The organism is Pseudomonas sp. LFS044, assembly GCF_047978245.1.
Lineage (GTDB): Bacteria > Pseudomonadota > Gammaproteobacteria > Pseudomonadales > Pseudomonadaceae > Aquipseudomonas.
The window spans coordinates 57,672-112,754 of the sequence record NZ_JBFPFX010000015.1; the positions used below are offsets into that span (position 1 = coordinate 57,672).

General features: G+C 63.6%; 57 protein-coding genes (1 of these 57 cut by a window edge). 39 read left to right on the forward strand and 18 right to left on the reverse strand.

The window, feature by feature from the left end:
• The first annotated feature begins 63 nt into the window (after nucleotides 1–63).
• From rpsP to ACNQPL_RS14635, 11 genes are all read left to right on the forward strand, one after another.
• Nucleotides 64–315 (forward strand): 30S ribosomal protein S16, encoded by a 252-nt coding sequence (gene rpsP, locus ACNQPL_RS14585; RefSeq protein WP_016501232.1) that lies wholly within the window; start codon nucleotides 64–66, stop codon nucleotides 313–315.
• Between the two features lie 5 nt (nucleotides 316–320).
• Nucleotides 321–857, forward strand: a complete 537-nt coding sequence (gene rimM, locus ACNQPL_RS14590) for a ribosome maturation factor RimM (RefSeq protein ID WP_119145159.1) — start codon at nucleotides 321–323, stop codon at nucleotides 855–857.
• A gap of 3 nt (nucleotides 858–860) precedes the next feature.
• Nucleotides 861–1,613: a tRNA (guanosine(37)-N1)-methyltransferase TrmD gene (gene trmD, locus ACNQPL_RS14595; protein ID WP_346611859.1), complete on the forward strand. Its 753-nt coding sequence runs from the start codon at nucleotides 861–863 to the stop codon at nucleotides 1,611–1,613.
• Nucleotides 1,614–1,656: 43 nt separating this feature from the next.
• Nucleotides 1,657–2,007, forward strand: coding sequence for a 50S ribosomal protein L19 (rplS, locus tag ACNQPL_RS14600; RefSeq protein WP_003252148.1), 351 nt, complete (start codon nucleotides 1,657–1,659; stop codon nucleotides 2,005–2,007).
• Nucleotides 2,008–2,101: 94 nt separating this feature from the next.
• On the forward strand, nucleotides 2,102–2,509 hold the full coding sequence (locus ACNQPL_RS14605) for an acyl-CoA thioesterase (protein ID WP_416467113.1): 408 nt from the start codon (nucleotides 2,102–2,104) through the stop codon (nucleotides 2,507–2,509).
• Nucleotides 2,510–2,632: 123 nt separating this feature from the next.
• Nucleotides 2,633–3,529, forward strand: coding sequence for a site-specific tyrosine recombinase XerD (gene xerD, locus ACNQPL_RS14610; RefSeq protein WP_346611857.1), 897 nt, complete (start codon nucleotides 2,633–2,635; stop codon nucleotides 3,527–3,529).
• A 153-nt stretch (nucleotides 3,530–3,682) separates the two neighbouring features.
• Complete coding sequence (locus ACNQPL_RS14615) at nucleotides 3,683–4,444, forward strand: thioredoxin fold domain-containing protein (RefSeq protein ID WP_346611856.1); 762 nt, start codon at nucleotides 3,683–3,685, stop codon at nucleotides 4,442–4,444.
• A gap of 82 nt (nucleotides 4,445–4,526) precedes the next feature.
• The gene (locus tag ACNQPL_RS14620; RefSeq protein WP_346611855.1) at nucleotides 4,527–5,831 is read left to right on the forward strand and encodes a homoserine dehydrogenase; all 1,305 of its coding nucleotides are present in this window, start codon (nucleotides 4,527–4,529) and stop codon (nucleotides 5,829–5,831) included.
• Nucleotides 5,832–5,890: 59 nt separating this feature from the next.
• On the forward strand, nucleotides 5,891–7,300 hold the full coding sequence (gene thrC / locus ACNQPL_RS14625; protein WP_416467114.1) for a threonine synthase: 1,410 nt from the start codon (nucleotides 5,891–5,893) through the stop codon (nucleotides 7,298–7,300).
• A 129-nt stretch (nucleotides 7,301–7,429) separates the two neighbouring features.
• A complete protein-coding gene (locus ACNQPL_RS14630) occupies nucleotides 7,430–7,828 on the forward strand; it encodes a histidine kinase (protein ID WP_416467115.1) in 399 nt (132 codons plus the stop codon).
• 79 nt (nucleotides 7,829–7,907) lie between these two features.
• Nucleotides 7,908–8,189 (forward strand): DUF3509 domain-containing protein, encoded by a 282-nt coding sequence (locus tag ACNQPL_RS14635; RefSeq protein ID WP_346611852.1) that lies wholly within the window; start codon nucleotides 7,908–7,910, stop codon nucleotides 8,187–8,189.
• A gap of 128 nt (nucleotides 8,190–8,317) precedes the next feature.
• Here ACNQPL_RS14635 and ACNQPL_RS14640 read toward each other — a convergent pair whose 3' ends face one another.
• Both ACNQPL_RS14640 and ACNQPL_RS14645 read right to left on the reverse strand, forming a co-directional pair.
• Nucleotides 8,318–9,175, reverse strand: a complete 858-nt coding sequence (locus tag ACNQPL_RS14640) for a TIGR02285 family protein (protein WP_416467116.1) — start codon at nucleotides 9,173–9,175, stop codon at nucleotides 8,318–8,320.
• Nucleotides 9,176–9,189: 14 nt separating this feature from the next.
• Complete coding sequence (locus tag ACNQPL_RS14645) at nucleotides 9,190–10,389, reverse strand: CaiB/BaiF CoA transferase family protein (RefSeq protein WP_416467117.1); 1,200 nt, start codon at nucleotides 10,387–10,389, stop codon at nucleotides 9,190–9,192.
• 132 nt (nucleotides 10,390–10,521) lie between these two features.
• Here ACNQPL_RS14645 and ACNQPL_RS14650 point away from each other — a divergent pair, with 132 nt between their 5' ends.
• Together ACNQPL_RS14650 and recJ are read left to right on the forward strand one after the other, a co-directional pair.
• On the forward strand, nucleotides 10,522–11,064 hold the full coding sequence (locus ACNQPL_RS14650; protein WP_346611849.1) for a YaeQ family protein: 543 nt from the start codon (nucleotides 10,522–10,524) through the stop codon (nucleotides 11,062–11,064).
• 13 nt (nucleotides 11,065–11,077) lie between these two features.
• Complete coding sequence (recJ, locus tag ACNQPL_RS14655; protein ID WP_416467118.1) at nucleotides 11,078–12,787, forward strand: single-stranded-DNA-specific exonuclease RecJ; 1,710 nt, start codon at nucleotides 11,078–11,080, stop codon at nucleotides 12,785–12,787.
• Between the two features lie 178 nt (nucleotides 12,788–12,965).
• Here recJ and ACNQPL_RS14660 read toward each other — a convergent pair whose 3' ends face one another.
• Nucleotides 12,966–13,496 (reverse strand): hypothetical protein, encoded by a 531-nt coding sequence (locus ACNQPL_RS14660; RefSeq protein WP_416467119.1) that lies wholly within the window; start codon nucleotides 13,494–13,496, stop codon nucleotides 12,966–12,968.
• Between the two features lie 595 nt (nucleotides 13,497–14,091).
• Between ACNQPL_RS14660 and ACNQPL_RS14665 the strand changes: the two genes are divergently transcribed.
• On the forward strand, nucleotides 14,092–15,198 hold the full coding sequence (locus tag ACNQPL_RS14665) for an NADH:flavin oxidoreductase/NADH oxidase (RefSeq protein ID WP_346611846.1): 1,107 nt from the start codon (nucleotides 14,092–14,094) through the stop codon (nucleotides 15,196–15,198).
• 9 nt (nucleotides 15,199–15,207) lie between these two features.
• On the opposite strand, the gene ACNQPL_RS14670 is transcribed toward ACNQPL_RS14665, so the two are convergent.
• From ACNQPL_RS14670 to ydcS, 7 genes are all read right to left on the reverse strand, one after another.
• Nucleotides 15,208–15,540, reverse strand: a complete 333-nt coding sequence (locus ACNQPL_RS14670; RefSeq protein WP_012315954.1) for a type II toxin-antitoxin system HicB family antitoxin — start codon at nucleotides 15,538–15,540, stop codon at nucleotides 15,208–15,210.
• Nucleotides 15,537–15,791, reverse strand: coding sequence for a type II toxin-antitoxin system HicA family toxin (locus tag ACNQPL_RS14675; protein WP_346611844.1), 255 nt, complete (start codon nucleotides 15,789–15,791; stop codon nucleotides 15,537–15,539). The genes ACNQPL_RS14670 and ACNQPL_RS14675 overlap by 4 nt, the downstream gene beginning before the upstream one ends.
• Nucleotides 15,792–15,957: 166 nt before the next feature.
• Nucleotides 15,958–17,382: a gamma-aminobutyraldehyde dehydrogenase gene (locus tag ACNQPL_RS14680; RefSeq protein ID WP_416467120.1), complete on the reverse strand. Its 1,425-nt coding sequence runs from the start codon at nucleotides 17,380–17,382 to the stop codon at nucleotides 15,958–15,960.
• 17 nt (nucleotides 17,383–17,399) lie between these two features.
• Entirely contained in the window at nucleotides 17,400–18,206 is an 807-nt protein-coding gene (locus tag ACNQPL_RS14685; RefSeq protein ID WP_416467121.1) for an ABC transporter permease, read from the reverse strand.
• Nucleotides 18,196–19,107 carry an ABC transporter permease gene (locus ACNQPL_RS14690; RefSeq protein WP_346611841.1) on the reverse strand — a complete coding sequence of 304 codons (912 nt, stop codon included), beginning with the start codon at nucleotides 19,105–19,107 and terminating at the stop codon, nucleotides 18,196–18,198. Before ACNQPL_RS14690 ends, ACNQPL_RS14685 begins: the two co-directional genes overlap by 11 nt.
• A 1-nt stretch (nucleotide 19,108) precedes the next feature.
• On the reverse strand, nucleotides 19,109–20,149 hold the full coding sequence (locus ACNQPL_RS14695; RefSeq protein ID WP_416467122.1) for an ABC transporter ATP-binding protein: 1,041 nt from the start codon (nucleotides 20,147–20,149) through the stop codon (nucleotides 19,109–19,111).
• A 113-nt stretch (nucleotides 20,150–20,262) separates the two neighbouring features.
• Nucleotides 20,263–21,414 (reverse strand): putative ABC transporter substrate-binding protein YdcS, encoded by a 1,152-nt coding sequence (gene ydcS, locus ACNQPL_RS14700; RefSeq protein ID WP_346611839.1) that lies wholly within the window; start codon nucleotides 21,412–21,414, stop codon nucleotides 20,263–20,265.
• 207 nt (nucleotides 21,415–21,621) lie between these two features.
• Between ydcS and ACNQPL_RS14705 the strand changes: the two genes are divergently transcribed.
• From ACNQPL_RS14705 to ACNQPL_RS14775, 15 genes are all read left to right on the forward strand, one after another.
• Entirely contained in the window at nucleotides 21,622–22,308 is a 687-nt protein-coding gene (locus ACNQPL_RS14705) for a tellurite resistance TerB family protein (protein WP_416467123.1), read from the forward strand.
• A 126-nt stretch (nucleotides 22,309–22,434) separates the two neighbouring features.
• Entirely contained in the window at nucleotides 22,435–24,057 is a 1,623-nt protein-coding gene (locus ACNQPL_RS14710) for a methyl-accepting chemotaxis protein (RefSeq protein WP_346611837.1), read from the forward strand.
• Between the two features lie 5 nt (nucleotides 24,058–24,062).
• Entirely contained in the window at nucleotides 24,063–24,569 is a 507-nt protein-coding gene (locus tag ACNQPL_RS14715; RefSeq protein WP_387525216.1) for a chemotaxis protein CheW, read from the forward strand.
• On the forward strand, nucleotides 24,566–25,819 hold the full coding sequence (locus tag ACNQPL_RS14720) for a CheR family methyltransferase (RefSeq protein WP_416467124.1): 1,254 nt from the start codon (nucleotides 24,566–24,568) through the stop codon (nucleotides 25,817–25,819). Before ACNQPL_RS14715 ends, ACNQPL_RS14720 begins: the two co-directional genes overlap by 4 nt.
• Nucleotides 25,816–26,481, forward strand: a complete 666-nt coding sequence (locus ACNQPL_RS14725) for a chemotaxis protein CheW (RefSeq protein ID WP_416467125.1) — start codon at nucleotides 25,816–25,818, stop codon at nucleotides 26,479–26,481. Before ACNQPL_RS14720 ends, ACNQPL_RS14725 begins: the two co-directional genes overlap by 4 nt.
• On the forward strand, nucleotides 26,478–28,760 hold the full coding sequence (locus ACNQPL_RS14730) for a hybrid sensor histidine kinase/response regulator (protein WP_416467126.1): 2,283 nt from the start codon (nucleotides 26,478–26,480) through the stop codon (nucleotides 28,758–28,760). The genes ACNQPL_RS14725 and ACNQPL_RS14730 overlap by 4 nt, the downstream gene beginning before the upstream one ends.
• On the forward strand, nucleotides 28,757–29,770 hold the full coding sequence (locus tag ACNQPL_RS14735; RefSeq protein WP_346611832.1) for a chemotaxis response regulator protein-glutamate methylesterase: 1,014 nt from the start codon (nucleotides 28,757–28,759) through the stop codon (nucleotides 29,768–29,770). The genes ACNQPL_RS14730 and ACNQPL_RS14735 overlap by 4 nt, the downstream gene beginning before the upstream one ends.
• 50 nt (nucleotides 29,771–29,820) lie before the next feature.
• Nucleotides 29,821–30,825: a Wsp signal transduction system regulator diguanylate cyclase WspR gene (gene wspR / locus ACNQPL_RS14740; RefSeq protein WP_346611831.1), complete on the forward strand. Its 1,005-nt coding sequence runs from the start codon at nucleotides 29,821–29,823 to the stop codon at nucleotides 30,823–30,825.
• Between the two features lie 92 nt (nucleotides 30,826–30,917).
• Nucleotides 30,918–32,013, forward strand: a protein-coding gene (prfB, locus tag ACNQPL_RS14745) for a peptide chain release factor 2 (protein ID WP_346611830.1) whose coding sequence is annotated in 2 segments (ribosomal slippage) — nucleotides 30,918–30,989 and nucleotides 30,991–32,013 — 1,095 coding nt in all. Because the reading frame shifts where the segments join, the coding sequence is not laid out codon by codon here.
• Between the two features lie 93 nt (nucleotides 32,014–32,106).
• Nucleotides 32,107–33,609, forward strand: coding sequence for a lysine--tRNA ligase (lysS, locus tag ACNQPL_RS14750; protein WP_346611829.1), 1,503 nt, complete (start codon nucleotides 32,107–32,109; stop codon nucleotides 33,607–33,609).
• 192 nt (nucleotides 33,610–33,801) lie between these two features.
• Complete coding sequence (locus ACNQPL_RS14755) at nucleotides 33,802–34,518, forward strand: TetR/AcrR family transcriptional regulator (RefSeq protein WP_346611828.1); 717 nt, start codon at nucleotides 33,802–33,804, stop codon at nucleotides 34,516–34,518.
• A 29-nt stretch (nucleotides 34,519–34,547) separates the two neighbouring features.
• On the forward strand, nucleotides 34,548–35,096 hold the full coding sequence (locus tag ACNQPL_RS14760) for a hypothetical protein (RefSeq protein WP_346611827.1): 549 nt from the start codon (nucleotides 34,548–34,550) through the stop codon (nucleotides 35,094–35,096).
• 27 nt (nucleotides 35,097–35,123) lie between these two features.
• Nucleotides 35,124–36,401, forward strand: a complete 1,278-nt coding sequence (locus tag ACNQPL_RS14765) for a flavohemoglobin expression-modulating QEGLA motif protein (protein ID WP_346611826.1) — start codon at nucleotides 35,124–35,126, stop codon at nucleotides 36,399–36,401.
• Entirely contained in the window at nucleotides 36,373–37,296 is a 924-nt protein-coding gene (locus ACNQPL_RS14770; RefSeq protein ID WP_346611825.1) for an alpha/beta hydrolase, read from the forward strand. Before ACNQPL_RS14765 ends, ACNQPL_RS14770 begins: the two co-directional genes overlap by 29 nt.
• On the forward strand, nucleotides 37,293–37,619 hold the full coding sequence (locus ACNQPL_RS14775; protein WP_387525243.1) for a hypothetical protein: 327 nt from the start codon (nucleotides 37,293–37,295) through the stop codon (nucleotides 37,617–37,619). Before ACNQPL_RS14770 ends, ACNQPL_RS14775 begins: the two co-directional genes overlap by 4 nt.
• Nucleotides 37,620–37,775: 156 nt before the next feature.
• On the opposite strand, the gene ACNQPL_RS14780 is transcribed toward ACNQPL_RS14775, so the two are convergent.
• The 3 genes from ACNQPL_RS14780 to ACNQPL_RS14790 form a co-directional block, all read right to left on the reverse strand.
• Nucleotides 37,776–38,564, reverse strand: a complete 789-nt coding sequence (locus ACNQPL_RS14780; RefSeq protein WP_346611823.1) for an OmpA family protein — start codon at nucleotides 38,562–38,564, stop codon at nucleotides 37,776–37,778.
• Between the two features lie 50 nt (nucleotides 38,565–38,614).
• Nucleotides 38,615–39,028: a DUF4398 domain-containing protein gene (locus ACNQPL_RS14785; protein ID WP_346611822.1), complete on the reverse strand. Its 414-nt coding sequence runs from the start codon at nucleotides 39,026–39,028 to the stop codon at nucleotides 38,615–38,617.
• A 267-nt stretch (nucleotides 39,029–39,295) separates the two neighbouring features.
• Nucleotides 39,296–39,640 carry a pilin assembly protein gene (locus tag ACNQPL_RS14790; protein ID WP_387525249.1) on the reverse strand — a complete coding sequence of 115 codons (345 nt, stop codon included), beginning with the start codon at nucleotides 39,638–39,640 and terminating at the stop codon, nucleotides 39,296–39,298.
• Nucleotides 39,641–39,810: 170 nt separating this feature from the next.
• On the opposite strand from ACNQPL_RS14790, the gene ppc reads away from it, so the two are divergent.
• The 7 genes from ppc to ACNQPL_RS14825 all read left to right on the forward strand — a co-directional run bounded on the left by ppc (nucleotide 39,811) and on the right by ACNQPL_RS14825 (nucleotide 47,054).
• On the forward strand, nucleotides 39,811–42,438 hold the full coding sequence (ppc, locus tag ACNQPL_RS14795; RefSeq protein ID WP_346611820.1) for a phosphoenolpyruvate carboxylase: 2,628 nt from the start codon (nucleotides 39,811–39,813) through the stop codon (nucleotides 42,436–42,438).
• 257 nt (nucleotides 42,439–42,695) lie between these two features.
• Entirely contained in the window at nucleotides 42,696–43,346 is a 651-nt protein-coding gene (adk, locus tag ACNQPL_RS14800; protein WP_346611819.1) for an adenylate kinase, read from the forward strand.
• A 189-nt stretch (nucleotides 43,347–43,535) separates the two neighbouring features.
• Nucleotides 43,536–44,210, forward strand: a complete 675-nt coding sequence (tsaB, locus tag ACNQPL_RS14805) for a tRNA (adenosine(37)-N6)-threonylcarbamoyltransferase complex dimerization subunit type 1 TsaB (RefSeq protein ID WP_416467127.1) — start codon at nucleotides 43,536–43,538, stop codon at nucleotides 44,208–44,210.
• Nucleotides 44,211–44,339: 129 nt separating this feature from the next.
• Nucleotides 44,340–44,627 carry a hypothetical protein gene (locus ACNQPL_RS14810; protein WP_346611817.1) on the forward strand — a complete coding sequence of 96 codons (288 nt, stop codon included), beginning with the start codon at nucleotides 44,340–44,342 and terminating at the stop codon, nucleotides 44,625–44,627.
• 3 nt (nucleotides 44,628–44,630) lie between these two features.
• Nucleotides 44,631–45,500, forward strand: a complete 870-nt coding sequence (locus tag ACNQPL_RS14815) for a DUF72 domain-containing protein (RefSeq protein WP_346611816.1) — start codon at nucleotides 44,631–44,633, stop codon at nucleotides 45,498–45,500.
• A gap of 30 nt (nucleotides 45,501–45,530) precedes the next feature.
• Nucleotides 45,531–46,361: an isocitrate lyase/PEP mutase family protein gene (locus ACNQPL_RS14820; protein ID WP_416467128.1), complete on the forward strand. Its 831-nt coding sequence runs from the start codon at nucleotides 45,531–45,533 to the stop codon at nucleotides 46,359–46,361.
• 6 nt (nucleotides 46,362–46,367) lie between these two features.
• A complete protein-coding gene (locus tag ACNQPL_RS14825) occupies nucleotides 46,368–47,054 on the forward strand; it encodes an extensin family protein (protein ID WP_416467129.1) in 687 nt (228 codons plus the stop codon).
• 2 nt (nucleotides 47,055–47,056) lie between these two features.
• On the opposite strand, the gene ACNQPL_RS14830 is transcribed toward ACNQPL_RS14825, so the two are convergent.
• Nucleotides 47,057–47,677: an energy transducer TonB gene (locus ACNQPL_RS14830; RefSeq protein WP_416467130.1), complete on the reverse strand. Its 621-nt coding sequence runs from the start codon at nucleotides 47,675–47,677 to the stop codon at nucleotides 47,057–47,059.
• A 103-nt stretch (nucleotides 47,678–47,780) separates the two neighbouring features.
• Between ACNQPL_RS14830 and ACNQPL_RS14835 the strand changes: the two genes are divergently transcribed.
• Nucleotides 47,781–48,557, forward strand: coding sequence for a class I SAM-dependent methyltransferase (locus tag ACNQPL_RS14835; protein WP_416467131.1), 777 nt, complete (start codon nucleotides 47,781–47,783; stop codon nucleotides 48,555–48,557).
• Nucleotides 48,558–48,751: 194 nt separating this feature from the next.
• Here the strand turns inward: ACNQPL_RS14835 and ACNQPL_RS14840 are convergent, their stop codons facing one another.
• Nucleotides 48,752–49,393: a TetR/AcrR family transcriptional regulator gene (locus ACNQPL_RS14840; protein WP_346611811.1), complete on the reverse strand. Its 642-nt coding sequence runs from the start codon at nucleotides 49,391–49,393 to the stop codon at nucleotides 48,752–48,754.
• A gap of 169 nt (nucleotides 49,394–49,562) precedes the next feature.
• Between ACNQPL_RS14840 and ACNQPL_RS14845 the strand changes: the two genes are divergently transcribed.
• Nucleotides 49,563–50,663, forward strand: coding sequence for an efflux RND transporter periplasmic adaptor subunit (locus ACNQPL_RS14845; protein WP_416467132.1), 1,101 nt, complete (start codon nucleotides 49,563–49,565; stop codon nucleotides 50,661–50,663).
• Between the two features lie 6 nt (nucleotides 50,664–50,669).
• The gene (locus tag ACNQPL_RS14850) at nucleotides 50,670–53,735 is read left to right on the forward strand and encodes an efflux RND transporter permease subunit (RefSeq protein WP_416467133.1); all 3,066 of its coding nucleotides are present in this window, start codon (nucleotides 50,670–50,672) and stop codon (nucleotides 53,733–53,735) included.
• A 135-nt stretch (nucleotides 53,736–53,870) separates the two neighbouring features.
• Here the strand turns inward: ACNQPL_RS14850 and ACNQPL_RS14855 are convergent, their stop codons facing one another.
• The 3 genes from ACNQPL_RS14855 to plsB all read right to left on the reverse strand — a co-directional run.
• Nucleotides 53,871–54,560 carry a DUF4197 domain-containing protein gene (locus tag ACNQPL_RS14855; RefSeq protein ID WP_346611808.1) on the reverse strand — a complete coding sequence of 230 codons (690 nt, stop codon included), beginning with the start codon at nucleotides 54,558–54,560 and terminating at the stop codon, nucleotides 53,871–53,873.
• Between the two features lie 33 nt (nucleotides 54,561–54,593).
• A complete protein-coding gene (locus tag ACNQPL_RS14860; protein WP_346611807.1) occupies nucleotides 54,594–54,992 on the reverse strand; it encodes a YbaY family lipoprotein in 399 nt (132 codons plus the stop codon).
• A gap of 76 nt (nucleotides 54,993–55,068) precedes the next feature.
• On the reverse strand, nucleotides 55,069–55,083 hold the end of the coding sequence (gene plsB, locus ACNQPL_RS14865) for a glycerol-3-phosphate 1-O-acyltransferase PlsB (protein WP_416467134.1). 2,472 nt of this gene lie beyond the right edge of the window; the window shows 15 of its 2,487 coding nt (coding positions 2,473–2,487); its start codon lies off the right edge, out of view — the gene reads right to left on this strand; it ends in the stop codon at nucleotides 55,069–55,071.

Consider the following 55,083-nt stretch of genomic DNA (forward strand, 5'->3'; position numbering starts at 1 on the left):
TCGGGCACCCGTGTGCCCGCTGTGCATCATGATTTGCAGCACCGACTACAGGAACGATGTTCAATGCTTACCATTCGTCTTGCCCGTGGCGGCTCCAAAAAGCGCCCGTTCTACCAACTGACCGTAACCGACTCGCGTAACCCGCGTGACGGCTCCCACATCGAACAGGTTGGCTTCTTCAACCCGATCGCTCGTGGTCAGGAAGTTCGTCTGTCCGTTAAACAAGATCGCGTTGCTCACTGGCTGAGCATCGGCGCACAGCCGTCTGAGCGTGTTGCTCAGCTGCTGAAGGAAGCTGCCAAGGCTGCTGCCTGAACTGTATGAACGCGACGCCAGAAAAGGCTGACGACCTCATCGTCGTTGGCAAGATTTTTTCGGTTCACGGCGTTCGCGGCGAGGTGAAGGTGTATTCCTTTACCGATCCGATTGAAAACCTGTTGGATTACCGTAACTGGACGCTTCGGCGCGAAGGGTCGGTCAAGCAGGTTGAGCTGGTCAGTGGCCGTTCCAATAAAAAGGAGCTGGTCGCCAAGCTCAAAGGGCTCGACGATCGTGACGAAGCGCGTCTTCTGAGCGGTTACGAGATTTGCATCTCGCGCAGCCTTTTGCCCAACCTGACGGACGACGAGTACTACTGGTACCAGTTGGTCGGTCTGAAAGTCATCAACCAGGACGAACAGCTGTTCGGCACGGTTGATCACCTGTTGGAGACCGGCGCGAACGATGTAATGGTGGTCAAGCCTTGCGCAGGCAGCCTGGATGACCGTGAGCGCTTGTTGCCCTATACGGCGCAATGTGTGCTGACAGTCGACCTTGAAGCCGGTGTGATGCGGGTCGAATGGGACGCGGATTTCTAACTGATGGGTAACCTTCGCGTAGAAGTCATCACGTTGTTCCCCGAGATGTTCTCGGCCATTACGGAGTACGGCATTACCAGCCGCGCGGTGAAGCAGGGCTTGTTGCAAGTCACTTGCTGGAATCCGCGGGACTACACCACTGATCGCCACCACACGGTGGATGATCGGCCTTTTGGCGGTGGTCCGGGGATGGTGATGAAGATCAAGCCTCTGGAAGATGCGCTGGCCAGTGCCAGGCAAGCGACCGGAGCAGCGGCAAAGGTAATCTACCTTTCGCCACAAGGCCGCAAGCTGGATCAGCAAGCGGTCAAAGGCTTGGCCGAACAGGAATCGTTGATCCTGATCGCCGGCCGTTATGAAGGCATTGACGAGCGTTTTATTGATGCTCATGTCGATGAAGAGTGGTCGATTGGCGACTATGTGCTTTCCGGTGGTGAGCTACCGGCCATGGTGCTGATCGATGCGGTTACGCGGCTGCTGCCCGGAGCTTTAGGGCATGTGGGGTCGGCGGAGGAAGATTCCTTCACCGATGGCCTGCTGGATTGCCCGCACTACACCCGACCTGAGGTGTATGCGGATCAGCGTGTACCCGACGTGTTGCTAAGTGGCAACCATGCACATATCCGGCGATGGCGGATGAAGCAGTCCCTTGGTAGGACCTTCGAACGACGCGCCGATCTTCTGGAAAGTCGCTCACTTTCTGGAGAAGAGAAGAAGCTGCTCGAGGAATACCTCCGCGAGCGGAACGATAGTTAACGTATCGATGGTGGATCACGTTTGTCCACCTTAGGAGCACAGCATGACTAACAAAATCATCCAGCAGCTCGAAGCAGAGCAGATGAGCAAGGAAATCCCGACCTTCGCACCAGGCGACACCGTTGTCGTTCAGGTTAAAGTGAAGGAAGGCGAGCGTTCCCGTCTGCAGGCGTTCGAAGGCGTTGTTATCGCCAAGCGTAACCGTGGTCTGAACAGCGCCTTCACCGTGCGCAAGATCTCGAGTGGCGTTGGTGTTGAGCGTACCTTCCAGACCTACAGCCCGCAAATCGACAGCCTGGCCGTGAAACGTCGTGGTGACGTGCGTAAAGCCAAGCTGTACTACCTGCGCGACCTGTCCGGCAAAGCCGCTCGCATCAAGGAAAAACTGTCCTGAGTACAGTTTGCCCGGTGGCCCAGGCCGCCTAGCGAGAAAAAAGCAGCCTTCGGGCTGCTTTTTTGCGTTTTGAAACCCAGGAAAAGTGACAGACATGATCAGCCGAGACCAGGAAATCCAGCGCCGCACCGAGCTGTCGGTGACCCGCGTGACCAAAGCGGTGTTCCCTAACACCACCAACCACCACAACACCCTGTTCGGCGGCACCGCGCTGGCCTGGATGGACGAAGTGTCGTTCATCGCCGCCACGCGTTTTTGCCGGTTGCCGCTGGTAACGGTGTCCACTGACCGCATCGACTTCAAGCACCCGATCCCGGCGGGCTCGATCGTCGAACTGGTCGGCACGGTGATCAAGGTCGGCAACACCAGCCTGCAGGTGCAGGTGGATGTGTTCGTCGAGAACATGTACCTGGACGGTCGCGAGCGCGCGATCCATGGCGTGTTCAGCTTCGTTGCCATCGACGAAGACAAGCGGCCTGTGCCCGTTTTGGCCCATGCCTGAGCCTCTTCATGGGCTGACGCGCTCCCACAGGGGGCGGTGCCAGCCGATCAGGCTTCGATTGATCACGACAACCTGTCAGTTGCTGTGAAACACTAAGCCACGTCCAACACCCAGCAGCCCCGAATGCCCGCCCTAGACCACCCCCTGATCGACCAGTTTCTCGACGCCCTGTGGCTTGAAAAAGGCCTGTCCGACAACACCCGCGTCTCGTACCGAAGCGACCTTGCCCTGTTCAACGGCTGGTTGCAGGAGCGCGGCGTGGCCCTGCCCGACGCGGGCCGCGAGCTGATCCTCGATCACCTGGCCTGGCGCCTCGATCAAGGTTACAAGCCGCGCTCCACCGCGCGCTTTCTTTCAGGTTTGAGGGGGTTCTTCCGTTATTTGCTGCGCGAAAAGCTGATCGCTGTGGACCCGACCTTGCAGGTCGAGATGCCCCAGCTGGGTAGGCCTTTGCCCAAATCCTTGTCCGAAGCCGACGTTGAAGCCTTGCTGCAGGCGCCGGACCTGGGTGAAGCCATCGGCCAGCGCGACCGCGCCATGCTTGAAGTCTTGTACGCCTGCGGCCTGCGCGTCACCGAACTGGTCAGCTTGACGCTGGACCAGGTCAACCTGCGCCAAGGCGTGCTGCGGGTGATGGGCAAGGGCAGCAAGGAGCGCCTGGTGCCGATGGGCGAGGAGGCGGTAGTGTGGCTTGAGCGCTACTTGCGCGGTGGTCGCGCCGAGTTGCTCAACGGTCGCCCGAGCGATGTGCTGTTCCCCAGCCTGCGCGGTGAGCAGATGACACGCCAGACCTTCTGGCACCGCATCAAGCATCAGGCGCAGGTTGCGGGGATCGACAAGTCGCTGTCGCCACACACCTTGCGACATGCATTTGCCACCCACCTGCTCAACCACGGCGCCGACCTGCGCGTGGTGCAGATGCTGCTGGGCCATAGTGACCTCTCGACCACGCAGATCTACACCCATGTGGCCAAGGCCCGCCTGCAGCAGCTGCACGCCCAGCACCATCCGCGTGGATGAATGATTTTCATGTTCCGCCGACCGGTACTCGCAAGCCCCTTACTGCCTGGCGTGTTGTGGTAGGCTTGGGCGGTTTGCACCAAGGGCCGCACGGTCGCCGCGTTTTTTGCGCAGGTGACGCCCTCCGGCCCCTGTCCGCCTTCAGGAGTTCCCATGCGCTTGACCCAGATTTTCGCCGCCGCCGCGATGGCGCTGGCCAGTACCTTTGCCGTTGCCGCGGCAACCGACAGCAATGCCGGTGCCGAGCAGGCCATTCGCAAGTCGTTGCAGAACCTCGAACTGGAAGTACCGGTTGAAAGCGTTGCCAGCAGCCCGCTGAACGGGCTGTATGAAGTCAAGCTGCAAGGGGGCCGGGTGTTGTACGCCAGCGCCGATGGCCAGTTCGTGATGCAGGGCTACCTGTACCAGATCCAGGACGGCAAACCGGTCAACCTGACCGAGAAAACCGAGCGCCAGGGCGTCGCCAAGCTCATCAACGGCATTCCAGCCGCCGAGATGGTGGTTTATCCTGCCAAGGGCGAGACCAAATCGCACATTACTGTCTTCACCGACACCACCTGCCCGTATTGCCACAAGCTGCACGCCGAAGTGCCGGAGTTGAACCGTCGCGGTATCGAAGTGCGCTATGTCGCCTTCCCGCGCCAGGGCCTCGGCTCGCCAGGTGACGAGCAGTTGCAGGCAGTGTGGTGCTCCAGCGACCGCCGCGCGGCGCTGGACAAGATGGTCGATGGCAAGGAAATCAAGGCCGCCAAGTGCGCCAATCCGGTCAGCAAGCAGTTCCAGCTGGGCCAGTCGATCGGCGTCAACGGCACGCCGGCGATCGTGCTCGAAAGCGGCCAGGTGATCCCGGGCTATCAGCCGGCGCCGCAGGTGGCCAAACTGGCCCTGGCCGGCCAGCAGCAGGCAGCGAAGTAATCAATTCAGTACGCCGTCGTCATGGGGTGACGGCATGTTTCACGGTCGGCGCAGGTGCCGGCCGTTCAATGGGGAGTTCACAGTGAAACCGGTCAAAGTAGGCATCTGTGGGTTGGGGACCGTCGGTGGCGGAACCTTCAATGTACTTCAGCGCAACGCCGAGGAGATTGCCCGCCGTGCCGGGCGCGGTATTGAAGTGGCACAGATCGCCATGCGCTCGCAGAACCCGAACTGCCAGATTACCGGTACCCCCATTACCGCTGATGTGTTCGATGTTGCGACCAACCCGGAGATCGACATTGTCATCGAGCTGATCGGTGGCTACACCATCGCCCGCGACCTGGTGCTCAAGGCCATCGAAAACGGCAAGCACGTGGTCACCGCCAACAAGGCGCTGATCGCCGTGCACGGCAACGAAATCTTCGCCAAGGCCCGCGAGAAGGGCGTCATCGTCGCCTTCGAAGCTGCAGTGGCTGGTGGCATCCCGGTGATCAAGGCCATCCGTGAAGGCCTGTCGGCCAACCACATCAACTGGCTGGCCGGCATCATCAATGGCACCGGCAACTTCATCCTCACCGAAATGCGTGAAAAGGGCCGCGCCTTCCCCGACGTGCTGGCCGAAGCGCAGGCGCTGGGTTACGCCGAAGCCGACCCGACCTTCGACGTCGAAGGCATCGATGCCGCGCACAAACTGACCATTCTGGCGTCCATCGCCTTTGGCATCCCGCTGCAGTTCGACAAGGCTTACACCGAGGGCATCACCCAGCTGACCACCGCCGACGTAAACTACGCCGAAGCGCTGGGCTACCGCATCAAGCACCTGGGTGTGGCCCGTCGCACTGCCGAAGGCATCGAGCTGCGCGTGCACCCGACGCTGATCCCCAGTGACCGCCTGATCGCCAACGTCAACGGCGTGATGAACGCTGTGATGGTCAATGGCGACGCAGCAGGTTCGACCCTGTACTACGGCGCCGGCGCCGGCATGGAGCCTACCGCTTCGTCGGTGGTCGCCGACCTGGTCGACGTGGTCCGCGCCATGACCTCCGACCCGGAAAACCGCGTGCCGCACCTGGCCTTCCAGCCCGATTCGCTGTCGGCGCACCCGATCCTGCCGATCGAAGCCTGCCAGAGCGCCTACTACCTGCGCATCCAGGCCAAGGACCACCCAGGTGTATTGGCCCAGGTGGCGAGCATCCTGTCGGAGCGTGGTATCAACATCGAATCGATCATGCAGAAGGAAGCCGAGGAGCAGGATGGCCTGGTACCGATGATCCTGTTGACCCACCGCGTGGTCGAGCAGAGCATCAACGATGCCATTGTCGCCCTGGAAGACCTGCAGGACGTTGTCGGCAAGGTCGTGCGCATCCGCGTTGAACAGCTCAATTAACGAATAGCGCCGTCGGGCCGCTCAGCCGGCCCCGGCCTCAGTATCGAAGGTTTGTAGCCATGCGTTATATCAGCACCCGCGGCCAGGCACCGGCCCTGAATTTCGAAGACGTTCTGCTGGCCGGCCTCGCCACCGATGGCGGCCTGTACGTGCCAGAGAACCTGCCACGCTTTACCCAGGAAGAAATCGCCTCCTGGGCCGGCCTGCCGTACCACGAACTGGCCTTCCGCGTGATGCGCCCGTTCGTCGAGGGCAGCATTGCCGATGCCGATTTCAAGAAGATCCTCGAAGAAACCTACGGTGAGTTCGCCCACGCCGCGGTCGCCCCGCTGCGTCAGCTGAACAGCAACGAGTGGGTCCTCGAGCTGTTCCATGGCCCGACCCTGGCCTTCAAGGACTTCGCCCTGCAACTGCTTGGGCGCCTGCTCGATCACGTGCTGGCCAAGCGCAACGAGCGCGTGGTGATCGTCGGCGCCACCAGTGGCGACACCGGCTCGGCCGCCATCGAAGGCTGCCGCCGTTGCGACAACGTCGACATCTTCATCCTCCACCCGCACCAGCGTGTGTCGGAAGTTCAGCGCCGCCAGATGACCACCATCCTGGGCGAGAACATCCACAACATCGCCATCGAAGGCAACTTCGACGACTGCCAGGAGATGGTCAAGGCCAGCTTCGCCGACCAGTCGTTCCTCAAGGGCACGCGCCTGGTAGCGGTGAACTCCATCAACTGGGCGCGGATCATGGCCCAGATCGTCTACTACTTCCACGCAGCCCTGCAGCTGGGTGGCCCGGCGCGCTCGGTAGCGTTCTCGGTACCGACCGGCAACTTCGGCGACATCTTCGCCGGCTACCTGGCCCGCAACATGGGCCTGCCGATCAGCCAGCTGGTGGTCGCGACCAACCGCAACGACATCCTGCACCGCTTCATGAGCGGCAACCAGTACGTCAAGGAAACCCTGCACGCGACCCTGTCGCCGTCGATGGACATCATGGTGTCGTCCAACTTCGAGCGCCTGCTGTTCGACCTGCACGGCCGCAATGGCGCCGCCATCGGCGAACTGATGGCCAACTTCAAGCTGGGCGGCGGCTTCAGCGTCGACCAGGACCGTTGGACCGAAGCGCGCAAGCTGTTCGACTCGCTGGCCGTCAGCGACGAGCAGACCTGTGAAACCATCGCCGAGGTCTTCGCCAGCACCGGTGAAGTGCTCGACCCGCACACCGCGATTGGCGTGAAGGCTGCCCGCGAGTGCCGTCGCAGCCAGGACACGCCGATGGTGGTGCTGGGTACTGCGCACCCGGTCAAGTTCCCGGAGGCCGTGGAGAAGGCGGGCGTGGGCAAGGCGCTGGAGCTGCCAGCGCACCTGAGCGACCTGTTCGGCCGTGAAGAGCGCTGCACGGTCCTGGCCAACGACCTCAAGGCCGTCCAGGCCTTCGTCAGCCAGCACGGTAACCGCGGCAAACCGCTTTAATCGAAGTGAGAAGGGGCCGCTGTGCGGCCTCTTTCTTTAGGTGCTTTCCTTCATCTGATTCGGAATTGTCCTATATAAGGCGCCCTACGCCTTACCTAGAGTGGCCGGTCCTTCCCCCAGGAGCGGCTCATGCATCAGCCCTACGTGTTGATTTACCAGGCGCGGCCTTCCCACCAGATCCTCCTGCATCAGGCGTGCAATGCCCAAGGCATGTTCAACGTCCGCGTCACCCTCGATCTCACCGACCTTGAGGCCTGCCTTGCCCGCCCTGGCAAAGCCGATCTGCTCATCCTCGATCATGCAATGGGCGATGGCCTGACCCTGCTCAAGCGCATCGAGCGCAACCGGTGCTTGCGGGCGGTGCTGTTTACCGGCCGCGCCAGCGCCCGGCGGCCAGACCTCGCCCAGGAGGCGCGCCGCCGTGGGCTCTGGGTGCTGGCTGACTTGCCCTGGCCTTTACCGGTGCTGGCCTGGCAGCAGGCATTGCAGCGTATTCAAAACGTCACATCACCCACGCATGCTCTCTGAAACAGCCGCGGCGTAACGAACTTTCCGCTGCGCTTGCTGGTCAGTTCCTTCATGTCCCACCACGCAGCGAGTGATCCGGATGGAAAGAATCTGCAGACTGCTTAATGACGCCCTGAGCCCTTATCAGACCCAGCTCGGCAACCTGGATGCCAGCGGCAATCGCCAATTGACTGTATTCGATAGCCTCGGCAGTACTACCTTGCGGCGCACGGTGTCCTTGCGCCAGTTACAGGAGCAAAGCCTGCTGATCGACCTGGTCGACGGCCTGCACCGTGACCTGCAAATCGCCGAAGGTCGCCTGCAGCCCTGTGTCATTGCAGCACTGCAACAACGCCAGCAACCTCAGGGAACCTTTGCCTGAATGGCGTATCAGACACAGCAAGGGCAGCCAGCCAGCACACAGCTCCGGTGATGGCAGGCTGCCGTGGGAAGCCCGACAGGGCTTTCGATTGGCCCCGGGCGTCCTCCCCAGCGTCCGGGGTTTCTTTTTTACTGCCCGTCGAAGAAATGTTTGCTCTGTTCCAGGTAATCGGCTTGCAGCTCCGGGTCCAGCCAGCGTGCATAAAGTGCCAGCAGCGTGCCCGAGCGCAGCGTGGGCAGCAGTTGGTCGATATGCGCCACGGCCTCGCGCCCCAAGGGTGAGTCAGAGCAGCCCACATGCAGGAACTGGTAGCGGTTCACGCCTTGAATGGGGTGAAACTGGTACTCATCCAACGCCCCACCTTGCTGCTGGATCAGGTAACGCACCTCTGGCCAGTAGCCGAGCACCCATGGCAGACGCCCAAGGCGCTGCATCTGCAGCAGGCTGGCCGTAGCATCGTTGCCGTAATGGCGGCTCAAGGCCGAATCGGGCAGTTGCCGCAAGATGTCATCGATCTGCGTGCTGTAGCTGCGTTCGGCGACGATGCCAAGCTTGAGTTGCGTGGCATTCAGCAACCCTTTCAGGTCGATCTGTTGCCCGTCCAGAAACGGCGCCAGCAGCGCCGCGCCTTGATTGCGTACCACCAGACCACCGCTGATCACACCCAAGGTCGGTTTGGAGAAGTGCACGTATTTGGCGCGCTCAGCCGTCCAGAGCAGGGTTGGGTCGCAGGTGAAACTGCTCGCGTCCTGCAGCATCTGGATGCCGCGCGCGCGGTTGACGCGGACGATGGCGTGGTCGTACTCGGGCATTTGCCTGATCAGCAGCGGCAACATCTGATCGACCACGCCCTGGCCTTTCCCTTCACCCTCGAAGATGGTGAAGGGCGGCAGGTCGCGAACCAGCCACAGCAAGCGCTCCTTGGCCTGCACCGGCGTGATGGCCATGGCGAGCAGCAGCCCGCACAGCAGGGGCAACGCGCGCATGGGCCAGGGCAATCTCAGACCGTACCCGCTTGGCGCAACCCGGCGATGGCGGGGGCGTCATACCCCAGGGTCGTCAGCAGCGCATCGGTATGTTCGCCCAACGCCGGGCCAACCCACTCTGCAGAGCCGGGCGTCTCGGAAAGCTTGGGCACGATGCCCGGCATCTTGAATGGCTTGCCGTCTGGCAGGCGGGCCTGCAAGAACATCTCGCGGGCCAGGTACTGCGGGTCGTGAAACATGTCTTCTGCCGAATAGATGCGGCTGGCCGGTACTTCGGCGGCGGTCAGCGTCTGCATGAGTTGCTCCAGCGGCAGGCTGTTGGCCCAGCGGTCGATCACCCCGTACAGCTCGTCGCGCCGCGCATCGCGGCCGTCATTGCTGGCCAGGCTCGGGTCGTCAGCCAGGTCGCTACGCCCGATGGCCTGCATGAAGCGCTTGAAGATCGCATCGCCGTTGGCGCCGATCTGTACGTGCTTGCCATCGGCGCTGGTGTGGATGGAGGAGGGCGTGATGCCCGGCATGATGTTGCCGGTGCGCTCGCGAATGAAGCCAAACACGTCGAACTCCGGGACCATGCTTTCCATCATGGCGAAGATCGCCTCGTACAGCGCCACGTCCACCACCTGGCCTTGGCCGCCGTTGACTTCGCGGTGCCGCAACGCCATCAGCGCGCCAATCACACCCCACAAAGCGGCGATCGAATCGCCGATGGAGATGCCGGTGCGCACCGGTGGGCGGTCGTCGAAGCCGGTGATGTAGCGCAGGCCGCCCATCGACTCGCCCACGGCGCCGAAGCCTGGCTGGTCCTTCATCGGGCCGGTCTGGCCGAAGCCCGACAGGCGCACCATCACCAGCTTCGGGTTGAGGGCATGCAATACATCCCAGCCCAGGCCGAGCTTTTCCAGCACGCCGGGGCGGAAGTTCTCGATGAGAATGTCAGCCTCGGCCAACAGCTGCTTGAGGATCTCGCGGCCTTCGGGGTGCTTGAGGTTGAGCGTCAGCGACTGTTTGTTGCGCGCCTGCACGAACCACCACAGCGACGTCCCCTCGTACAGCTTGCGCCACTTGCGCAGCGGGTCGCCGCCATCGGGCGACTCGACCTTGATCACCTCGGCGCCGAATTCTGCGCAGATGCGCGAGGCGAAAGGGCCGGCGATCAGGGTGCCGAGCTCGATGACTTTCAGGCCGGCGAGAGGTTTGCTGGGCGTAGACATGAGGCATCCGTGGCAACTGGTCAGAGCCGTGGTTTTATCATAGGTCGGTAACGGCAGATACTGCTGCGGGGCAACGAAGATCAGGATCGGTTAGACTGTGCGACTTTTCTTTGTGCAAGAAGCCCGTCGACCATGGCCCAGCCGTCCACCACCTACAAGTTCGAACTGAATTTGACCGACCTTGATCGCAACGTTTACGAAAGCGTCAAGCAGACCATTGCTCGTCACCCTTCGGAAACCGAAGAGCGGATGGCGGTTCGTCTTTTGGCGTATGCGCTCTGGTACAACGAGAACCTGTCATTTGGTCGCGGCTTGTCGGATGTCGATGAACCGGCGCTGTGGGAAAAGAGCCTGGACGACCGTGTCCTGCACTGGATCGAAGTCGGCCAGCCGGACGCCGACCGCCTGACCTGGTGCTCGCGCCGCACCGAGCGTACCAGCTTGCTGGCCTACGGTAGCCTGCGGGTGTGGGAGACCAAGGTGGTGAGTGCGGTCAAGGGCCTGAAGAACCTGAACATTGCCGCAGTGCCCCAAGAGGTGCTGGAAACCCTCGCAACCGACATGCCGCGTTCCATCAAATGGGACGTGATGATCAGCGAAGGCACGGTGTTCGTCACCGACGATCGTGGCCAGCACGAAGTGCAGCTGCAGTGGCTGCTTGGCGAGCGCGGCTGAGCCGACCGAACCCATGCGTATCGAACCTCGCCCGCTGCCTCCGACCCTGCCATTGCTGGGTAACCTGCCACCCTTGCTGACCCGCTTGTACGCCGCCCGCGGCGTGCAATCGGAGGCCGAGCTGGACAAGAGCCTGGCGCGACTGTTGCCGTATCAGCAGCTCAAGGGCATCGATGCTGCAGTGGACCTGCTGGTCGACGCCCTCGACCAGCGCCAGCGCATCCTCATCGTCGGCGACTTCGATGCCGACGGCGCCACTGCCAGTACCGTCGGTGTGCTCGGCCTGCGCCTGCTGGGGGCGGCCCATGTCGACTACCTGGTGCCCAACCGTTTCGAATATGGCTATGGCCTGACCCCGGAAATCGTCCAGGTAGCGTTGCAGCGCCAGCCGCACCTGCTGGTGACGGTCGATAACGGCATTTCCAGTGTCGAAGGCGTGGCGGCCGCCAAGGCGGCCGGGCTCAAGGTGCTGGTCACCGACCACCACCTGCCGGGCCAGCAACTGCCGGACGCCGACGCCATCGTCAACCCGAACCAGCCAGGCTGCGGCTTCCCGAGCAAATCGCTGGCTGGCGTCGGGGTGATCTTCTACGTGCTCATGGCGTTGCGCGCGCGCCTGCGCAGCCTGGGGCGTTATGAAACCCAGGCGCAACCGAACATCGGCGAGCTGCTCGACCTGGTCGCCCTGGGCAGCGTGGCGGACGTGGTGCCGCTGGACGCCAACAACCGCATCCTTGTGCACCAAGGCCTGGAGCGTATCCGCGCGGGCCGTGCGCGGCCGGGGTTGAAGGCGATACTGGAAGTGGCACGTCGCGATCATCGGCGCATCACCTCCACCGACCTCGGCTTCATCCTCGGCCCACGGCTCAATGCTGCCGGGCGCCTGGACGACATGAGCCTGGGCATCGAATGCCTGCTGTGCGAAGACGCGGCCCTGGCCCAGGACATGGCCCAGCAACTGGACGACCTGAACCAGGACCGCAAGTCCATCGAGCAGGGCATGCAGCGTGAAGCGCTGGCCCAGCTCAAGGATTTGCCGGTCGAGTCCATGCCCTATGGCCTGTGCTTGTTCGATGCCGACTGGCACCAAGGGGTGATCGGCATTCTCGCCTCGCGCCTGAAGGAGCGTTATCACCGCCCGACCATCGCCTTTGCCGATGCTGGCGACGGCATGCTCAAGGGCTCCGCACGTTCGGTGCCGGGGTTCCACATCCGCGATGCGCTGGATGCAGTGGCGGCGCGTCATCCTGAACTGATCAGCAAGTTCGGCGGCCATGCCATGGCTGCGGGCCTGTCGTTGCCCGAAGGTAATTTTCCGGCGTTCGCCGAAGCGTTCGATGAAGAAGTCCGTCGCCAGCTGCGCGAAGAGGATTTGACCGGCCGTCTGCTTTCGGATGGCAGTCTGGCGGTGGAGGAATTTCACCTGGACCTGGCCAAGGCCCTGCGTAATGCCGGGCCTTGGGGGCAACACTTCCCCGAGCCGCTGTTCCACGGCGTGTTTCAGTTGGTCGAACAACGTGTGGTCGGCGAGCGGCACCTGAAGGTGGTGCTGAAGAGCGAATGTGGCTCGGTTCGTCTGGACGGCATCGCCTTTGGTGTCGACCGCGAAGTGTGGCCCAACCCGACCGTGCGCTGGGTGGAGCTGGCGTACAAGCTGGATGTGAACGAGTTCCGCGGGAATGAAAGTGTGCAGTTGATGATTGCGCATATTGAGCCGCGCTGAGCAACACTAAAGTGCCTGCCCTGGTTTTGCAGAGCTGGGCGCCGCCCGCGCGGCGCTCACTTTCATAGACGATGCAAGCCTGCCGGTGAACACTGGATCGCTCTGCAGTGCCGCCGCCCTACCTGCGCAACGTCAATCCCCGTTCAGGCCACTCCCGCAGCGACCCCGCGCATTGTGGCTATATTCCGACCGTGCGCTGTTGTTTTTTATTCCTCCGGTTTTGCCAGTACATCACTGCAGCCCCTGCAAATGAGAGCAGGCTGAGCGCGCAGAAGAACACGATCCCTTCTACAGCTTTCCGATCACTCGTTTCGTTTACACGTTGCCTGATTGAAGGGTCGGATAATATTTTGTCATGGGTCGATAAAGTCCTCGCGATAGGGCCAGAAAAGGTATCTTCGATTTCTACGAACAGCGGAGTTGCCTTACTGACGTTGGCATCATCGTAGCGAGCCCGGTCCACGTACATCCATGCCTTCGCCCGTTGGCCGTTAGGCGAATAGTAGCGAACGCCTAAACCGTATATGGATTTGTCGTAATCCCATATCTCGGGTTTTGAGATCAGAGACGCGGGGATGCGAGTCCATGGAGCGGTAATGGGCTCGATTTTTTCCCCATAGCCTAAGAGAAATATGGGTAAAAAACAGAGGAATGCGAACCCCACCATGATCAGGCACTTCACACGATCGTGTGGAGGCAGGCTGCGCATCAGTTTGATCCAAGCTCCCCAAGTTAGCATGGGTGCCTCTCTACTGTAAGTGATTGCCGGTCAGCGATATTTATCTTGCTGTGGTGCAGTGCAGCAAGCATATGTATGTTGCTCCAATTGAACCCACTCGATGACTCGTGAGACTTGCTCATGATTGTTGCTTTTAGTTTGCGGTGACGGCGTGATCGAGTGTGATTGTGTTCTGTATAAATAGTTTTTTGTCGATTGTCGTGATCGCCAAGTCGATAGGTGTTTTCCTCGAGTTGCGAAGATTTTTCGCAAAACGATGGCGGCTGTGACGATAGTATTTTTTATTTTGGGAGGCGATAGGACCAAGCACTCGCTTACTGAGAAGAATCTCCTACGAAGCCGTAGGAGGTTTAGAGGTGGCGTGTAGGTACTTTCTAAATAGAGCCGTCGGCCGGCATCTGTTAGCGGTGGTGGGGTCACCTACCGCGTCGGAGCAGTCAGCAATCCCAGGGAACCTTCCCCCCCACCAATCTGGTCTAGTCTGATTAATGACCGGCACTGGGCCACGGATGTGCACTTGAGTGCCCGGGCCGGTTCACCATTGGAGTCCTTGGGAGGTGCCCTCATGAGCCTGCTGCTCGAGCCTTACACCCTGCGTCAGCTGACGTTGCCCAACCGCATCGCCGTCTCGCCGATGTGCCAGTATTCCGCCGTCGATGGCTTGGCCAACGACTGGCACCTTGTTCATCTGGGCAGTCGCGCTGTAGGTGGCGCCGGGTTGGTCATCAGCGAAGCGGTGGCCGTGACCGCCGATGGCCGTATCACTGCCGAAGACCTCGGCCTGTGGACCGATGAGCAGATCGCCCCACTGCAACGCATCACCCGCTTCATCACCGCCCAGGGCGCTGTGCCGGGTATTCAGCTGGCCCACGCCGGGCGCAAGGCCAGTACCCATCGCCCCTGGCTGGGCAAGCATGGCAGCGTCAAGATCGAAGACGGCGGCTGGCAGCCGGTGGGGCCGTCGAAGATTGCCTTCGACCCTGAGCACACTGCACCGCGTGAGTTGAGCAAGGACGAGATCCAGGACGTCATCGCCGCATTCGTCAAAGCGACCGAACGGGCGTTGCAAGCAGGTTTCAAAGTGGTCGAAATCCACGCGGCCCATGGCTATTTACTGCACCAGTTCCTCTCGCCGCTGAGCAACCAGCGCCGCGATGAATATGGCAGCTGCTTCGAAAACCGCATCCGCCTGACCCTGCAGGTGACCGAGGCAGTGCGCAAGGTCTGGCCGCAGGAACTGCCGCTGTTCGTTCGCGTTTCGGCAACCGACTGGGTCGAGGATGGCTGGAACCCTGATGAGACGGTCGAACTGGCCCGCAGGCTGCGTGGGTTGGGGGTCGACCTGATCGACGTGTCGTCGGGCGGAACCTCGATGAACGCCGAGATTCCGACCGGCCCTGGCTACCAGACTCGCTTCGCCGAGCGTGTACGCAAGGAATCGGAAATCGCTACCGGCACGGTGGGCATGATCACCGAACCGGCCCAGGCTGAACACATCCTGCGCACTGGGCAGGCCGACCTGATCTTCCTGGCTCGCGAGCTGCTACGCGATCCTTACTGGCCGTTGCATGCCGATGATGACCTGGGTGGCAACAGGGCTACGTGGCCGGCGCAGTATCAACGGGCTACCAGCCGGGCGAATCCGATACATGAGTCGGACCTGCGGGACTGATCAACCACCTCAGCTGTAAGCGGCCTTGCTCAGAATATCGCTGACCCACTGATTGATGCTTTTTTCCGCCAGCTCGGCCTTTGCGGCCACGCTGGCGTGAAGGGTTGGCTCAAGACGCAGGCTCAGCTTCCCCGAATAAGTCTTTTGCGGCTCACGGCCAAGGCGTTTACAGGTTTCCAGGTAGTCATCAACGGCCTCCTCGAATGCTTGTCGCAATTCGCTGATCGATTCGCCGTGAAAACCAATCACGTCACGTATGCCCGCAACGTGTCCAATCAGCAACTGGTCCTCGTCACTGTATTCGATTCTTGCGGCATAGCCGCGGTAGGTCATGACATTCATGGTGTTACTCCGGCCTGCTCAAGGAACTGGCGGGCGTCGCGCAATTGATAGGTTTTGGCATGCTTGTCCGGGTGAGGCCGATGGAAGGTGGCAACGGCCCCATTGAGCTCGAAACGAACTCGCGAACCTCGACCTTCGATGACATTGGCGCCAACTGATATCAACAGTGACTCCAGCCGGACCCATTCCAAGGCCTTGGGCACTGGTTTCCTGAAAATGGCTTCAAGGGTCGATCGTTGATGATTATTCATGGTATCAGACTATGATACCAGTCGATTTTTACACAACAGCCGGACTGTAGGAGATAGGGACGGTGATTGAAGGAAGGTCCTAGGTATTCCTGCGAGGACCATCGCCACTTCATACCGGCCTCCTTGCTGACTTGTCTCAGCAGAGGCCGGTAGCTTCACATCACGTTCAATGCTTGATCATCACATGCCGCACACAGGTGTAATCCTCCAGCCCATACATCGACAAATCCTTCCCATACCCCGAATGCTTCTGCCCACCATGGGGCATTTCGCTGACCAGCATGAAGTGGGTATTGACCCAGGTGCAGCCATACTGCAGGCGCGCCGCCAGGCGGTGGGCGCGGCCGGTGTCGCGGGTCCACACCGACGAGGCCAGGCCGTACTCCGAGTCGTTGGCCCATTCCAGCGCCTGGGCTTCGTCGGTGAAGCGCGTTACAGATACCACCGGGCCGAACACTTCGTTGCGGACGATCTCGTCATCCTGCAGCGTGTCGGCCAGCACCGTCGGCTCGAAGAAAAAACCATCACCCGGCAGTGCCTTGCCCCCGGTGACCAGGCGAATGTGCGGCTGGGCGATGGCGCGTTCGACCAGGCCGGCCACCTTGTCACGGTGCTGGGCGCTGATCAGCGGGCCGAGTTCGGTGTCTTCGGCGTCCTGCAGGCCGGCTTTCAGGCTGGCCACGGCTTTGCCGAGGCGTTCGACGAAACGCTCGTAGATGCCAGCCTGTACATACAGCCGGCAGGCCGCGGTGCAGTCCTGGCCTGCATTGTAGAAACCGAAGGTACGGATGCCGTCGATGGCGGCATCGATGTCGGCGTCGTCGAATACCAGTACCGGCGCCTTGCCGCCCAACTCCATGTGCATGCGCTTCACGCTGTCGGCAGTGGCGCCGATGATGTGCGCGCCGGTGGGGATCGAGCCGGTCAGCGAAACCATGCGCACTTTTGGGTGGGTGATCAGCGGGTTTCCGACGGTCTGGCCGCGGCCGAAGAGTATGTTCAGCACGCCCGCAGGCAACACGTCCTTGGCCAGGTCGCCGAGGCGCAGGGCGGTCAGTGGGGTCAGCTCGGACGGTTTGATCACCACGGTATTGCCGGCAGCCAAGGCCGGCGCGATTTTCCACGCCAGCATCATCAGCGGGTAGTTCCAGGGCGCGATCGAGGCCACCACGCCCAGCGGGTCCCGGCGGATCATCGAGGTGTGCCCGGGCAGGTATTCACCCGCCGCCGAGCCACCCAGGCAGCGGGTGGCACCCGCGAAATAGCGGAACACGTCGGCGATGGCCGGTATCTCGTCGTTCAACGCGGCGCTGAAGGGTTTGCCACAGTTCTGCGACTCCAGGCGGGCCAGCTCATCGGCGTGTGCCTCGATGATGTCAGCCAGCGCCAGCAGGGCCATGGACCGTTCTTTCGGGCTGGTTTGCGACCAGCTGTCGAAAGCCTGGTCGGCGGCACGCACAGCGGTGTCGACCTGGGCCTCGGTGGCTTCGTTGAGTTGCGCCAGGGCGCTGCCCTCGGCCGGGTTGAGCACGGTCCAGGCCGGGCCTTCGCCGGCGACCAGGCGGCCATTGATCAGCATGTTGGTTTGCATCGGGGGCTCCTTGTGGGTCATTTGCCGCTGCCCGTGACGCTTTCACCGCCGCGGGTCAGGTAGTAGGCGCCGAGGATCGGCAGCATGGTCACCAGCATCACCAGCATGGCGACCACGTTGGTCACCGGCACGTCGCGCGGGCGGCTGAGCTGGTTGAGCAGCCAGATTGGCAGGGTGCGCTCGTGGCCGGCAGTGAAGGTGGTGACGATGATTTCGTCGAATGACAAGGCGAACGCCAGCATGCCGCCGGCCAGCAGCGCCGAGCCGAGGTTGGGCAGGATGATGTAGCGGAAGGTCTGCCAGCCATCGGCGCCCAGGTCCATCGACGCTTCGATCAGGCTCTGCGAGGTGCGCCGCAGGCGGGCGATCACGTTGTTGTAGACGATCACCACGCAGAAGGTGGCATGGCCGACCACGATGCTGAACAGGCCCGGTTCGATACCCAGCGTCTTGAACGCGGACAGCAGGGCGATGCCGGTGATGATCCCGGGCAGGGCGATCGGCAAGATCAGCATCAGCGAGATGCTCTCCTTGCCAAAGAAGCTGCGCCGGTACAGCGCCGCCGAGGCCAGGGTGCCGAGCACCAGCGCGATCAGCGTGGCCAGGCAGGCCACCTGTAATGACAGCTTGATCGCTTCGAGCACGTCCGGGCGGGCGAAGGCCACGGCGAACCATTTGAGGGTAAAGCCCTTGGGCGGGAAGCTGAATGCCGCGTCTTCGGTGTTGAAGGCGTACAGAACGATGATCAGGATCGGGAAGTGCAGGAACAGCAGCCCGCCCCAGGCCGCCAGGCGCAGGCCCATCGACGCTTTTTTAGAGTGCATCGAAGGCCCCCAGGCGCTTGACGATGGACAGGTACACGGCAATCAGCACGATCGGCACCAGGGTGAACGCCGCGGCCATGGGCATGTTGCCGATAGCGCCTTGCTGGGCGTAGACCATGCTGCCGATGAAGTAGCCGGGCGGGCCGACCAGTTGCGGCACGATGAAATCGCCGAGGGTGAGCGAGAAGGTGAAGATCGAGCCGGCGGCGATGCCCGGTACCGACAACGGCAGGACCACCTGCAGGAAGGTCTGCCCCGGCCGGGCGCCGAGGTCTGCCGAGGCTTGCAGCAATGACGGCGGCAGGCGTTCCAGCGAGGCCTGCACGGGCAGGATCATGAAGGGCAGCCAGATGTACACGAACACCAGAAAGCGCCCCAGGTGCGAAGTCGACAGCGTGCTGCCGCCCACGCCGGGCACGGCCAGCAATGCCTGCAGCAGGCCTTCGAGGTGCAGTTGCTGGACGAACCACTGCGCGACGCCACCCTTGGCCAGCAGCAGCGTCCAGGCGTAGGTCTTGACGATGTAGCTGGCCCACATCGGCATCATCACGGCGATGTAGAAGAACGCCTTGGTCTTGCCGCTGGTGTAGCGCGCCATGTAGTAGGCGATGGGGAATGCCAGCACGGCGCTGGCCAGCGAGACCGCCACGGCCATGGTCAAGGTGCGCAGGATGATGTCGAAGTTTGAGGGGTTGAACAGCGCGGCGAAGTTGCCAAGGGTCAGCGTTGGGGTGACCGCCATGGTGAAGTCGTCGAAGGTGTAGAACCCCTGCCACAGCAAATTGAGCAACGAGCCCAGGTAAATGGCGCCGAACCAGGTCAGTGGCGGGATCAGCAGCAACAGCAGGTACAGGTTGGGGCGGCGGTAGAGCAGGTTGGAAAAACTGCGCAACGGGCTCATCTCACCGGCCCTCGGCCAGGACGGTTTCCTGCAGCGCCGTCATCGCCTCGCGCGGCCAATGTGCCTGTACCCGCTGGCCGGTTTGCCAGTCCTGTGGCCGTTCATGCCAGCGGTCGTTGGCCTGGCTGACCGCCAGCAGTTGGCCGCTGTCCAGCTGCAGCTCATAACGGGTGGCGCTGCCCTGGTACTGCACGTCGCGCAGCAGGCCGCTGATCTGCACGCCGTCAACCGCGCCGGGCTGGCTCAGCAGGCGGATATGCTCGGGGCGGATGGAAAAGGGGGCCCGGCTGCCACTGAGTTGCTCGGCCAGGTCGCCGCGGACCACGTTGGAGGTGCCGACAAACTCGGCAACGAAGGTGGTGGCCGGTTTCATGTACAGGTTGCGTGGGGTATCGACCTGCTCGATGCGGCCGCGATTGAACACCGCCACGCGGTCAGACATCGACAGTGCTTCGGTCTGGTCGTGGGTAACGAAAATGAAGGTGATGCCCAGCTGGCGTTGCAACTTTTTCAGCTCACCCTGCATCTGCTCGCGCAGTTTCAGGTCGAGTGCGCCCAGCGGCTCGTCGAGCAACAGTACCCGCGGCCGATTGACCAGCGCCCGCGCCAAGGCCACGCGCTGGCGCTGGCCACCGGAAAGCTGCGCCGGTTTGCGCTCGCCATAACCCGCCAGGGCCACCATCGCCAAGGCCTCTTCGGCGCGCCCATGGCGCTCGGCCTTGGCCACGCCCTTGACCTTGAGGCCGTAGGCGATGTTGTCGCGCACGTTCATGTGCGGGAACAGTGCGTAGTCCTGGAACACGGTGTTGACGTCGCGCTGGTAGGGCGGCACGCCAGCGGCTTCGACGCCATGGATGCGGATGGAGCCACTGTCGGGGTGCTCGAAGCCGGCGATCAGGCGCAGGCAAGTGGTCTTGCCCGAACCGGAAGGGCCGAGCATGGAGAAGAACTCGCCGTCGACGATGTCGATGCTGACCTGGTCGACAGCCTTGACCTCGCCGAAGGTGCGCGATACCTGGGTGAACTGGACTGCTAAGGGCATGGGCACGACTCAGTTGTTCATCAATTGGCCTCAATGGCCTAATCGCCGGCAACAACGCGAACAGTGTGGGAGCCGGCTTGCCGGCGATGAGGCCGGCACAGGCCAAATAAAACTCAACGCCCGCCCATGATCGCAATGTAGTCCTGCGTCCAGCGGCTATACGGCACGAACTTGCCGCCCTGGGCCTGTGGGGTCTTCCAGAAGGCGATCTTGTCGAAATTGTCGAAGCCGTTGGTCTTGCAGCCCTCGGCCCCCAGCAACTCGCTGCCGGTACAGGCCGCCGGCACCGCCGGCAACGAGCCGAACCAGGCCGCCACGTCGCCCTGTACCTTCGGCTGCAGTGACCAGTCCATCCATTTGTAGGCGCAATTGGGGTGCTTGGCCTCGCTGTGCAGCATGGTGGTGTCGGCCCAGCCGGTGGCGCCTTCCTTCGGTATGGTCGAGGCTACCGGCTGGTTCTCGGCCTTCAGGCCATTGACCATGTAGCCCCACGAGCTGGATGCGACCACGCCTTCGTTTTTCACATCGCTCATCTGCACCGTCGCGTCATGCCAGTAACGGTGAATCAGCGGTTGCTGCTGGCGCAGCAGGTCGAGCACCGCCTTGTACTGGGCTTCGTTCAGCTCGTACGGGTCCTGGATGCCCAGTTCAGGCTTGGCCGACTTCAGGTACAACGCTGCATCGGCGATGTAGATCGGCCCGTCATAGGCCTGCACGCGGCCCTTGTTCGGTTTGCCATCGGGCAGGTCCTGCGCTTCGAACACCACGCTCCAGCTGTTCGGCGCCTGCTTGAAGGTTTGGGTGTTGTACAGCAGCACGTTTGGCCCCCACTGGTACGGGGTGCCGAAAACCTGCTTGTCGACGACGTACCAGCCGCCGTTCTGCAGGCGCGGGTCGAGGTTCTTCCAGTTGGGGATCAGCGCGGTGTTGATCGGTTGCACTTTCTTGCCGACGATCAGGCGTAGCGAAGCGTCGCCGGAGGCGGTGACCAGGTCGTAACCGCCCTTGTTCATCAGGCTGACCATTTCGTCGGAGGTGGCGGCGGTCTTGACGCTGACCTTGCAGCCGGTCTCCTTTTCGAAACCCGTGACCCAGTCGTAGGCCTTGTCGCTCTCGCCGCGTTCGATATAGCCGGGCCAGGCGACGATATCCAGCCGGCCTTCGCCGGCGCCCAGGGCCTTGGGCAGCTCGGCGGCCTGCAGGCCGGCGCTGGCCAGCAGCGCGCCGGTCACGGCGCCGAGCAATGCGGTCTTGTGCACTGACATGGTGTTCCCTCTTTTTGGAGATCTTGGTCGGGGCAGTCGTCAAGAAAGCAGTGGAGCGATTGTCATAAGCGTAGTGCGCTTGCGCGACTTCGAGTCTAGTTGCGTTTTTTGCTTGTCCACGCAACATCCGGAAGCAAATCCAGGGATGGCCTTCCACCCGCCAGGCCGTACTCTGCGGGTTACCTTCGTTACCGTGGAGACGCACGCATGAACACCCGGGGCCTGCTCGATCAATTGCTCAAATCCGGCCAGGAACTGCTGAACAAACAGTCAGGCTCAGGCAAGCCCTCGACCGGTGGCGCCGGCCTCGGCAGCCTGCTCTCCGGGGCTGGCGGCGGGGCCTTGGGGGCTGGGGCGCTGGGCTTGTTGCTGGGCAACAAGAAAGCGCGCAAGTACGGCGGCAAGGTGATCACTCACGGCGGCTTGGCCGCGCTCGGGGTGCTCGCCTACAAAGCCTATGGCAACTGGCAGGCCCGCCAGGGGGCAGGGCAGGCGGGCGAACCGCAAACCCTCGACCGCCTGCCGCCGGCACAGGCCGAGCAGCACAGCCAGGCGGTATTGCGCGCACTGGTGGCGGCCGCCAAGTCCGATGGCCATATCGACGAGCGCGAGCGCACGCTGATCGAGGGCGAATTCACCCGCCTGGACAGCGACCGCGAGCTGCAGCACTGGCTGCACGACGAGCTGAACAAACCGCTGGACCCGGCCGAAGTAGCCCGCGCCGCGCAAACGCCGGAGATGGCCGCCGAGATGTATCTGGCCAGCCTGATGATGGTCGACCAGGAGAACTTCATGGAACGTGCCTACCTGGACGAACTGGCGCGGCAGCTGCGCCTGGACCCTGCGCTGCGCCAGGAGCTGGAAAGCCAGGCGCGCCTTGGCGCAGGGCAATAACCTGCAAATGGCCTGTCCATCAGGCATGGATGCCTGATTACCCCGCATTTCAGCCGCAAAAGCGTAGGAAGCCTGGGCTATACTTCGGCGATTTTCCCGCTCGTTGTGAATTCCTGAGGGCTGAATGTGAAGAACTGGACGTTGCGCCAACGGATCCTGGCAAGTTTCGCCGTGATCATCGCCATCATGCTGCTGATGATCGTGGCCGCCTACTCACGGTTGGTGGCGATCGAAAGTGCCGAGGAGGCGGTCGGCACCGACAGCATTCCCGGGGTTTACTACAGCTCGATGATCCGCAGCGCCTGGGTCGACAGTTACGTCACCAGCCAGCAGTTGGTGGGGTTGTCCGACCACCGCGAAATCACTGCGGCAGACATGGAGCTGTTCAAAAGCTTTGAAGACCGCCTCAAGCAGCACATGGCCAGCTATCAGCAGACCATTCAGGACAATGACGACCAGGCGCGCTTCGACACCTTCATCCAGATGGAGGAAACCTACACGCATATCATCGGCCAGGTCCTGGACGCTTACCGTCGGCACGACTACACCGAAGCCGAGCGGCTGATCAAGGACGTCCTCACCCCGGCCTGGGTGGACGGCCGCAAGCACCTCAACACGGTGATCGAGCACAACCGCGAATCCGCCGATGCCGCTACCCACGAGATCGTCAGCGCCGTGAGCACCGCCAAGGGCAGCATGATCGTCTCGCTGCTGTTGGCGATCGTTGCGGCCGGTATCTGCGGCCTGTTGCTGATGCGTGCTATCACCGCCCCCGTGCAGCGCGTGGTACATGCCCTCGACAAATTGCGTTCGGGCGACTTGAGCATGCGCCTGAGCCTCGACCGCAAGGACGAGTTCGGCGCCATCGAAAGCGGCTTCAACGAAATGGCCGAGGCGCTGGCCAACCTGGTGTCCCAGGCCCAGCGTTCGTCGGTGCAGGTGACCACCTCGGTCACTGAAATTGCCGCCACCTCCAAGCAGCAGCAGGCCACCGCCACCGAAACCGCGGCCACTACGACCGAAATCGGTGCCACCTCGCGTGAGATCGCCGCTACCTCGCGCGACCTGGTGCGCACCATGACCGAAGTCACCAGCGCCGCCGACCAGGCGTCGAGCCTGGCAGGTTCCGGCCAGCAGGGCCTGGCGCGCATGGAAGACACCATGCACCAGGTGATGGGCGCTGCCGACCTGGTTAACGCCAAGCTGGCGATCCTCAACGAAAAGGCCAGCAACATCACCCAGGTGGTGGTGACCATCGTCAAGGTCGCCGACCAGACCAACCTGCTGTCGCTCAATGCCGCGATCGAAGCGGAAAAGGCCGGCGAGTACGGCCGTGGCTTTGCCGTCGTGGCCACCGAGGTGCGGCGCCTGGCGGACCAGACGGCGGTGGCGACCTACGACATCGAGCAGATGGTGCGGGAAATCCAGTCGGCGGTCTCGGCCGGGGTCATGGGCATGGACAAGTTCTCCGAAGAGGTGCGCCGCGGCATGTTCGAGGTGCAGCAGGTGGGCGAGCAACTCAGCCAGATCATCCACCAGGTGCAGGCGTTGGCGCCGCGGGTGCTGATGGTCAATGAAGGCATGCAGGCCCAGGCTACCGGTGCCGAGCAGATCAACCAGGCGCTGGCCCAGCTCAGCGACGCCAGCACCCAGACGGTGGAATCGCTGCGCCAGGCCAGTTTCGCCATTGACGAGCTGAGCCAGGTGGCCGCGGGCCTGCGCGGCGGTGTTTCGCGCTTCAAAGTCTGACCGCCATGACCGACCTGCACCCTCATACGGCAGCAGCGGCCAGCGCCAAGGGCACGCTGTACCTGCAGTTTCGTCTCAACGAGCAACGCTTTGCCCTGGACGTGCGCGAAGTGGTCGAGGTGCTGCCGCGCCGGCCGCTCAAGCCGATCGCCCAGGCTCCGGCCTGGGTCGCTGGCATTGTGGCCCACCGTGGCGTGCTGGTGCCGGTGGTCGACCTGTCGGCGCTGAGCTTTGCGCGCCCGGCGGCAGCGCGCACCAGCACACGCCTGGTGCTGGTGCGCTACCGTGGCGAACATCAGCTTGGGTTGATCCTCGAACAAGCCACCGAAACCTTGCGTTGCCCCGCCGAGGAGTTCCAGCCCTACGGCCTGGACAACGGCGAGGCGCGTTACCTGGGCCCGGTTCGTCAGGACGCCAGCGGCTTGCTGCAGCGTATCGAAGTCGATGATTTGCTAACCGATGCCGTGCGCGAGCTGCTATTCCCCCCTGAGCCCGGGCAGGTGCCAGCATGAGCGAGCAACGCTTCTTCCGCTTTTTGCAGGAGCGGATCGGCCTGGATGTCGACTCGGTGGGTGCGCCCATGGTCGAACGTGCCCTGCAGCAGCGCTGCGTCGCGGTAAATGCCAGCGACTTGCACGACTACTGGCTGCGCTTGCAGCAGTCTGCAGAAGAACAGCAGGCGCTGATTGAGGCGGTGATCGTTCCGGAGACCTGGTTCTTCCGGTATCCAGAGTCGTTCACTGCGTTGGTCGGGCTGGCCCACAAGCGCCTGGCCGAGCTTGCCGGCGAACGGCCCCTGCGCTTGCTGAGCCTGCCGTGCTCCACGGGGGAAGAACCCTATTCCCTGGCCATGGCTCTGCTCGATTCCGGGATGAGCCCGACGGCGTTCCATATCGACGGCATCGATATCAGCCCCAATTCGGTGGCCAAAGGTGTGCAGGGCGTTTATGGACGCAACTCGTTCCGTGGCAGCGAGCTGGCGTTTCGCGAGCGGCACTTCCACGAGTTCGACGACGGCCACCTGCTGGATGAGCGCGTTCGCGCGCAGGTCAGCCTGACAGTGGGTAACGTGCTCGATCCCGCTTTGAGCAGCCGCAATGGCGACTACGACTTCGTGTTCTGCCGCAACTTGCTGATCTATTTCGATGTGCCGACGCAACAGCGGGTGTTCGAAGTGCTCAAGCGCCTCACCCATGCCCAGGGCGTGCTGTTCATCGGGCCGGCTGAGGGCAGCCTGCTGGCGCGGCTGGGTATGCGGCCGTTGGGGGTCGCCCAGTCGTTTGCCTATGTCCGCCAGCCGGCGGCTACGCCCTCGGCGCCGCCGCCGATTCGGCGCAGCCTGCCGGCGCCAGCAGCGCCGAGCCGGCCCATGCCTGCAGCCGCGCCCGTTTCGCGGCCATTGCGCCAGGCCCCGGTTGCCGCGCCTGGCGCCGCCCAGCGCGAAAGCGAAAGCGAGTTGCTGGCCTGCATTGCCCGCCAGGCCAACGCCGGCGACAGCGTGCAAGCCCGCGCCAGTTGCCAGCGCTACCTGCAGCAGTTTGCGCCCAAGGCCCAGGTGTATTACTGGCTGGGCCTGCTCAGCGATACCGAAGGCGATGCCCGCCAAGCGCTGACCCATTACCGCAAGGCCTTGTACCTGGAGCCTCAGCACCCCGAAGCGCTGTTGCACTTGGCCATGCTGCTGGCGGCCCAGGGCGACGAAGCCGGTGCCCGCCGCTTGCAGGAACGCGCGGCGCGCGCAGGCCGGGAGAGTGAACGATGAATGTCGAACACGCGATCGAGCTGCTCGCTGAGGATGACGAGCGCATCGACGATTGCTGGAACCGGATCGGCGTGCACGGCGACAAGCAGTGCCCGCTGCTGGAGCGGCATATCCATTGCCGCAATTGTGAAGTTTACGCCGCCGCTGCCACCCGCCTGCTCGACCGTTATTCACTGGCCCAGGACGATCAGGTGCATGAGGCTGCAGTGCTCGAGAGCCGCGCCGGGCGCTCGTTGCTGTTGTTCCGCCTGGGCGAGGAGTGGCTGGCCCTGGCCACCGCGTGCCTGGCCGAGATTGCGCCAGTGCAGCCGGTGCACTCCTTGCCCCATCAGCGCTCGCGGGTGCTGCAAGGGGTGGCCAATGTGCGCGGTGCGCTGGTGCCGTGCCTGTCGTTGAGCGAGCTGTTGGGGCTGGCGCATGGGTCTGAGCAGGCGCGCAGCGGCCGCAGCATGCCACGGCTGCTGATACTCGCGGCGGCAGGCGGGCCCGTGGTGTTGGCGGTGGACGAGATCGACGGCATTCATCGCCTCGACACCGCACTGCCGGGCGCCCCGCAAGATTGCGCGCCGTACACCGCTGCCGTGCTGCAGTGGCGCGGGCGCAGCGTACGCGTGCTGGACGATCAACAACTACTGTCTGCCGTGCAGCGGAGCCTGTCATGACCCCTGAGCAAATGCGCGACGCATCGTTGCTCGAACTGTTCAGCCTTGAAGCCGAAGCCCAGACCCAGGTGCTCAGCGCGGGCCTGATGGCCCTGGAGCGCAACCCGACCCAGGCCGACCAGCTCGAAGCCTGCATGCGCGCGGCGCACTCCCTGAAAGGGGCGGCACGCATAGTCGGCATCGATGCCGGGGTCAGCGTGGCCCATGTCATGGAAGACTGCCTGGTAGCCGCCCAGGAAGGCCGCTTGCTGCTGCGCGCCGAGCACATCGACGCATTGCTGCGCGGCACTGACCTGCTGCTGCATATCGCCACACCCGGTGACCCCGCAGGTGAGGCGGCAGTCCCCGTGTTCCTGGCGCAGATGGCAGGCCTGCTCGACCCAGCTGCCGCGCCTTTACCACCCGCGCTGCCGGCCGAGCCTGTGGTGCCCGTTTTTGTCCCGCCAGTGGTCGAGCCGGTTCTCAGCGACCCCGAGCCCGAAGCCGAACCGCTGCTGCCGCGCAAAGCCGGTAAACGCGGTGGGGAAGGCGGCGAGCGGGTGCTGCGGGTAACCGCCGACCGGCTCAACAGCCTGCTCGACCTGTCGAGCAAATCGCTGGTCGAGACTCAACGCCTCAAGCCTTATCTCGCCACCTTGCAGCGCCTCAAGCGCATGCACGGCCAGGGCATGCGCGCCCTTGACGGGCTGAAGAGCCAACTGGAAGACAGCGGCCAGAGCCTGGAAGTGCTCGACGCGCTGGCCCAGACCCAGCGGCTGCTGGTGGAAACCCAGCAGATCCTGCAACAACAGGCCGCCGACCTCGACGAGTTCGGCTGGCAGGCCAGCCAGCGTGCCCAGTTGCTCTACGACACCGCCCTGGCCTGCCGCATGCGCCCGTTTGCCGATGTGCTCACCGGGCAGAGCCGCATGGTGCGTGACCTGGGCCGCTCGCTGGGCAAGCAGGTGCGCCTGCAGATCGACGGTGACAAGACCCAGGTCGACCGCGATGTGCTGGAAAAACTCGAAGCACCGTTGACCCACCTGCTGCGCAACGCGGTCGACCATGGTATCGAACTGCCCGAGCAGCGTTTGTTGGCAGGCAAGCCGGAAGACGGCGCAATCCGCCTTCGCGCCTCGCACCAGGCCGGGATGTTGATACTCGAACTGAGCGATGACGGCGCTGGCATCGACCTGCAGCGGCTGCGGCGCAGTATCGTCCAGCGCGGCTTGTCCCCGGCAGAAACCGTGGCGCAGATGAGCGAAGCGGAGCTGCTGACCTTCCTGTTCCTGCCGGGCTTCAGCATGCGCGACAAGGTGACCGAAGTGTCCGGCCGCGGCGTTGGCCTGGATGCGGTACAGCATATGGTTCGGGACTTGCGCGGTTCGATCGAGCTGACCCAGCAGGCCGGCCAGGGCTGCCGCTTCCACCTGGAAGTGCCGCTGACGCTGTCGGTGGTGCGCAGCCTGGTCGTGGAAGTCGGCGGTGAAGCCTATGCGTTTCCGTTGGCGCATATCGAGCGCACGCTGGAGGTAGCGGCCGAGCAGATCGTGCAGATCGAAGGCCGTCAGCATTTCTGGCACGAGGGCCGGCATATTGGCCTGGTGGCGGCCACCCAGTTGCTAAACCGGCCGACCGCACAGGGCGATCAAAGCAGCTTGCGGGTGGTGGTCATTCGCGAGCGTGAGCAGTTGTATGGCGTGGCGGTGGAACGCTTGATCGGCGAACGTGTGCTGGTGGTGATGCCGCTGGATCCGCGCCTGGGCAAGGTTCAGGACATTTCGGCAGGGGCACTGCTGGACGACGGCTCGGTGGTGTTGATCGTCGATGTCGAAGACCTGCTGCGTTCGGTCGAGAAGCTGCTCAGCACCGGCCGCCTGGAGCGCATCGAGCGTGGCGTGCAAGGCGGCCGTGGTGCCAGCCGCAAGCGCATTCTGGTGGTCGACGACTCGCTCACCGTGCGCGAGCTGCAACGCAAGCTGCTGAGCAACCGCGGCTTCGAGGTGGCGGTAGCGGTCGATGGCATGGACGGCTGGAACGCGCTGCGCAGCGAAGCGTTCGACATGCTGATCACCGATATCGACATGCCACGCATGGACGGTATCGAACTGGTCACCCTGGTGCGCCGCGACCAGCGCCTGCAGGCCCTGCCGGTGATGGTGGTGTCGTACAAGGACCGCGAGGAAGATCGACGGCGTGGCCTGGACGCTGGCGCCGACTACTATTTGGCAAAGGCCAGCTTCCACGATGATGCGTTGCTGGATGCCGTGGTAGAACTGATCGGAGATGCTCAGGGATGAAGATCGCCATCGTCAACGATATGCCCATGGCGGTAGAGGCGTTGCGCCGGGCCTTGGCGTTCGAGCCCGCGCACGAGGTGATCTGGGTCGCCGGTGATGGCGCCGAGGCCGTGCGCCAGTGCGCCGTGGCCACCCCCGACCTGATTCTCATGGACCTGATCATGCCGGTGATGGACGGTGTGGAGGCGACCCGGCGGATCATGGCCGAGACGCCGTGCGCCATCGTCATCGTCACCGTCGACCGCAAGCAGAACGTGCACCGGGTGTTCGAAGCCATGGGCCATGGCGCGCTGGATGTGGTCGACACCCCGGCCCTGGGCGCTGGGGATGCGCGTGAGGCGGCGGCGCCGCTGCTGCGCAAGATCCTCAATATCAGCTGGCTGATCGGCCAGCAACGGCCCGGCGTAACCAAACCGGTGGCGGCACCCTTGCGTGATGCCGCACAGCGCCGCGGCCTGGTGGCGATCGGCTCGTCGGCCGGTGGGCCAGCCGCGCTGGAAGTGCTGCTCAAGGGGCTGCCCAAGGCGTTTCCGGCGTCCATCGTGCTGGTTCAGCATGTCGACCAGGTGTTCGCCGCTGGCATGGCCGAGTGGCTCGCCAGCGCTTGTGACCTGCCGGTGCGCCTGGCCCGTGAGGGCGAGCCACCGCAGCCCGGCCAGGTGCTGCTGGCGGGCACCAACCACCATATACGCCTGCTGCAGAACGGCCAGTTGGCCTACACTGCCGAACCTGTCAACGAAATCTACCGGCCCTCGATCGATGTGTTCTTCGAGAGCGTGGCGCGCTACTGGCGCGGCGATGCGGTGGGTGTTTTGCTCACCGGCATGGGCCGCGATGGCGCCCAGGGCCTCAAACTGATGCGCCAGCAAGGCTTTCTGACCATCGCTCAGGACCAGTCCAGCAGCGCAGTCTATGGCATGCCCAAGGCTGCCGCGGCAATCGGTGCGGCGGTGGAAATCCGTCCGCTGGAACGCATTGCCGGGCGCTTGATGGAAATCTTCGCACAATGACGAATGTATTGAATCACCCCGCCCACGCGGCCGTGATCAGGTGAATACGGATGACTGATCTACCCATCGAAGGTTTTGCGACCGCCAATGAAAATTCGGCGATGGTCTTGCTGGTCGACGATCAGGCGATGATCGGCGAAGCGGTGCGTCGTGGCCTGGCCCACGAAGAGAACATCGACTTCCACTTCTGCGCCGACCCGCACCAGGCGGTGGCCCAGGCCATGCGCATCAAGCCCACGGTAATCCTCCAGGACCTGATCATGCCGGGCCTGGACGGCCTGTCCCTGGTGCGCGAGTACCGCAACAACCCGGCCACCCAGGACATCCCGATCATCGTCCTGTCGACCAAGGAAGACCCGCTGGTCAAAAGCGCTGCCTTCGCGGCAGGTGCCAACGACTACCTGGTCAAGCTGCCGGACACCATCGAGCTGGTGGCGCGCATCCGCTATCACTCGCGCTCGTACCTGACCCTGCTGCAGCGCGACGAGGCATACCGTGCACTGCGTGTGAGCCAGCAGCAACTGCTCGACACCAACCTGATGCTGCAGCGGCTGATGAACTCGGACGGCCTGACCGGGCTGTCCAACCGCCGCCATTTCGACGAGTACCTGGAGCTGGAATGGCGCCGGGCCATGCGTGAACAGCAGCAGTTGTCGTTGCTGATGATCGATGTCGATTACTTCAAGGTCTACAACGACAGTTTCGGCCACCTGGCCGGGGACGAGGCGTTGCGCCAGGTGGCTGAGGCCATTCGCGGTTCCTGCGCACGGCCCACCGACCTGCCGGCGCGCTACGGTGGCGAGGAGTTCGCCCTGGTGCTGCCCAATACCTCCCCGGGCGGTGCCCGCCTGGTCGCCGAGAAGCTACGCCAGACCGTGCATGGCCTGAGTATTCCGCACACAGCGCCGCAGGCCGATTCGCGGCTGACCGTCAGCATTGGCCTGGCGACCCACACACCTGCGATCGGCAGCCATTGCCGGCAGTTGATTTCGGCAGCGGACAAGGGCTTGTACCTGGCCAAGAACAGCGGCCGCAACCAGGTCGGCATTGCCTGAGGCACGAGCGGTAGCCCAACGGGCTGCCGCAGCTCCCTGGATCGGTTATACTCGCGGGCTTTTCACCGAATTCGTACGAGAGCCGCGCGCCCATGGAAATCCAACCGATTCTGAACACCATCAAGGACCTCACCGAGCGTTCCCAGTCCATTCGGGGGTATCTTTGACTACGATCAAAAGCATGACCGCCTGATCGAAGTCAACCGCGAGCTGGAAGACCCAGCCGTGTGGAACAAGCCCGAGTATGCCCAGGCCCTGGGCCGCGAACGCGCCATGCTGGCGCAGGTCGTCGAGACCCTGGACAAGATGTCCGGCGGCCTGGCCGACTGCAAGGACCTGCTCGACATGGCCGTCGAGGAAAATGACGAAAACGCCGTGAGCGACGTCGTGACCGAGCTGCAAGGCCTGGAAGAGAACCTGGCACAGCTTGAGTTCCGTCGCATGTTCAGCGGCGAGATGGACATGAACAACGCCTACCTGGACATCCAGGCCGGCTCCGGCGGTACCGAAGCGCAGGACTGGGCCAACATCCTGCTGCGCATGTACCTGCGCTGGGCCGACAAGCGCGGTTTCGACGCCACCATCATCGAGCTCTCCGAAGGCGAGGTCGCCGGTATCAAGGGCGCCACCGTGCACATCAAGGGCGAGTACGCCTTCGGCTGGCTGCGCACCGAGATCGGCGTGCACCGCCTGGTGCGCAAAAGCCCGTTCGACTCCGGCGCCCGTCGTCACACGTCGTTCTCGGCGGTGTTCGTGTCGCCCGAGATCGACGACAAGGTCGAGATCGACATCAACCCGTCCGACCTGCGTATCGACACCTACCGCTCCTCGGGTGCCGGTGGTCAGCACGTGAACACCACCGACTCTGCGGTGCGTATCACCCACGTGCCTACCAACACCGTGGTGGCCTGCCAGAACGAACGCTCCCAGCACGCCAACAAAGACACCGCCATGAAAATGCTGCGGGCCAAGTTGTACGAGCTGGAAATGCAGAAGCGCAACGCCGCTTCCCAGGCGCTTGAAGACAGCAAGTCGGACATCGGCTGGGGCCACCAGATCCGCTCCTACGTGCTGGATGACTCCCGCATCAAGGACCTGCGTACCGGCGTAGAGCGCAGCGACTGCCAGAAGGTTCTGGACGGCGACCTCGACCAGTACCTGGAAGCGAGCCTCAAGCAGGGGCTGTAAGCCGCACACCACCGCCGCGATGCCCGGCTGCCTGCCGGCATCGCGTGCCCTGCCCGACAAGGGCAACGAATACCTGATGGAAAGAATGACGACATGAGCGACCTCAAGACCGAATCGCAAGACCTGCAACAGGAAGAAAACACCCTGATCGCCCTGCGCAAGGAAAAGCTTGCCGCAGAGCGCGCCAAGGGCAATGCCTTCCCCAATGACTTCCGTCGCGACAGCTACTGCAACGACCTGCAGAAGCAGTACGCCGACAAGACCAAGGAAGAACTGGAAGCTGCAGCGATTCCGGTCAAGGTTGCCGGGCGCATCATGCTCAACCGTGGCTCGTTCATGGTGATCCAGGACATGACCGGCCGCATCCAGGTCTACGTCAACCGCAAGACCCTGCCGGAAGAAACCCTGGCCGCCGTCAAGACCTGGGACCTGGGCGACATCATCAGCGCCGAGGGCACCCTGGCGCGCTCCGGCAAAGGCGACCTGTACGTCGAAATGACCAACGTGCGCCTGCTGACCAAGTCGCTGCGCCCGCTGCCCGACAAGCACCACGGCCTGACCGACACCGAGCAGCGCTACCGTCAGCGCTACGTCGACCTCATGGTCAACGAAGAAACCCGCCACACCTTCCGTGTGCGTTCGCAGGTGATCTCGCACATCCGCAAGTTCCTCACCGAGCGCGACTTCCTCGAAGTCGAAACGCCGATGCTGCAGACCATCCCGGGTGGTGCCGCGGCCAAGCCGTTCGAAACCCACCACAATGCCCTGGACATGGCCATGTTCCTGCGTATCGCGCCGGAGCTGTACCTCAAGCGTCTGGTGGTCGGTGGCTTCGAGAAGGTCTTCGAGATCAACCGCAACTTCCGTAACGAAGGCGTATCGACCCGGCACAACCCCGAGTTCACCATGCTCGAGTTCTACCAGGCCTACGCCGACTACAACGACAACATGGACCTTACCGAAGAGCTGTTCCGCGAGCTGGCGCAGCTGGTACTGGGCAGCACCGACGTGCCGTACGGCGACAAGGTGTTCCACTTCGGCGAGCCGTTCGTGCGCCTGTCGGTGTTCGACTCGATCCTCAAGTACAACCCTGAGCTGACTGCCGCCGACCTGCAGGACGTCGACAAGGCGCGTGCTATCGCCAAGAAAGCCGGTGCCAAGGTGCTCGGCCATGAAGGCCTGGGCAAGCTGCAGGTGATGATTTTCGAAGAGCTGGTCGAGCACAAGCTGGAGCAGCCGCACTTCATCACCGAGTACCCGTTCGAAGTCTCGCCGCTGGCGCGCCGCAACGACGAAAACCCGGCGGTAACCGACCGCTTCGAGCTGTTCATCGGTGGCCGCGAAATCGCCAACGCCTACTCCGAGCTCAACGACGCCGAAGACCAGGCCGAGCGCTTCCTGGCCCAGGTGGCCGAGAAAGACGCCGGTGATGACGAAGCCATGCACTACGATGCCGACTTCGTTCGCGCCCTGGAATACGGCATGCCGCCGACCGCCGGTGAAGGCATCGGCATCGACCGCCTGGTGATGCTGCTGACCAACTCGCCGTCGATTCGCGATGTGATCCTGTTCCCGCACATGCGTCCACAGGCCTGAGCCATTTGAACAAGCCGCCTTACGAGGCGGCTTTTTCTTGCCTGAAACCTTATGTTGTCTGTCAGGTCCTATCGCTGGCAAGCCGGCTCCCACAGGTACCGCACCGCGCTTGAATACAGTGGGGTAGCTGTGGGAGCCGGCTTGCCGGCGATAGGGCCGGTACAGTCACCCCAAGATCGATGAGGTACACCCGTGACCCCCGCAACCGCCCAGCAAGGCGCCGCCGGCATTGCCACCGCCGTCGCCGAAAGCGTGCAATACCAGGGTCGCAAGACCGCCCGCCAAGGCAGCGAACAGCGTCGCCAGCTGATCCTCGACGCCGCCATGCGCATCGTCGTGCGTGATGGCGTGCGTGGCGTGCGTCACCGTGCGGTGGCCGCCGAGGCGGGCGTGCCGCTGTCGGCCACCACCTACTATTTCAAGGATATCGAGGACCTGCTCACCGATACCTTCGCCCAGTACGTCGAGCGCAGCGCCGCCTACATGGCCAAGCTCTGGGCCAATACCGAAGTGGTCCTGCGCCAGCTGCTGGCCCAGGGCGATGGCAGCGCGCAATCGCGGGCGCGGCTGGCCGACGAAGTGGCACGCATGACCGCCGACTATGTATCCCGTCAGTTGCTCAACCGTCGCGACTTCATGATGGCCGAACAGGCCTTCCGCCAGGAGGCGCTGCTGTGCCCGCGCCTGGCCGAGCTGGTGCGTGCCCATGAGCAGATTCTGCTGCATGGCACGCGGCAGCTTTTGCAGGTCGTCGGCTCGCAGCAGCCGGAACAGGACGCCCAGATGTTGACGGCGATTATCGAGCAGATGGAATATCAGGGCCTGCTCAAGGACGCCGATGCGCAAGCCGATGGGCAGATGCTCGCTATGCTTACCCGTTACCTGCACCTGGTGTTGGCATCGGCCTGAGCACAGTCCGAACTTTCAAGGAGAACCTGATGAAAGCCTGGCGTGTGGTGTTGTTGACGTTGTCATTCCTGCTGCTGGGCGGTTGTCTGGTGACCTTCCATGAGCCGCTGCCGAGTAATCAGGCGGCGCCCAAGGCCCTGCTCGGCCAGTGGAGCAGCAAGGATGCCTGGGGCGAACCGCTGAAACTGGTCATCAGCCGCAGTGGCGCCGATGCCTACAAGGCCGTGGCTACGGCCAAGGGCAAGAAACCTGCAGAATATGTGTTCACCGTATCGCGCCACGGCAACCGCTGGTACCTCTCGGCCGGTGTGCCCAAGCGCCTGGGTGGCAATTTCCTGATCGGCGGCTTCGATATCGTCGATGGCAAGGAGCTGGTGCTATACAACCTCGACGTCGAGCAGGTGCAGCAGGCGGTCGAGAAGAAGGAGCTGAGCGGGCACAGCACCGAGGTACCCGAAGACAACGGCGCAGGCGTGCTGATCGACAGCCCGTCCGCGCGGGTGCTGGCCTACCTGGATGACCCGGCCAACTCCGACCTGTTCGTCGAGGTGGCACGCTTCCAGCGCAGCGGCAAATAGCCAGGATCTGATTTCAAGGAGTCCCCGGTGGACGAGTATCAGCAGACCATACGCGCGCTGTCCGACCGCATTGTCGCGGCGCAGACCCCGATCCGCGTGCTGGATGCGGTGAAGTGGGACGACAGCATTCGCCAGGGCTTCCTCAAGTCCAAGGGCAAGGAGCCACCCGCGGTAGACCGCGCCTATTACCAGTCGCGCCCGCTGTCGTTCGATTCCAGCGCGGTCAAGGCCGAGTTCCAGAGCATCGAGCGCGACATCACCCGTCGGCTCGGCCAGTTCAACCCGGTCGGGCAGATCATGCGGCGCATGTGCAAGGAGTACCGCATGGTGGTGCGCATGCTCGAAGCGCGCGGCACCGAAGACTTCGGCCTGATCTCCCAGGAACTGTACGGCGCGGCGTCCGATGCCTTCCACGCCGGCGACCCGACCCTGGCCGATCTGGGCCTGATGCTTTCCGACTACCTGAACAACATCGATGGCCGTGGCGACCTCAAGGACGAGCCAAAGAACCTCACTGCCAAGGAGGCCGTGGACATTCTCCAGCGCCGCCTGAACAAGGTGTTCGGCGAGGCCGAGGAAACCATCCGCGTGTTCGAGTCCGATGGCATCGTCGCCGATGCTGCAGCGGGCGCCGACTACATCAAGGTCCGCGCTGACGCCATGTTCAACAGCCGCGACGTGCGCGCGCTGGAGGTGCATGAGGGGCTGGTGCACGTGGGTACCACACTGAACGGGCTCAATCAGCCGATCTGCACCTTCCTCGCCAAGGGCCCGCCCTCGTCGACGGTGACCCAGGAGGGCCTGGCGATCCTCATGGAGGTGATCGCCTTTGCTTCCTACCCCAGCCGCCTGCGCAAGCTCACCAACCGAACCCGCGCCATTCACATGGTCGAGGAGGGCGCTGATTTTCTGCAGGTGTTCGAATTCTTCCGCGCCCAGGGCTTCGAGATGGCGCAAAGCTACAGCAACGCCAGCCGGGTGTTCCGCGGTTCGGTGCCCAATGGCTTGCCGTTTACCAAGGACTTGTCCTACCTCAAAGGCTTCATCATGGTTTACAACTACATTCAGTTGGCCGTGAAGAAGGGCAAGCTTGAGCAGATTCCGCTGCTGTTCTGCGGCAAGACCACCCTCGAAGACATGCGCACCTTGCGCCAGCTGGTCGAAGAGGGCCTGGTGGAGCCGCCCAAATACCTGCCGGAGCAGTTTCGCGACCTCAACGCGCTGTCGGCGTGGATGTGCTTCTCTAACTTCCTCAACCACCTGAGCCTTGATCGCATTGAAGCCGATTACGCGAACATTCTCTGAGCGCTGCCGCTGGCTGGCACTAGGCATGTTGCTGCTGGGGCTTGGGGGGTGCAGCAGCCTGCTGTTCTACCCAGAGCCTGGCCAGCCGTTCACGCCGGAGCGGGCGAAGCTGCAGTACCGCGATGTCACCCTTTCTACCGCGGACGGTGTCCGCCTGCATGGCTGGTGGCTGCCAGCCAAGGCCGGCGTGGCGGTCAAAGGCACGGTGCTGCACCTGCATGGCAACGGCGGCAACCTGGCCGGGCACCTTGGCGGCAGCTACTGGCTGCCGGAGCAAGGCTACCAGGTGCTGATGATCGACTACCGCGGCTATGGCTTGTCCCAGGGCAAGCCTGGCTTGCCGGAGGTCTATGAAGACATCGCGGCGGCCATGGCCTGGCTCGACCAGGCACCCGAGGTCAAGGGCAAGCCCTTGGTGTTGCTGGGGCAGAGCCTTGGCGGGGCGATGGCCATTCACTACCTTGCCGAGCACCCGGACCAGCGCCAGCGCTTCAGCGCGTTGGTGTTCGATGGGGTGCCGGCCAGCTATCGCGATGTAGGGCGGTTTGCCCTGAGTACCTCATGGATGACCTGGCCGTTGCAGGTGCCGTTGTCCTGGCTGGTGCCCGATGGCGACAGCGCGATCCGTTCGGTGGAGCGCCTGAGTAGCCCGCCGAAGCTGTTCTTCCACAGCATCGACGACAACCTGGTGCCGATGAACAACGGCATCCGGCTGTACCAGCACGCACCGCCACCGCGGGTGCTGCAACTGACCCGTGGCGGCCACGTGCAGACCTTCGCTGACCCGGTGTGGCGCCAGGTGATGCTGCGCTTTCTCGATGACCCGAGCCATTTCAACGGCCTGCGGCGGCTTGCCGAAGTGCCCAACTACCCTGACGAGAAGAACAAGCAATGAGTGAAGAACGCAACGCCATCCCGCTGATTCTGACCGGTGTCGGCAGCATCATCGTGACGGTGGGGGCCCTCTGGTATTACGGCTACCTGCATTTCGCAAAACCGGAGGATGCACTGCTGTTGCAGGACTTCACCATGCTCAAGACCATTCCCGGCGAGGATTACAAAGTATCCCTCGACCGGGCGCCGCAGGTGGCGCAGTGCGTGGATGGCGTGCTGGTGTTGTTCGACACCGAGCAGAAAGGCCTGACCGGCGTGCTGGTGGACAACCGCAAGCGTGCGGTGCGGTGCATGGGCGAGGAGACGCCGAAGCAGGTGCAGTGAGCAGTCACTTGCTTTGGCTGTACCGGCCTTTTCGCGAGGCAAGCCCGCTCCCACAGGTACCTCACTTGTGGCAGCAGGCTTGCCCCGCGAAGAGGCCGAAACAGACAAACAAAAAACCCCGCCATCACGGCGGGGTTCTTGTTTCAGCTAGCCAGCTTACTGCGCCTGGCTTACCGAACGCGGTGCCACCGGCTGGTTGTCGTTGGAGATGGTCACCTCCACGCGGCGGTTCTGCGCACGGCCCGAGTTGCTGGAGTTTTCAGCAACCGGGTACTCCTTGCCGTAGCCTTGGGCGACGATGCGCGCCGGGTCTACGCCTGCACGTACCAGGGCCATGCGCACGGCAGCGGCGCGGCGCTCGGACAGGGTCTGGTTGTAGTTGGCCGAGCCGACGCTGTCGGTGTAGCCCTCTACGATCACCTTGCGCTCAGGGTTTTCCTGAAGGAACTGCGCCAGCTTGGTGACGTTAGGCAAGGCGCTGCTCTTGAGCTCGGCCTTGTTGAAGTCGAACAGCACATCGCCGAAGGTGACCAACGTACCGCGGTCGGTCTGCTTGGCGTTGAGGCTGTCCTGCAGCTTGGCAATCTGTGCGTCGCGGGCATCCAGCTTGGCCTGGGCACGCTGGGCGGAGGCGTTTTTCAGCTCGCCTTCGGCGGTGCGCAGGGCGATGGTCTGCTTGGCCACTTCGACACGCTGGTTGGTCAGGTAAGCCAGCTGGTCGACCTTCTGGGTGTCCTCACGGTCCATGTAGGCCTTGTCGGCCTTGTTCAGCCAGTCCTGGGCGTCCTTGGTTTCAAGGGCCGCGACCTTGCTCGACTGCGGGTCGCTCTGCAGCGACGAGAAGTTGGTGCGGGCCGACTCCAGGTTGGCGTTCGGGTCGTGCGAGCAAGCAGCGAGACCGACGCTCAGGGCCAGCAGGGCGGGAATCATGACGTAGTTGCGCATAGTGTTCATCCTTTGATCGAGTGCGAAGGCTAAGGCGGGCAGGGCAGGGCTCACTGAGCGCTGCGCAGGCCTTCCTCACGTACGTCCTGAACGCCCTGGCGGGCATCCTGCACGGCCTTCTGGGCCTTGGCAGCCTGGGCTTTGCGTTCGGCGAGGCGAGCATCCCATTCGGCCTGCTGGGCCAGGCGTCGGGCGTCGTCATACTTCTTGTCATGCATGGCAATTTCAGCCTGCTTGAACTTGTCCTGCGCCGCTTTCATTTCGACGGCGGCAAACTCGGTACCGCCAGCGCTGACGGCGGAGTTCACGGCGGACTGGGTGACGGCATACTGCTCGGTTGGCGGGTTGCCTGCACAGCCGGCCAGGACCAGGCTACTGCCCAGGGCCAGCGCGGCCAGCTTGAACCCGCGCAGGTGAGTGGATGTAAATTTCGAAGTGCGGGTCTTCATGGTGGTCAGCTCCATTGGATCACTCCTGATAACGACGATGTCCGTAGCAGTCCATCGCTCAATCCCTGGCATCGCCTCGCGTGTCGGCTGAACGGTGCACAACGGCAGGTGTGCAGGGTTTTAGCGTGATGGCTATTGGCTCTGACTGAGGCGTTTTTTGAATAGTTCAGAAAAAAATACCAAGTATTTCTGACTGATTGGTCAGCGGTTTTCCCATGGAACTTCCACTGACAGCAGCGGTATTCCGGGCCGATGGGCGGCCCGGAACATCAGGAAGGCGCGTCAGTTGCCGCTGTCGTCGCCGGTGTTGCTGAGGCTCTGCAGGTGGCGCCGTGAAAGGGCCAGAAAGCGCGGCGTAGAGCCGATGTCTTCATAAAGCGGGTCGCCTTCCTCATCGGTCGAAATGACCTTGCGGCCCTGCACGTAAGGGAAGCTGGCCTCGAGCTCTTCGAGTGCGGCGGCGACCAGTTCGCCGAGCAGTTCTTCGGCGGTGCGCTTGGGGTACATGTCGATCAGGGCCGCCAGGCGTGCTTCGGACTCCAGGTCCAGGTGCAAGCTATGGCCGGTCGGGCTCAGGGTGCCGGCGGCATTCTGTTCCCAGTGCTGGGCGAGTTCGCGGATTTTCATGATGACCTCGGTAAACGCCTTCAAAGGCTGCATCGCATCGGACTGTTGTGCCTTTACTTTAGTTTGCTTTGCCCGATCGCGGCTTGCCATCACGCCCCGGCTATGGGCACTCTTGGGCCAGTGCTGTTTCCGGAGCAGAGCGCGGGCGAGCCGCGCCGAAGAGAGGGCCAATGACCGATATCGATGTGCGCTTGCGTGAAGATGTGCATGTGTTGGGCGAATTGCTCGGCGATACCATTCGCCAGCAGCACGGTGAGGCGTTTCTGCAAAAGATCGAGGCCATCCGCCACAGCGCCAAGGCCGACCGGCGCAGTGCCGGCGAGCAGTTGAGTTCGACCCTCGCGGACCTCGCCGAGGAAGACCTGCTGCCAGTGGCGCGGGCATTCAACCAGTTTCTCAACCTCGCCAACATGGCTGAGCAGTATCAGTTGATCCGCCGCCGTGATGCCGACCAGCCCGAGCCCTTTGAAGCGCGGGTGTTGCCCGAGCTGCTGGCACGCCTCAAGCAGGCCGGGCACAAGGACGATGCCTTGGCCAGGCAGTTGGCCAAGCTCGACATCCAGCTGGTGCTCACGGCCCACCCGACCGAAGTGGCACGCCGCACGCTGATCCAGAAATACGACGCCATCGCCGGCCAGCTGGCCGCCCAGGACCACCGCGACCTGACCCCCGCCGAGCGCGAGCAGGTGCGCGAACGCCTGCGTCGGCTGATCGCCGAGGCCTGGCACACCGAAGAAATCCGCCGCACCCGGCCAACCCCTGTAGACGAAGCCAAATGGGGCTTCGCGGTGATCGAGCACTCGCTCTGGCATGCAATCCCCAGCCACCTTCGCAAGGTCGACAAGGCATTGTTCGAGGCCACCGGCCTGCACCTGCCGCTGGAAGCTGCACCCATTCGCTTTGCCTCGTGGATGGGCGGCGACCGCGACGGCAACCCCAATGTCACCGCCGCCGTCACCCGCGAGGTGCTGCTGCTGGCGCGCTGGATGGCCGCAGACCTGTTCCTGCGTGACATCGATGCGCTGGCCGCCGAGTTGTCCATGCAGCAGGCCAGCAGTGCCGTACGCGAGCGGGTGGGGGAGAGTGCGGAGCCTTACCGCGCCGTCCTCAAGCAGTTGCGCGACCGCCTGCGGGCGACACGTGCCTGGGCCCATGCGTCGCTGGCCAGCAACCAACCGGCCAGCGCCGACGTGCTGGTGGACAACCGTGACCTGATCGCGCCGCTGGAGCTCTGCTACCAGTCGCTGCACGAATGCGGCATGGGCGTTATTGCCGATGGCCCGTTGCTCGACACTTTGCGCCGCGCGGTGACCTTCGGCCTGTTCCTCGGTCGCCTGGACGTGCGCCAGGATGCGGCCCGGCACCGCGACGCGCTGTCGGAGATCACCGATTACCTTGGCCTGGGCAACTATGCCGACTGGGATGAAGACAAGCGCATCGCGTTCCTGCAGGCCGAACTGAAAAACCGCCGGCCATTGCTCCCCGCTCACTTCACGCCCCAGGCCGACACCGCCGAAGTGCTTGCCACCTGCCGTGAAGTAGCCGCAGCACCTGGCGCATCGCTGGGGTCGTACGTCATTTCCATGGCCGGCGCGGCGTCCGATGTGCTGGCCGTGCAGTTGCTGCTCAAGGAGGCCGGCCTGACCCGGCCCATGCGTGTGGTGCCACTGTTCGAAACCCTGGCCGACCTGGACAACGCCGGGCCGGTGATGGAGCGGCTGCTGGGCCTGCCGGGCTACCGTGCGGGCCTGCGCGGGCCGCAGGAAGTGATGATCGGTTACTCCGATTCGGCCAAGGACGCCGGCACCACGGCTGCAGCCTGGGCGCAGTACCGCGCGCAGGAAAACCTGGTGCGCATCTGCCGTGAACATCAGGTCGAGCTGCTGTTGTTCCATGGCCGTGGCGGCACTGTCGGCCGTGGCGGCGGCCCGGCCCACGCGGCGATCCTGTCGCAGCCACCGGGTTCGGTGGCGGGGCGTTTTCGCACCACCGAGCAGGGCGAGATGATCCGCTTCAAGTTCGGCTTGCCGGGCATTGCCGAACAGAATCTCAACCTTTACCTGGCTGCGGTGCTGGAGGCCACCTTGTTGCCGCCGCCACCCCCTGAACCGGCCTGGCGTGCGTTGATGGACCAGCTGGCGGCCGACGGTGTCGACGCCTACCGCAGCGTCGTGCGGGAGAACCCAGACTTCGTCGAGTACTTCCGCCAGTCCACGCCGGAACAGGAACTGGGGCGCCTGCCACTGGGCAGCCGCCCGGCCAAGCGCCGTGCCGGGGGTATTGAAAGCCTGCGGGCCATCCCGTGGATCTTCGGCTGGACCCAGACGCGCCTGATGCTGCCCGCCTGGCTGGGTTGGGAAACGGCCTTGAGCAATGCGCTGGCCCGTGGCCAGGGCGCGTTACTGGCGCAGATGCGCGAGCAGTGGCCGTTCTTCCGTACCCGCATCGACATGCTGGAGATGGTCCTGGCCAAAGCCGATGCACAAATCGCCGAGGCCTACGACGAACGTCTGGTGCAACCCGGCCTGCTTCCTTTAGGTGCACATCTGCGCGACCTATTGTCGCAGTCGTGCCAAGTGGTCCTGGGCCTGACCGGGCAGCCGGTGCTACTGGCGCACAGCCCCGAGACCCTGGAATTCATCAGCCTGCGTAACACCTACCTCGATCCGCTGCACCGCCTTCAGGCCGAGCTGCTGGCGCGTTCGCGCAGCCGTGAAGCCGCTCTGGACAGCCCATTGGAGCAGGCCTTGCTGGTCACCGTGGCGGGCATTGCCGCAGGCCTGCGCAATACCGGCTGAGGCTATCGTGCGGTGCCCGCCACCCTGGGCGTCGGGTTACCCAGGGTAAGGTGGGGAGGGTGGTTGCGCCGGGCGCAACCGCCTGCAGCCGCAGGCAGGCATGGCACATTCCTGTAACTTTGGGGCGCTTGTCTGGCTGACGGGCGCTGTGTATCTTGAGCAGCCTTCTGACCGATTTATGGTCATACCCGATATTCCGGACTTGGCCCTGGTTGCCGAATCCATTGAATTTCATAAAAAAATTTGAGGAGCACGAGATGCGCGTAATTCTGCTGGGAGCTCCCGGGGCCGGTAAAGGTACTCAGGCAAAGTTCATCACCGAAAAGTTCGGTATTCCACAGATCTCCACCGGTGACATGCTGCGTGCTGCCGTCAAGGCTGGCACCCCGCTGGGCCTGGAACTGAAGAAAGTCATGGATGCCGGCCAGCTGGTTTCCGACGAGCTGATCATCAGCCTGGTCAAGGAGCGCATCGCCCAGCCAGACTGCGCCAACGGCTGCCTGTTCGACGGTTTCCCACGGACTATCCCGCAAGCTGAAGCCATGGTCACTGCCGGTGTCGACATCGACGCCGTGGTCGAAATCGCTGTCGACGACGAAGAGATCGTTGGCCGTATGGCTGGCCGCCGCGTGCACCTGGCCTCGGGCCGCACCTACCACATCCAGTACAACCCGCCGAAAGTGGAAGGCAAGGACGACGTCACCGGCGAAGACCTGATCCAGCGCGACGACGACAAGGAAGAAACCGTGCGTCATCGCCTGTCGGTCTACCACACCCAGACCAAGCCGCTGGTGGAGTTCTACCAGAAGCTGTCGGCTGCCAATGCTGGCAAGCCTAAGTACAGCCACATCGAAGGTGTTGGTTCGGTCGACGCCATCACGGCCAAGGTCCTGGCAGCTCTGAGCTGATCCATCACCTGCCGCACATCACAACGGCCCGCTAGCGGGCCGTAGTCATTTCAAGGCCTCGAACCACGGCTCCTGCAGAGATCGCGTCAAAGCGCTGTTGTGCAAAGGCCACACGGCGGCCCCTGGGGACACAACGTCGCTGGTGCCCTATACTGCCGCTCTTTTCATTCGCACCTGGATACCCGTTCGATGACCACCCTGCTGGCCCTGGATACCGCCACCGAAGCCTGTTCCGTCGCGCTGCTGCATGATGGCAAGGTAACCAGCCATTACGAGGTGATCCCGCGCATGCACGCGCAGAAGCTGCTGCCAATGATCAAGCAGCTGCTGGGTGATTCCGGTGTGGCGCTCAATGCCCTCGATGCCATCGCCTTCGGCCGTGGCCCGGGCGCGTTCACCGGTGTGCGTATCGCCATCGGCGTGGTGCAGGGCCTGGCTTTTGCCCTGGAGCGCCCGGTGCTGCCGGTGTCCAACCTGGCCGCGCTGGCCCAGGGCGCGCTGCGCGAGCACGGTGCCGAGCAGGTGGCAGCTGCCATCGACGCGCGCATGGACGAAGTATACTGGGGTTGCTACAAGGCGGTGGCCGGCGAGATGCGCCTGCAAGGCCAGGAAGCAGTGCTGCCTCCGGAGCGCGTGGCGTTGCCTGAGGCCAGCAGCGGCGACTGGTACGGCGCCGGTACTGGCTGGGGCTACGCCGAGCGCTTCGCTGTGCAGGCCAGTGCCAGCAACCCGGCGGCGCTGCCGAACGCGTTGGATATCCTCAGCCTGGCACGCTTTGCCTGGGCGCGTGGCGAGGCAATCGCCGCCGACCAGGCGCAACCGGTTTACCTGCGCGATAATGTAGCTACGCCCAAAGCCCGCTGAGTGCTGTTCGTCGGTTATCGCGGTTGTCGATAAAACCTTTGGTGCAAACTGTGGTCCAGTTATCACTCGAGCATTAGCGACGGAACACTGATGCTGCTAAATTGCCATCATTGGTCCTGAGTGCTCATCATGCGTATCGACGGTTTCTCATCGCAGTCCTACCCGGTCAAGCGCACACCGCGCAAAGCGGCGGTGCGCGATGAAAGCATCGACGATGCCGAGCTGGTCGAAGACGCCGAAGTCGCCCCGGAGGCCGCGCAGCGCCGCCGCCCCGGTGGCCTGCCGGCTCGCCAGCAAGACATGGTCTTCCCCCGCGCCCGTGACCGCCGTACTGCAACCGCGCTTGCAAGCTACCTCAGTACTGCCGGTTTTACCGATTGGGACATGGAAGTGCTGGGGCTCGACCTGTACATTTGATGGATGATTCCATCACCCCTGCCCTATTTTCTCGGTTGTCCGTCATGGAGTGAAAACGCCTGGCGCGACTACCTGTACCCCGCTGATGCCACAACCCGCGAATATCTTGGCCTGTATAGCCAGGTGTTCAACGCGGTCGAGGGCAATACCACCTTTTACGCCCGCCCCGCACCCGGCACCGTCGCGCGTTGGGCGCAGGTGATGCCGGCGCACTTTCGCTTCACCGCCAAATTCCCCCGCGATATCAGCCATGAAGGCGACCTGCGCGAGCGTTTCGAAGCCGCCTGCGATTTCACCCGGCTGCTGGCGCCCCTTGGCCAGCGAGTGTCGCCGTACTGGCTGCAATTGCCGGCGCAGTTCGGCCCGGAGCGCCTGGCGGAACTGGGGCAGTTTCTCGATGAGATCGGTGTGCCGGTGGCCGTTGAGGTACGCAACCAGGCCTTCTTCGCCAAAGGTGAGGAAGAGCGCCTGCTCAACCGCCTGCTACATGAGCGCGGCGTGGAACGTATCTGCCTGGACCCGCGCGCGCTGTTCAGCTGCACGTCACGCGACACCGCGGTGCTCGACGCTCAAGCCAAGAAACCCAAGGTGCCGCCGCGCCCGGCAGCGTTCAGCCAGCACCCGCAGGTGCGCTTCATCGGCCACCCCGTGCTGGATGCCAACGAACCCTTCCTCTTGCCCTGGGTTGAGAAGGTCGCCCGTTGGATCGAGGAAGGCCGTAGCCCTTACATTTTCCTGCATACCTCCGACAACCGCCTGGCTGCCGCACTGGCCCAGCGTTTTCACCAGCGCCTGATGACGCGCTTGCCCGGCCTGGCAGCTCTGCCGGAATTGCCGCGCGCCCCTGAGGTCGAACAACTGGGACTACTCTGACCATTTCCCGACCACCCGGAGGTTGTGACCATGGATGTACAAACCCTGCGTGCCGAAGCCTTCAAGGCGCTGCACGAGCGCGATGGCGCCTTCGTCATCCCCAACCCGTGGGATGCCGGCTCCGCCAAGCTGCTGGCCAGCCTGGGCTTCGAAGCGCTGGCCACTACCAGTGCGGGACTGGCCTTCAGCCTGGGCCGACCGGATGCGGAAGCGGCCTTGAGCCTGGACGAGACCTTGGACAACGCCGGGCTGATCGTCGACGCCACGGCCTTGCCCGTCGCCGCAGACCTGGAAAACGGCTTCGGCGACCTGCCCGATGACTGTGCGCAGACCATTCTGCGGGCTGCCGAGGCCGGGTTGGTCGGCGGCTCGATCGAAGATGCCAGCGCCCGGAGCGACGCCCCGATCTATGACTTCGGGCTGGCCGTGGAGCGCGTGCGCGCTGCGGTGCAGGCAGCTCGCAGCCTGCCATTCCCCTTCATGCTCTGTGCCCGCGCAGAAAACCTGCTGCACGGGCGCATGGACCTGGACGACACCATCCTGCGCCTGCAGGCTTACGCCGAAGCGGGGGCCGATGTGCTCTATGCGCCGGGCTTGCGCAGTGTCGACGAAATTCGCGCGGTGGTGCAGGCCGTGGCACCGAAACCGGTCAATGTATTGATGGGGCTGGCCGGCGTGCCGCTGAGCGTCAACCAGTTGCAAGACCTGGGTGTACGCCGCATCAGCGTTGGGTCATCGCTGGCCCGAGCGGCGCTGGGGGCGTTCCAGCGCGCGGCGCTGGAGATCCGTGACCAAGGCACGTTCAGCTACGGTGAGCAGGCCTTGCCGTTCGCCCAGCTCAACGACCTGTTCCGCCGCTGAGGCGCAGTGCGCGCACTGGTGCTGCTGTGCGGCCTGCTGTTTGTGGCGGGCCTGCCCTGGCTGCTGGGTTGGCGCCTGCCGGATGCCTGGAACCCATGGGCGCCGCTGGACGCGCGCGAGGCTCCTAACCTGCTGACCCCTTACAAGTTGTCGCGGCTGCGCGATGACCCGGGCTTGTGCAAACAAGCGCTCGAGGCCAGCCAGCTGCGCTTCAGGGCACAAGCCGACAGCCCGGCCTCGGCCAAATGCCCGTTGCAGAATGTGTGGCGCATCGAGCAAGGCGATGCGCGCTTGAGCAGCAGCTTCCTGGCCAGTTGCCCGCTGGCAGTGGCTTACGCGCTGTTCGAGAACCATGGCCTGCAACCGGCTGCGCAGCGGGTGTTCGGCCAACCGGTCGTGCAAGTGGATCACTTGGGCAGTTTCGCTTGCCGCAATGTGTATAACCGCAAGCAGGGCCGGCTCAGCCAGCACGCCACGGCCAATGCGCTGGACATCAGCGGCTTCCGTCTGCAGGACGGCCAGCGCATCGTGCTGGCGCGGGACTGGCAGGCGGATGGGCAGAAGGCGAAATTTCTGCGCGAAGTGCAGCAGGCCGCCTGCGAAAGTTTCAGTACGGTGCTGGGCCCGGATTACAACGCGGCGCACCACAACCACTTTCACCTGGACATGGGGCGCTGGCAGATCTGCCGCTGATGTCAGGCGTGGACGCGGACGTTGTTCAGCACCACCGGGCGCGCCCAGTGCATGTCGAATTCCAGGTCGTTCTGCTGCTTGGCCATGGTCGCTTCGTCGAACGGCTCCGGCGCGGGGTCGAGCAGGTTCAATTCAAGCTCGGCGATGGGCAGGTGCAGCGGGCGCGGGGAAGGGGCCGGGCCGGGTTCGCCGAGCGGCTGGCCCTGGCTCATGACCACCGGGCGCAGCCAGGTGTTGCTGATGTCGAGTTGACGCTGCTGCTGGATCATCTCGGCGGTGCTGAAAGGCTCGGGGGCCGGCTCCAGCAGGTTGGCTTCCAGTTCAGCCTTGGGCAGAAACAGTGGCTCGGGCGGTGCGACGATGGTGTCGTGCACAGGGCAGGCCCGCTGGGCGTCGATCAACGCCAGGGCCTTGGCCCCGCCAATCGGCTCACCGCTGTGCTGGTCGTACTGCACCAACGCCTGGCTGACGCTGTCGGGCTCTTGCGCTTGCTGCTCGGCCAGCGCACGAGCAAAGAAATCCTGCCACAGGTGGCTGACGCCCCCGAGTGCCTGGGTATTCTGCCGACCGTAGTTGCCGACAGGCGACAAGTAGGTCAAACCGATGGGAAGAGTATCTGTCATGGCAGTCGCGCGCGTTGTGCTCTGGCAGAATAGCGGGATATTGCCTGTATCGGCCGTTTTGCCGATTCATTGAGGGCGTGGTTTGATTTTTTAGGTGTGGACGATGCAAGAGCAAGGCACGGGTATCAGGGTCGAGGCGATGGCGGCCGAGTATGCGGATCAGGCCAGGGCATGGGCCGAGCGTCTGGGCCTGCCGCTGCAGGACGATGCGGCAGGCTTCGCCGTGCAGGTAGGCGCCGAAGGCTTGCAGATCCAGCAACTGGGGCCGCAGGCGCCGGGGCCGGTGCGGGTCGATTTCGTCGAAGGCCAGGCCGCACATCGGCGCCAGTTTGGCGGTGGCAACGGGCAGATGATCGCCAAGGCGGTAGGCATCGCCCAGGGCGTGCGGCCGCAGGTGCTGGATGCCACGGCAGGCCTGGGCAAGGACGCATTCGTGCTGGCCAGCCTGGGTTGCCAGATGACCCTGATCGAGCGCCAACCGCTGATCGCGGCGTTGCTCGAAGATGGCCTGGCACGGGCCAGGGCCGACGCTGAGGTAGGCCCGATCGTCGGTCGCATGCGCCTGCTGACCGGCAACGCTATCCAGCGCATGCGCGCCTGGGAGGGCGAACCGCCGCAAGTGATCTACCTCGACCCGATGTTCCCGCACCGTGACAAGAGCGCATTGGTGAAGAAGGAAATGCGCGTGTTCCGGCCGTTGGTCGGTGATGACATGGATGCGCCGGCATTGCTGGAAGCGGCTCTGGCGCTGGCCAGCCACCGAGTGGTGGTGAAACGCCCGCGCAAGGCACCAATCATCGAAGGGCCGAAGCCTGGCCATAGCCTGGAAGGCAAATCGAGCCGCTACGACATCTATCCCAAGAAGGCCTTGAAAGCCTGATAGCCCGCGAGCGCGCCGCATACCCTGTGGGAGCGGCTTCAGCCGCGAAGCAGGCGCCGCGGTGATGGCACCGGCTACGCCGGTGTTCGCGGCTGAAGCCGCTCCTACAGGATCCCCGCCAAATCAGTAAGCTGGCGTTTGTTCTATGAGGGCGGGCTTGCCCGCGACGGGGCCGGTTCACTCAGGCGAAAGCTTCAGGGCTTGAATGCCCGAATGAACACCCCGACCACCTCACGCACATGCGCCTCGGCCGCGTCCCCTTCCAGCGGCCCGGCACACCCCAGCAGCAGCCGGTAATCCGGCGCGCCTTTTACAAGGCAGAAAAAGTGCTCCGCCGCGTGCAGCGGATTGTCGATGCGCAGCAACCCGCGCTCGGCCACCCCGCGCAGCAGCGCTTCCATCCCGGCCAGCACGCGCTTGGGCCCGGCCTCGTAGAAGAATTCGCCAAAGCCTGGGTCCTGGTTACCCAGCGCCATGATCAGGCGGCTCAACTTGACCGCCTCATCACTGCTGATCAGCGCCTGGAAGCCCCTGCCAATATTCAGCAGCACGTCCTCGACGGGCGCGCCCTCGGGGTATTCGAACATCAAGTCGGGCAACTGATTCTGGCACGTTGCCATGACCGCCGAGCCGAACAGGGTCTGCTTGTCGGTGAAGTGGCTGTACACAGTGAGTTTTGAAACACCTGCCGCCGCAGCGACCGCATCCATGCTGGTGTTGGCATAGCCAAGGCTGAGGAACAGCGTCTTGGCCGCTTCGAGGATCGCCTCGCGCTTGGCCAGGTCCTTGGGGCGACCTGGGCCGATGGGTGCGTCGTTGGGCATTGGAGTCCGCATCTGGTTGAAGGGGCGCCCATCTTACCGGCTCGGATGCCATCCGGCTTGAAGGAATGCCCTGACGTTAATGTTGATTTTCTTTCCGACGCTGGCTTCCCGGCTTCGGTTCCCTGACTTAATATACTCGCCAGTATAAATATTCGATGCGCTCGTCGCGGAAGGATTCATCATGTTGCGTCATGCCTTGTCCCTCGCCCTGCCTGCCGCCGCCGTGCTGTTCCTGGCGGCCTGTGGCCAGGAAGCCGCCGCCCCGGCCGCGCCGCGCCCCGCGCTGGTGGTGCAGCCGCAGCCGGCCGAAGCCGCTGCCGACAGTTACCCTGGCGAGGTGCGCGCGCGCCTGGAACCGGAGCTGGCGTTCCGCATCGCTGGCAAAGTCAGCAAACGCCTGGTAGAGGAGGGGCAACGGGTCAAGGCAAACCAGCCTTTGGCCGAGCTCGACCCCCAGGACGTACGCCTGCAACTGGAAGCCAACCGCGCGCAACTGGCGGCCGCCGAAGCTAACCTGGCACTGGTGCGCGCCGAGCGTGACCGCTACCAGAAATTGCTCGACCGGCAGATGGTCAGCCATTCCCTCTACGACAATGCCGAGAACCTGTACCGTGCCGGGCTGGCGCGCCTCAAGCAGGCCAAGGCCGAATTCGACGTGGCCGGCAATCAGGCTGAATACGCTGTGCTGCGTGCGCCGCAGGCCGGCGTCATCGCCAAGCGCCAGGTCGAGGTCGGCCAGGTGGTCGCTGCCGGGCAAACCGTGTTCACCCTGGCTGCCGACGGTGAGCGGGAGGTGGTGATCGGGCTGCCCGAGCAGCAGTTCGCCCGCTTCGCCGTGGGCCAGGCGGTCAGCGTAGAGCTGTGGTCGCATGGCACCGAACGCTTTCCGGGGCGCATCCGTGAGCTGTCGCCGGCAGCCGACCCGCGCTCGCGCACCTTCGCTGCGCGCATCGCCTTCACGTCGGCCAAGGTGCCCGCAGACATCGGCCAGAGCGCACGCGTGTTCATCGCCCATGATGGGCTGATCCCGTTGGCTGTGCCGCTGGCGGCGGTTACCGCGGAAAACGGCCAGGCCTATGTCTGGCGGGTCAACCAGGACCGTCGCCTGGAGCGGGCGGCGGTGAGCCTCGGGGTGTATGGCACCGACAGTGTGCCGGTGCTCGAAGGTTTGAACCCTGGCGACTGGGTGGTCGCCGCTGGCGGCCATGTGCTGCGCGAAGGGCAGGAGGTGCGGCCTGTGGACCGCACCAACCGCGTGGTGAACCTGACGGCCAAGGAGTAAGTCCCGATGGGTTTCAACCTTTCCGCCTGGGCGCTGCGCAATCGCCAGATCGTACTGTTCCTGATGATCCTGTTGGCTGCCATTGGCGCCATGTCCTACACCAAGCTTGGCCAGAGCGAAGACCCGCCGTTCACGTTCAAAGCCATGGTGATCCGTACCCTGTGGCCGGGTGCTACGGCCGAGGAAGTGTCGCGCCAGGTAACCGAACGGATCGAGAAGAAGCTGATGGAAACCGGCGAGTACGAGAAGATCGTCTCGTTCTCGCGCCCCGGCGAATCGCAGGTGACCTTCATGGCCCGCGACTCGCTGCACTCCAAGGACATCCCCGAGCTGTGGTACCAGATCCGCAAGAAGGTCGCGGACATCCGCCACACCTTGCCACCGGAAATCCAGGGGCCGTTCTTCAACGACGAGTTCGGCACCACCTTCGGCAACATCTACGCGCTGACCGGTGCTGGCTTCGATTATGCGATGCTCAAGGACTACGCCGACCGTATCCAGATCCAGCTGCAGCGGGTCAAGGACGTGGGCAAGGTCGAGCTGGTCGGGCTGCAGGACGAGAAGATCTGGATCGAACTGTCCAACCTCAAGCTGGCCACCCTGGGTGTGCCGCTTGAGGCCGTGCAGCAAGCCCTGCGCGAACAGAACGCGGTGAGTACCGCCGGGTTCTTCGAAACCCCCAGCGAGCGCCTGCAGTTGCGGGTGAGCGGGCAGTTCGACAGTGTCGAGCAGATTCGCCAGTTCCCCATCCGGGTGGGTGACCGCACCTTCCGCATCGATGACGTCGCGGACGTGCACCGGGGTTTCAACGACCCACCCGCGCCGCGCATGCGCTTCATGGGCGAGGACGCAATCGGCCTGGCCGTGTCGATGAAGGATGGCGGCGACATTCTTGTGCTGGGCAAAGCGCTGGAAGTTGAGTTCGAACGCCTGTCGCACAACCTGCCGGCGGGCATGGAGCTGCGCAAGGTGTCCGACCAGCCGGCAGCGGTCAAGGCGGGTGTTGGCGAGTTCGTCCAGGTGCTGGTCGAAGCGCTGATCATCGTGTTGCTGGTGAGTTTCTTCTCGCTGGGCCTGCGCACCGGCCTGGTGGTGGCGCTGGCCATCCCGTTGGTGCTGGCCATGACCTTTGCGGCCATGCATTACTTTGGCATCGGCCTTCACAAGATCTCGCTCGGTGCGTTGGTGTTGGCACTGGGCCTGCTGGTGGACGACGCGATCATTGCGGTGGAAATGATGGCGATCAAGATGGAGCAGGGCTTCGATCGGCTCAAGGCGGCCAGCTATGCCTGGACCAGCACGGCCTTCCCGATGCTCACCGGCACCTTGATCACCGCTGCCGGCTTCCTGCCGATTGCCACGGCAGCGTCGAGCACGGGTGAATACACCCGCTCGATTTTCCAGGTGGTGACCATTGCGCTGCTGACCTCGTGGGTCGCGGCGGTGGTGTTCGTTCCCTACCTGGGCGAACGGCTGTTGCCGGACCTGGCCAAGTTGCATGCCGCCCGCCATGGCAGCGACGGCCATGCACCAGACCCTTACGCCACCCCGTTCTACCAGCGCGTACGGCGTGTGGTGGAGTGGTGCGTGCGGCGGCGCAAGACGGTAATCCTGCTGACCATCGCCGCCTTTGTCGGTAGCATCCTGTTGTTCCGCTTCGTGCCCCAGCAGTTCTTCCCCGCCTCCGGGCGCCCGGAGCTGATGGTCGACCTGAAGCTGGCCGAGGGCGCCTCGCTGGCCAATACCGCCGAGCGGGTCAAGCAATTGGAAGCGCTGCTCAAGCAGCAGGACGGCATCGACAACTATGTGGCCTACGTGGGCACGGGCTCGCCCCGTTTCTACCTGCCCCTGGACCAGCAGCTGCCGGCGGCAAGCTTTGCCCAGTTCGTCGTGCTGGCCAAGTCGATGGAACAGCGCGAACGCCTGCGCAGCTGGCTGATCGATACCGTTGACCAGCAGTTCCCCGACCTGCGCGCTCGTGTCACCCGCCTGGAGAACGGCCCGCCCGTGGGTTACCCGGTGCAGTTCCGTGTCACCGGCGAGCATATCGAGAAAGCACGCGCCCTGGCCCGTGAGGTCGCAGCCAAGGTGCGCGAAAACCCGCATGTGGTGAACGTGCACCTTGATTGGGAGGAGCCGAGCAAGGCCGTGTTCCTGTCGATTGACCAGGACCGTGCGCGTGCCCTCGGCGTCAGCACTGCGCGCTTGTCGAGCTTCCTGCAAAGCTCGCTGACCGGTACCACGGTCAGCCAGTACCGCGAGGACAATGAGCTGATCGAGATCCTGCTGCGCGGCACCCAGAAGGAGCGCGGCGAGCTGGGCAACCTCGGTAGCCTGGCGCTGCCCACCGACAACGGCCAGAGCGTGGCACTGTCGCAGGTTGCGACCCTGGAGTACGGGTTCGAGGAGGGCATCATCTGGCACCGCAACCGCTTGCCGACGGTGACCGTGCGTGCCGACATCTACGACAAGGAGCAGCCGGCGACCCTGGTACGGCAGATCGAGCCGACCTTGAGTGAAATCAAGGCCAAGCTGCCGGATGGCTACTTGCTGGAAGTGGGCGGTACCGTCGAGGATTCGGAGCGTGGGCAGAACTCGGTGAATGCGGGCATGCTGCTGTTCATCGTGGTCGTATTGAGCTTGTTGATGATCCAGCTGCGCAGCTTCTCGCGCACGGTGATGGTGTTCCTTACCGCGCCCTTGGGGCTGATCGGCGTCACCCTGTTCCTGCTGGTGTTCCGGCAGCCGTTCGGGTTCGTCGCCATGCTCGGCACCATTGCCCTGGCAGGGATGATCATGCGCAACTCGGTGATACTGGTGGACCAGATCGAACAGGACATCGCTTCGGGGATGGACCGTTGGCAGGCGATCATCGAGGCCACGGTGCGGCGCTTCCGGCCGATCGTGCTGACGGCGCTGGCGGCGGTGCTGGCCATGATCCCCCTGTCGCGCAGTGTGTTCTACGGGCCGATGGCGGTGGCGATCATGGGCGGGCTGATTGTCGCGACGGCGTTGACGCTGCTGTTCCTGCCGGCGTTGTATGCGGCGTGGTTCAGGGTGAAGAAGGGCTGAAGGCCGCAGGGGAGGGCGGTTGCCCTCCATTCGCCGGCAAGCCGGCTCCCACAGTGTCGGCGCCGCTGGTGAAAGCTGTGCTGTACCTGTGGTAGCCGGCTTGCCGGCGATGGGCTGCAACGCAGCCCTTGGCCTCTACAGGGCGCCGAAGACCTTCTTCGCCAGGCTGGTAGCCGCCTGCGCCGGGTTCTGGCGAATGCTCTGCTCCTGTTTGGCGATCATTTCGAACAGGCCATCGAGGGCCTTTTCGGTCACATAGCTCTCGACGTTGGCGCTCTTGGCGTTACCCAGGCCAAGCGCTGAAGCCTGGCCAGCAAAGCTGTTGTACTGCTGAACCACGCCAACCTTGTCGGTTGCCGCCTTGACGATCGGCAGGAACTTGGCGCGGATCTGCTCGCGGCTGCTTTTGTTCAGGTATTGGGTAGCCGAGTCATCGCCACCGCTGAGGATGCCCTTGGCATCGGTCACGCTCATGTTCTTCACCGCATCCACCAGGATCGCCTGGGCTTGCGGTACCGCTGCTTCAGCGGCTTTGTTCATGCTGTCTTCCAGGGCCGTGACCTGGTCACCCTTGCCGAACATTTTCATGGCCTTGGCGGCCTTGCCAAGGTTGCCCGGCAGCTCGATGCGCACGTCGGGGTTGTTGCTGAAACCGCCGGGGGTGCTCAGCTGCTTGACGGCAACCTGTGCACCTTGGGTGAGGGCGTCCTTCAGGCCGCCGGTGGCGTCTTTCTGGGTCAGGTCGCCCAGCGACAGGGCCAGGGCGCTGGCCGACAGCAGCAAGCCGGCGCACAGGGCGGTGAAGCGCAGGGAGGAGCGAATCATGAAGCTTTCCTTTTCAACAGAAGTAGGCGGATATCAGCGCACCGGATCGACTTTGATCCGTACGGGCTGCGCGTCGCTGCCATCCAGCGTGACGCCGTGGTGCTCGGTGTTGATGAACAGCAACTTGCCGTCCAGCTCGATACGGGCGCTCAGCGCATAGCGGTGGCCAGGCTTGACCTGGGCCGGGTCATAGGTGAGGTGAAACGGCAGCGGCACGTTGCCTTTCACAGGGCCGGCCTGGCGGGCCAGGGTGACGGCAGGGGCGTCCATCAGCGACACGTCCTGCAGCTCCACGCTCAAGGTGGCCGCAGGTGGCAGGGCAATGCGCTGCAGGTAGAAGACTTCGCCATCCAGGCTGGCCTGGGTGGTCGGGGTGTTGCTGGAACAGGCTGCGAGCAGGGATGCGCAACACAGCATTACGAGCTTTTTCATGGAATCTCCGTTGTCCTTGGGGCTGGCTTGTGGCCAACCCCAGGGACTTTAGCGGATTTTCCCGGCTGATAAAGCCTCAGAGGCCCGAAGT

Bases quoted from the DNA above. Each gene is read 5' to 3' on its own strand.
- ppc (WP_346611820.1), top strand. From the start codon at position 39,811: ATGACCGATATCGATGTGCGCTTGCGTGAAGATGTGCATGTGTTGGGC.
- trmD (WP_346611859.1), top strand. From the start codon at position 861: ATGGGTAACCTTCGCGTAGAAGTCATCACGTTGTTCCCCGAGATGTTC.
- ACNQPL_RS14605 (WP_416467113.1), top strand. From the start codon at position 2,102: ATGATCAGCCGAGACCAGGAAATCCAGCGCCGCACCGAGCTGTCGGTG.
- ACNQPL_RS14810 (WP_346611817.1), top strand. From the start codon at position 44,340: ATGCGTATCGACGGTTTCTCATCGCAGTCCTACCCGGTCAAGCGCACA.
- adk (WP_346611819.1), top strand. From the start codon at position 42,696: ATGCGCGTAATTCTGCTGGGAGCTCCCGGGGCCGGTAAAGGTACTCAG.
- ACNQPL_RS14660 (WP_416467119.1), bottom strand. From the start codon at position 13,496: ATGCGCAGCCTGCCTCCACACGATCGTGTGAAGTGCCTGATCATGGTG.
- ACNQPL_RS14675 (WP_346611844.1), bottom strand. From the start codon at position 15,791: ATGAATAATCATCAACGATCGACCCTTGAAGCCATTTTCAGGAAACCA.
- ACNQPL_RS14760 (WP_346611827.1), top strand. From the start codon at position 34,548: ATGAAAGCCTGGCGTGTGGTGTTGTTGACGTTGTCATTCCTGCTGCTG.
- ACNQPL_RS14860 (WP_346611807.1), bottom strand. From the start codon at position 54,992: ATGAAAAAGCTCGTAATGCTGTGTTGCGCATCCCTGCTCGCAGCCTGT.
- ACNQPL_RS14830 (WP_416467130.1), bottom strand. From the start codon at position 47,677: ATGACAGATACTCTTCCCATCGGTTTGACCTACTTGTCGCCTGTCGGC.
- ACNQPL_RS14645 (WP_416467117.1), bottom strand. From the start codon at position 10,389: ATGTCTACGCCCAGCAAACCTCTCGCCGGCCTGAAAGTCATCGAGCTC.
- ACNQPL_RS14690 (WP_346611841.1), bottom strand. From the start codon at position 19,107: ATGAGCCCGTTGCGCAGTTTTTCCAACCTGCTCTACCGCCGCCCCAAC.
- ACNQPL_RS14815 (WP_346611816.1), top strand. From the start codon at position 44,631: ATGATTCCATCACCCCTGCCCTATTTTCTCGGTTGTCCGTCATGGAGT.
- ACNQPL_RS14730 (WP_416467126.1), top strand. From the start codon at position 26,478: ATGACCCCTGAGCAAATGCGCGACGCATCGTTGCTCGAACTGTTCAGC.
- ACNQPL_RS14650 (WP_346611849.1), top strand. From the start codon at position 10,522: ATGGCCCAGCCGTCCACCACCTACAAGTTCGAACTGAATTTGACCGAC.
- ACNQPL_RS14630 (WP_416467115.1), top strand. From the start codon at position 7,430: ATGCATCAGCCCTACGTGTTGATTTACCAGGCGCGGCCTTCCCACCAG.
- rpsP (WP_016501232.1), top strand. From the start codon at position 64: ATGCTTACCATTCGTCTTGCCCGTGGCGGCTCCAAAAAGCGCCCGTTC.
- ACNQPL_RS14685 (WP_416467121.1), bottom strand. From the start codon at position 18,206: ATGCACTCTAAAAAAGCGTCGATGGGCCTGCGCCTGGCGGCCTGGGGC.
- ACNQPL_RS14695 (WP_416467122.1), bottom strand. From the start codon at position 20,149: ATGCCCTTAGCAGTCCAGTTCACCCAGGTATCGCGCACCTTCGGCGAG.
- rplS (WP_003252148.1), top strand. From the start codon at position 1,657: ATGACTAACAAAATCATCCAGCAGCTCGAAGCAGAGCAGATGAGCAAG.
- ACNQPL_RS14835 (WP_416467131.1), top strand. From the start codon at position 47,781: ATGCAAGAGCAAGGCACGGGTATCAGGGTCGAGGCGATGGCGGCCGAG.
- ACNQPL_RS14775 (WP_387525243.1), top strand. From the start codon at position 37,293: ATGAGTGAAGAACGCAACGCCATCCCGCTGATTCTGACCGGTGTCGGC.
- thrC (WP_416467114.1), top strand. From the start codon at position 5,891: ATGCGTTATATCAGCACCCGCGGCCAGGCACCGGCCCTGAATTTCGAA.
- ACNQPL_RS14780 (WP_346611823.1), bottom strand. From the start codon at position 38,564: ATGCGCAACTACGTCATGATTCCCGCCCTGCTGGCCCTGAGCGTCGGT.
- wspR (WP_346611831.1), top strand. From the start codon at position 29,821: ATGACTGATCTACCCATCGAAGGTTTTGCGACCGCCAATGAAAATTCG.
- xerD (WP_346611857.1), top strand. From the start codon at position 2,633: ATGCCCGCCCTAGACCACCCCCTGATCGACCAGTTTCTCGACGCCCTG.
- rimM (WP_119145159.1), top strand. From the start codon at position 321: ATGAACGCGACGCCAGAAAAGGCTGACGACCTCATCGTCGTTGGCAAG.
- ACNQPL_RS14720 (WP_416467124.1), top strand. From the start codon at position 24,566: ATGAGCGAGCAACGCTTCTTCCGCTTTTTGCAGGAGCGGATCGGCCTG.
- ACNQPL_RS14785 (WP_346611822.1), bottom strand. From the start codon at position 39,028: ATGGAGCTGACCACCATGAAGACCCGCACTTCGAAATTTACATCCACT.
- ACNQPL_RS14820 (WP_416467128.1), top strand. From the start codon at position 45,531: ATGGATGTACAAACCCTGCGTGCCGAAGCCTTCAAGGCGCTGCACGAG.
- recJ (WP_416467118.1), top strand. From the start codon at position 11,078: ATGCGTATCGAACCTCGCCCGCTGCCTCCGACCCTGCCATTGCTGGGT.
- ACNQPL_RS14850 (WP_416467133.1), top strand. From the start codon at position 50,670: ATGGGTTTCAACCTTTCCGCCTGGGCGCTGCGCAATCGCCAGATCGTA.
- ACNQPL_RS14705 (WP_416467123.1), top strand. From the start codon at position 21,622: ATGAACACCCGGGGCCTGCTCGATCAATTGCTCAAATCCGGCCAGGAA.
- ACNQPL_RS14790 (WP_387525249.1), bottom strand. From the start codon at position 39,640: ATGAAAATCCGCGAACTCGCCCAGCACTGGGAACAGAATGCCGCCGGC.
- ACNQPL_RS14735 (WP_346611832.1), top strand. From the start codon at position 28,757: ATGAAGATCGCCATCGTCAACGATATGCCCATGGCGGTAGAGGCGTTG.
- ACNQPL_RS14640 (WP_416467116.1), bottom strand. From the start codon at position 9,175: ATGCGCGCGTTGCCCCTGCTGTGCGGGCTGCTGCTCGCCATGGCCATC.
- ACNQPL_RS14680 (WP_416467120.1), bottom strand. From the start codon at position 17,382: ATGCAAACCAACATGCTGATCAATGGCCGCCTGGTCGCCGGCGAAGGC.
- ACNQPL_RS14665 (WP_346611846.1), top strand. From the start codon at position 14,092: ATGAGCCTGCTGCTCGAGCCTTACACCCTGCGTCAGCTGACGTTGCCC.
- ACNQPL_RS14845 (WP_416467132.1), top strand. From the start codon at position 49,563: ATGTTGCGTCATGCCTTGTCCCTCGCCCTGCCTGCCGCCGCCGTGCTG.
- ACNQPL_RS14840 (WP_346611811.1), bottom strand. From the start codon at position 49,393: ATGCGGACTCCAATGCCCAACGACGCACCCATCGGCCCAGGTCGCCCC.
- ACNQPL_RS14725 (WP_416467125.1), top strand. From the start codon at position 25,816: ATGAATGTCGAACACGCGATCGAGCTGCTCGCTGAGGATGACGAGCGC.
- tsaB (WP_416467127.1), top strand. From the start codon at position 43,536: ATGACCACCCTGCTGGCCCTGGATACCGCCACCGAAGCCTGTTCCGTC.
- ACNQPL_RS14855 (WP_346611808.1), bottom strand. From the start codon at position 54,560: ATGATTCGCTCCTCCCTGCGCTTCACCGCCCTGTGCGCCGGCTTGCTG.
- ACNQPL_RS14615 (WP_346611856.1), top strand. From the start codon at position 3,683: ATGCGCTTGACCCAGATTTTCGCCGCCGCCGCGATGGCGCTGGCCAGT.
- ACNQPL_RS14635 (WP_346611852.1), top strand. From the start codon at position 7,908: ATGGAAAGAATCTGCAGACTGCTTAATGACGCCCTGAGCCCTTATCAG.
- lysS (WP_346611829.1), top strand. From the start codon at position 32,107: ATGAGCGACCTCAAGACCGAATCGCAAGACCTGCAACAGGAAGAAAAC.
- ACNQPL_RS14715 (WP_387525216.1), top strand. From the start codon at position 24,063: ATGACCGACCTGCACCCTCATACGGCAGCAGCGGCCAGCGCCAAGGGC.
- ydcS (WP_346611839.1), bottom strand. From the start codon at position 21,414: ATGTCAGTGCACAAGACCGCATTGCTCGGCGCCGTGACCGGCGCGCTG.
- ACNQPL_RS14670 (WP_012315954.1), bottom strand. From the start codon at position 15,540: ATGAATGTCATGACCTACCGCGGCTATGCCGCAAGAATCGAATACAGT.